At 74.4% G+C, this 55751-nt stretch carries 55 protein-coding genes (2 of these 55 only partly in view); 13 read left to right on the plus strand and 42 right to left on the minus strand.

The features are described from left to right. The 14 genes from BMW99_RS15780 to BMW99_RS15845 form a co-directional block, all read right to left on the minus strand. On the minus strand, nt 1-106 hold the start of the coding sequence (locus tag BMW99_RS15780) for an NUDIX hydrolase (RefSeq protein WP_069465774.1). Its footprint begins 407 nt before the window's first position; 106 of the gene's 513 nt are visible here — the first part of the coding sequence; the start codon lies at nt 104-106; its stop codon lies off the left edge, out of view. Next, nucleotides 103-1869 carry an L-lactate permease gene (locus tag BMW99_RS15785; RefSeq protein WP_069465775.1) on the minus strand — a complete coding sequence of 589 codons (1767 nt, stop codon included), beginning with the start codon at nt 1867-1869 and terminating at the stop codon, nt 103-105. Before BMW99_RS15785 ends, BMW99_RS15780 begins: the two co-directional genes overlap by 4 nt. Before the next feature lie 223 nt (nt 1870-2092). Continuing rightward, nucleotides 2093-3652, minus strand: a complete 1560-nt coding sequence (locus BMW99_RS15790; protein WP_079176065.1) for a (Fe-S)-binding protein — start codon at nt 3650-3652, stop codon at nt 2093-2095. Then, the gene (locus BMW99_RS15795) at nt 3652-4830 is read right to left on the minus strand and encodes an FAD-binding oxidoreductase (RefSeq protein ID WP_079176066.1); all 1179 of its coding nucleotides are present in this window, start codon (nt 4828-4830) and stop codon (nt 3652-3654) included. Before BMW99_RS15795 ends, BMW99_RS15790 begins: the two co-directional genes overlap by 1 nt. A gap of 1 nt (nt 4831) precedes the next feature. Beyond that, nucleotides 4832-6298 (minus strand): FAD-linked oxidase C-terminal domain-containing protein, encoded by a 1467-nt coding sequence (locus tag BMW99_RS15800; RefSeq protein WP_069467557.1) that lies wholly within the window; start codon nt 6296-6298, stop codon nt 4832-4834. Between the two features lie 213 nt (nt 6299-6511). Beyond that, on the minus strand, nt 6512-6979 hold the full coding sequence (locus tag BMW99_RS15805) for an SCP2 sterol-binding domain-containing protein (protein WP_075016994.1): 468 nt from the start codon (nt 6977-6979) through the stop codon (nt 6512-6514). Nucleotides 6980-7162: 183 nt separating this feature from the next. After that, the gene (locus BMW99_RS15810) at nt 7163-8599 is read right to left on the minus strand and encodes a phytoene desaturase family protein (RefSeq protein ID WP_075016995.1); all 1437 of its coding nucleotides are present in this window, start codon (nt 8597-8599) and stop codon (nt 7163-7165) included. Beyond that, nucleotides 8596-9459, minus strand: a complete 864-nt coding sequence (locus tag BMW99_RS15815) for an inositol monophosphatase family protein (RefSeq protein ID WP_069462369.1) — start codon at nt 9457-9459, stop codon at nt 8596-8598. Before BMW99_RS15815 ends, BMW99_RS15810 begins: the two co-directional genes overlap by 4 nt. Before the next feature lie 13 nt (nt 9460-9472). After that, nucleotides 9473-10987: an NCS1 family nucleobase:cation symporter-1 gene (locus BMW99_RS15820; protein ID WP_069462368.1), complete on the minus strand. Its 1515-nt coding sequence runs from the start codon at nt 10985-10987 to the stop codon at nt 9473-9475. A gap of 18 nt (nt 10988-11005) precedes the next feature. Continuing rightward, nucleotides 11006-12019 (minus strand): TIGR03842 family LLM class F420-dependent oxidoreductase, encoded by a 1014-nt coding sequence (locus BMW99_RS15825; protein ID WP_069462367.1) that lies wholly within the window; start codon nt 12017-12019, stop codon nt 11006-11008. 21 nt (nt 12020-12040) lie between these two features. Next, complete coding sequence (hydA, locus tag BMW99_RS15830) at nt 12041-13447, minus strand: dihydropyrimidinase (protein ID WP_069462366.1); 1407 nt, start codon at nt 13445-13447, stop codon at nt 12041-12043. Continuing rightward, on the minus strand, nt 13444-14799 hold the full coding sequence (locus tag BMW99_RS15835) for an aspartate aminotransferase family protein (RefSeq protein WP_069462365.1): 1356 nt from the start codon (nt 14797-14799) through the stop codon (nt 13444-13446). Before BMW99_RS15835 ends, hydA begins: the two co-directional genes overlap by 4 nt. 4 nt (nt 14800-14803) lie before the next feature. Then, nucleotides 14804-15646, minus strand: coding sequence for a nitrilase-related carbon-nitrogen hydrolase (locus BMW99_RS15840; protein WP_075016996.1), 843 nt, complete (start codon nt 15644-15646; stop codon nt 14804-14806). 217 nt (nt 15647-15863) lie between these two features. After that, nucleotides 15864-17339, minus strand: coding sequence for a hypothetical protein (locus tag BMW99_RS15845; RefSeq protein ID WP_079176067.1), 1476 nt, complete (start codon nt 17337-17339; stop codon nt 15864-15866). 125 nt (nt 17340-17464) lie between these two features. Between BMW99_RS15845 and BMW99_RS15850 the strand changes: the two genes are divergently transcribed. From BMW99_RS15850 to BMW99_RS15860, 3 genes are all read left to right on the plus strand, one after another. After that, the gene (locus BMW99_RS15850; RefSeq protein ID WP_069467145.1) at nt 17465-17896 is read left to right on the plus strand and encodes a MarR family winged helix-turn-helix transcriptional regulator; all 432 of its coding nucleotides are present in this window, start codon (nt 17465-17467) and stop codon (nt 17894-17896) included. Continuing rightward, nucleotides 17893-19383, plus strand: coding sequence for an MFS transporter (locus tag BMW99_RS15855; protein WP_075016998.1), 1491 nt, complete (start codon nt 17893-17895; stop codon nt 19381-19383). Before BMW99_RS15850 ends, BMW99_RS15855 begins: the two co-directional genes overlap by 4 nt. An 85-nt stretch (nt 19384-19468) precedes the next feature. Then, nucleotides 19469-20038, plus strand: coding sequence for an isochorismatase family protein (locus BMW99_RS15860; RefSeq protein ID WP_075016999.1), 570 nt, complete (start codon nt 19469-19471; stop codon nt 20036-20038). Between the two features lie 191 nt (nt 20039-20229). On the opposite strand, the gene ggt is transcribed toward BMW99_RS15860, so the two are convergent. Then, complete coding sequence (gene ggt, locus BMW99_RS15865; protein ID WP_079139077.1) at nt 20230-22128, minus strand: gamma-glutamyltransferase; 1899 nt, start codon at nt 22126-22128, stop codon at nt 20230-20232. Nucleotides 22129-22245: 117 nt separating this feature from the next. On the opposite strand from ggt, the gene BMW99_RS15870 reads away from it, so the two are divergent. Beyond that, nucleotides 22246-23007, plus strand: coding sequence for a hypothetical protein (locus tag BMW99_RS15870; RefSeq protein WP_075017000.1), 762 nt, complete (start codon nt 22246-22248; stop codon nt 23005-23007). Here the strand turns inward: BMW99_RS15870 and BMW99_RS15875 are convergent. Then, nucleotides 22973-23728, minus strand: a complete 756-nt coding sequence (locus BMW99_RS15875) for a ZIP family metal transporter (protein WP_069461918.1) — start codon at nt 23726-23728, stop codon at nt 22973-22975. The two genes, BMW99_RS15870 and BMW99_RS15875, sit on opposite strands and share 35 nt — an antisense overlap. 62 nt (nt 23729-23790) lie before the next feature. Further along, a complete protein-coding gene (locus BMW99_RS15880) occupies nt 23791-24798 on the minus strand; it encodes an SGNH/GDSL hydrolase family protein (RefSeq protein ID WP_079138170.1) in 1008 nt (335 codons plus the stop codon). 251 nt (nt 24799-25049) lie between these two features. Between BMW99_RS15880 and BMW99_RS15885 the strand changes: the two genes are divergently transcribed. Next, entirely contained in the window at nt 25050-25457 is a 408-nt protein-coding gene (locus BMW99_RS15885; RefSeq protein ID WP_141725982.1) for a DUF6479 family protein, read from the plus strand. A 161-nt stretch (nt 25458-25618) separates the two neighbouring features. Here the strand turns inward: BMW99_RS15885 and BMW99_RS15890 are convergent, their stop codons facing one another. From BMW99_RS15890 to BMW99_RS15945, 12 genes are all read right to left on the minus strand, one after another. Further along, nucleotides 25619-27505 (minus strand): transketolase, encoded by a 1887-nt coding sequence (locus tag BMW99_RS15890; RefSeq protein ID WP_407640296.1) that lies wholly within the window; start codon nt 27503-27505, stop codon nt 25619-25621. Nucleotides 27506-27686: 181 nt separating this feature from the next. Then, nucleotides 27687-28442 carry an amino acid ABC transporter ATP-binding protein gene (locus BMW99_RS15895; RefSeq protein WP_069461912.1) on the minus strand — a complete coding sequence of 252 codons (756 nt, stop codon included), beginning with the start codon at nt 28440-28442 and terminating at the stop codon, nt 27687-27689. A 14-nt stretch (nt 28443-28456) separates the two neighbouring features. Beyond that, nucleotides 28457-28708, minus strand: coding sequence for a TfoX/Sxy family DNA transformation protein (locus tag BMW99_RS15900; RefSeq protein WP_069461911.1), 252 nt, complete (start codon nt 28706-28708; stop codon nt 28457-28459). A 176-nt stretch (nt 28709-28884) separates the two neighbouring features. Then, nucleotides 28885-29328 carry a DUF6278 family protein gene (locus tag BMW99_RS15905; protein WP_069461910.1) on the minus strand — a complete coding sequence of 148 codons (444 nt, stop codon included), beginning with the start codon at nt 29326-29328 and terminating at the stop codon, nt 28885-28887. 113 nt (nt 29329-29441) lie between these two features. Next, entirely contained in the window at nt 29442-30221 is a 780-nt protein-coding gene (locus tag BMW99_RS15910; RefSeq protein WP_069461909.1) for an exodeoxyribonuclease III, read from the minus strand. Between the two features lie 48 nt (nt 30222-30269). Continuing rightward, entirely contained in the window at nt 30270-30896 is a 627-nt protein-coding gene (locus tag BMW99_RS15915) for an MBL fold metallo-hydrolase (protein ID WP_069461908.1), read from the minus strand. 120 nt (nt 30897-31016) lie between these two features. After that, entirely contained in the window at nt 31017-32342 is a 1326-nt protein-coding gene (gene pcaDC / locus BMW99_RS15920) for a bifunctional 3-oxoadipate enol-lactonase/4-carboxymuconolactone decarboxylase PcaDC (RefSeq protein WP_245791480.1), read from the minus strand. A 200-nt stretch (nt 32343-32542) separates the two neighbouring features. After that, nucleotides 32543-33298, minus strand: coding sequence for a hypothetical protein (locus BMW99_RS15925; protein ID WP_245791481.1), 756 nt, complete (start codon nt 33296-33298; stop codon nt 32543-32545). Further along, complete coding sequence (locus tag BMW99_RS15930) at nt 33298-34443, minus strand: ROK family glucokinase (RefSeq protein WP_075017001.1); 1146 nt, start codon at nt 34441-34443, stop codon at nt 33298-33300. Before BMW99_RS15930 ends, BMW99_RS15925 begins: the two co-directional genes overlap by 1 nt. Further along, nucleotides 34440-35291, minus strand: a complete 852-nt coding sequence (locus BMW99_RS15935; protein ID WP_069464631.1) for an ATP-binding cassette domain-containing protein — start codon at nt 35289-35291, stop codon at nt 34440-34442. The genes BMW99_RS15930 and BMW99_RS15935 overlap by 4 nt, the downstream gene beginning before the upstream one ends. Next, nucleotides 35288-36265: an ABC transporter permease gene (locus tag BMW99_RS15940; protein ID WP_079138596.1), complete on the minus strand. Its 978-nt coding sequence runs from the start codon at nt 36263-36265 to the stop codon at nt 35288-35290. The genes BMW99_RS15935 and BMW99_RS15940 overlap by 4 nt, the downstream gene beginning before the upstream one ends. 65 nt (nt 36266-36330) lie before the next feature. Next, on the minus strand, nt 36331-37326 hold the full coding sequence (locus tag BMW99_RS15945; RefSeq protein ID WP_069464629.1) for a sugar ABC transporter substrate-binding protein: 996 nt from the start codon (nt 37324-37326) through the stop codon (nt 36331-36333). A gap of 369 nt (nt 37327-37695) precedes the next feature. On the opposite strand from BMW99_RS15945, the gene BMW99_RS15950 reads away from it, so the two are divergent. Beyond that, the gene (locus BMW99_RS15950; RefSeq protein WP_069465644.1) at nt 37696-38751 is read left to right on the plus strand and encodes a Gfo/Idh/MocA family protein; all 1056 of its coding nucleotides are present in this window, start codon (nt 37696-37698) and stop codon (nt 38749-38751) included. 114 nt (nt 38752-38865) lie between these two features. On the opposite strand, the gene BMW99_RS15955 is transcribed toward BMW99_RS15950, so the two are convergent. Further along, entirely contained in the window at nt 38866-39573 is a 708-nt protein-coding gene (locus BMW99_RS15955; RefSeq protein ID WP_079138758.1) for a DUF4232 domain-containing protein, read from the minus strand. 369 nt (nt 39574-39942) lie between these two features. On the opposite strand from BMW99_RS15955, the gene BMW99_RS15960 reads away from it, so the two are divergent. The 3 genes from BMW99_RS15960 to BMW99_RS15970 are packed head-to-tail and all read left to right on the plus strand — an operon-like array spanning nt 39943 to nt 42436. Continuing rightward, on the plus strand, nt 39943-40614 hold the full coding sequence (locus BMW99_RS15960) for a DUF4097 family beta strand repeat-containing protein (protein WP_069465646.1): 672 nt from the start codon (nt 39943-39945) through the stop codon (nt 40612-40614). Nucleotides 40615-40664: 50 nt separating this feature from the next. Further along, the gene (locus BMW99_RS15965; protein WP_069465647.1) at nt 40665-41645 is read left to right on the plus strand and encodes an ATP-binding cassette domain-containing protein; all 981 of its coding nucleotides are present in this window, start codon (nt 40665-40667) and stop codon (nt 41643-41645) included. Further along, nucleotides 41642-42436: an ABC transporter permease gene (locus tag BMW99_RS15970; RefSeq protein ID WP_069465648.1), complete on the plus strand. Its 795-nt coding sequence runs from the start codon at nt 41642-41644 to the stop codon at nt 42434-42436. The genes BMW99_RS15965 and BMW99_RS15970 overlap by 4 nt, the downstream gene beginning before the upstream one ends. Before the next feature lie 79 nt (nt 42437-42515). Here BMW99_RS15970 and BMW99_RS15975 read toward each other — a convergent pair whose 3' ends face one another. The 7 genes from BMW99_RS15975 to BMW99_RS16005 all read right to left on the minus strand — a co-directional run bounded on the left by BMW99_RS15975 (nt 42516) and on the right by BMW99_RS16005 (nt 48380). Then, nucleotides 42516-42929 carry an OsmC family protein gene (locus tag BMW99_RS15975; RefSeq protein ID WP_075017002.1) on the minus strand — a complete coding sequence of 138 codons (414 nt, stop codon included), beginning with the start codon at nt 42927-42929 and terminating at the stop codon, nt 42516-42518. 459 nt (nt 42930-43388) lie between these two features. After that, nucleotides 43389-43991, minus strand: coding sequence for a hypothetical protein (locus BMW99_RS15980; RefSeq protein ID WP_075017003.1), 603 nt, complete (start codon nt 43989-43991; stop codon nt 43389-43391). Then, a complete protein-coding gene (locus tag BMW99_RS15985; RefSeq protein WP_075017004.1) occupies nt 43988-45334 on the minus strand; it encodes a DUF58 domain-containing protein in 1347 nt (448 codons plus the stop codon). The genes BMW99_RS15980 and BMW99_RS15985 overlap by 4 nt, the downstream gene beginning before the upstream one ends. Beyond that, on the minus strand, nt 45331-46341 hold the full coding sequence (locus BMW99_RS15990; RefSeq protein WP_079176073.1) for an AAA family ATPase: 1011 nt from the start codon (nt 46339-46341) through the stop codon (nt 45331-45333). Before BMW99_RS15990 ends, BMW99_RS15985 begins: the two co-directional genes overlap by 4 nt. A gap of 65 nt (nt 46342-46406) precedes the next feature. Then, a complete protein-coding gene (locus tag BMW99_RS15995) occupies nt 46407-46943 on the minus strand; it encodes a hypothetical protein (RefSeq protein ID WP_075017005.1) in 537 nt (178 codons plus the stop codon). Next, a complete protein-coding gene (locus tag BMW99_RS16000) occupies nt 46940-47902 on the minus strand; it encodes a DUF4129 domain-containing protein (RefSeq protein WP_079139055.1) in 963 nt (320 codons plus the stop codon). The genes BMW99_RS15995 and BMW99_RS16000 overlap by 4 nt, the downstream gene beginning before the upstream one ends. Nucleotides 47903-47999: 97 nt before the next feature. Next, nucleotides 48000-48380, minus strand: coding sequence for a VOC family protein (locus tag BMW99_RS16005; RefSeq protein ID WP_075017006.1), 381 nt, complete (start codon nt 48378-48380; stop codon nt 48000-48002). A gap of 183 nt (nt 48381-48563) precedes the next feature. Between BMW99_RS16005 and BMW99_RS16010 the strand changes: the two genes are divergently transcribed. The 4 genes from BMW99_RS16010 to BMW99_RS16025 all read left to right on the plus strand — a co-directional run bounded on the left by BMW99_RS16010 (nt 48564) and on the right by BMW99_RS16025 (nt 51209). Further along, entirely contained in the window at nt 48564-49253 is a 690-nt protein-coding gene (locus BMW99_RS16010; protein WP_075017007.1) for a VOC family protein, read from the plus strand. A 242-nt stretch (nt 49254-49495) separates the two neighbouring features. Continuing rightward, nucleotides 49496-49981 carry an RICIN domain-containing protein gene (locus tag BMW99_RS16015; protein ID WP_143080539.1) on the plus strand — a complete coding sequence of 162 codons (486 nt, stop codon included), beginning with the start codon at nt 49496-49498 and terminating at the stop codon, nt 49979-49981. Nucleotides 49982-50022: 41 nt separating this feature from the next. After that, nucleotides 50023-50406: a VOC family protein gene (locus BMW99_RS16020; RefSeq protein WP_069467395.1), complete on the plus strand. Its 384-nt coding sequence runs from the start codon at nt 50023-50025 to the stop codon at nt 50404-50406. Further along, nucleotides 50403-51209 carry an arylamine N-acetyltransferase family protein gene (locus BMW99_RS16025; RefSeq protein ID WP_245791482.1) on the plus strand — a complete coding sequence of 269 codons (807 nt, stop codon included), beginning with the start codon at nt 50403-50405 and terminating at the stop codon, nt 51207-51209. Before BMW99_RS16020 ends, BMW99_RS16025 begins: the two co-directional genes overlap by 4 nt. Nucleotides 51210-51360: 151 nt before the next feature. Here the strand turns inward: BMW99_RS16025 and aroA are convergent, their stop codons facing one another. From aroA to BMW99_RS16050, 5 genes are all read right to left on the minus strand, one after another. Then, nucleotides 51361-52596, minus strand: coding sequence for a 3-phosphoshikimate 1-carboxyvinyltransferase (gene aroA, locus BMW99_RS16030; protein WP_075017009.1), 1236 nt, complete (start codon nt 52594-52596; stop codon nt 51361-51363). A gap of 154 nt (nt 52597-52750) precedes the next feature. Further along, entirely contained in the window at nt 52751-53944 is a 1194-nt protein-coding gene (locus tag BMW99_RS16035) for a cytochrome P450 family protein (RefSeq protein WP_245791483.1), read from the minus strand. A gap of 31 nt (nt 53945-53975) precedes the next feature. Then, nucleotides 53976-54599, minus strand: a complete 624-nt coding sequence (locus BMW99_RS16040) for a bifunctional 4-hydroxy-2-oxoglutarate aldolase/2-dehydro-3-deoxy-phosphogluconate aldolase (protein WP_075017010.1) — start codon at nt 54597-54599, stop codon at nt 53976-53978. Nucleotides 54600-54767: 168 nt separating this feature from the next. Further along, a complete protein-coding gene (locus BMW99_RS16045; RefSeq protein ID WP_075017011.1) occupies nt 54768-55589 on the minus strand; it encodes an AIM24 family protein in 822 nt (273 codons plus the stop codon). Between the two features lie 58 nt (nt 55590-55647). Continuing rightward, nucleotides 55648-55751, minus strand: the final stretch of a protein-coding gene (locus tag BMW99_RS16050) for an ROK family transcriptional regulator (protein ID WP_069466255.1). It continues 1207 nt past the right edge of the window; the window shows 104 of its 1311 coding nt (coding positions 1208-1311); its start codon lies beyond the right edge, outside the window; its stop codon occupies nt 55648-55650.

The following is a 55751-nucleotide window of genomic DNA, read 5'->3' on the forward strand; positions in this document are numbered from 1 at the left end:
CCCAGTGGATGCCGACCTCGGGATTGTCGTAGCGCAGGAGCAGGACCGAGCCGTCCGGGGCGAGGACGGCGACCCGGGCCGCCGTCCTCGGGATGCGGGCCGTCACGGGGCCGCCGTGGCCGGTGTACCGACGACCGTCCAGTCGAGCACCGGGGTGCTCTGCAGGTAGACGAGCACGCACATGAAGGTCAGGAAGACCACGCTCCAGACGATGACCCGGCGGAAGAGGATGCCCTCGCGGCCTTCGTAGCCCACCGCGGCGGCGGCGATCGCGAGGTTTTGCGGCGAGATCATCTTACCGAGCACGCCGCCGGAGGAGTTGGCCGCGGCCATCAGCGTGGGCGAGAGCCCCGCCTGGTGGGCCGCGGTGATCTGCAGGGCGCCGAACAGCGAGTTGGACGAGGTGTCGGACCCGGTGACGGCGACGCCGAGCCAGCCGAGGATGGGCGAGAGGAACGCGAAGCCGGCGCCGGCGCCGGCCACCCACAGCCCGAGTGTGGTGGTCTGCCCGGACTCGTTCATGACGTAGCCGAGGCCGAGGACCAGCATCACCGTGAGGATGGCGGTGCGCAGTTGCACCAGGGTGCGCCCGTAGGCCCGCAGGGCGCGGCGCGGGCCTATGCCGACCAGCACCAGCGTGACCAGGCCGGCGATCAGCAGCAGCGTGCCGGCCGCGGACAGGTAGTTGAGCTTGAAGGTGGTGGCGACGGGGCCGCCGGAGGCGTTGGTGATGTGGAGCCCGGGCCAGCGCACGATGTGCGTCACGGACTCGATGCCGGTGCCGGTCCGCCCGGGCTTGGCCGGGGCCTTGCCCGTGATCGCCGGCACGCGGGTGGCCAGCACGAACACCACGATGATCGCCAGGTAGGGCGCGTAGGCCCTGAACACGTCCCAGCGGCTGTCGGGCCCGGCGGGTTCCGCGGGCCGCAGCGCGGCGCCCGGTCCGTCGCCGATCCTGGCGGGCTGGGGCTCCTCCCCCGGCTCGTCGCCGGGACCGTGCCCCGGCGCGTCGTCCGCCGCGTCGTCGCTCTCCTGGTAGGGCTCGGCGGCCCGCCACACCCGGGTGAACGCGAGCACGGCCAGCGCGGACGCGAGCGCGGCGATGATGTCGGCGAGCGGCACCGACCAGAAGTTCGCGGACAGGTACTGGAAGACCGCGAAGGTGAGGCCGCAGACCAGGGCGGGCGCCCAGGTCTGCCGCAGCCCTCTGCGGCCGTCGACGATGAACACCAGCGCGAGCGGCACGAACAGCGCGAGCACGGGTGTCTGCCGGCCGACCATCGCGCCGAGATGGTCGACGGTGAGACCGGTGACCCCGGACAGGGTGGTGATCGGCACGGCGAGCGCGCCGAACGCCACGGGAGCGGTGTTGGCCACGAGCGCGAGCGTCGCGGCCTTCAGCGGACGGAAGCCGAGCGCGATCAGCATCACCGAGCTGATCGCGACGGGCGTGCCGAACCCGGCCAGCGCCTCCATCAGCGCGCCGAACGAGAAGGCGATGATGATGGCCTGGACGCGCTGGTCGTCGCTGATGGAGGCGAAGGAGCGGCGCAGCACGTCGAAGTGCCCGGTCTCGACGGTGAGGTTGTAGACCCAGATCGCGTTGACGACGATCCACATGATCGGGAAGAACCCGAACGCGGCGCCCAGGGCGGCGCTGTCCAGCGCGTCACCGGCGGGCATGGAGGAGACGGCGACGGCCAGCACGAGGGCGGTCGCCAGGCCGATGAGGGAGGCGAGCCACGCCGTGACGCGCAGCACGCCGAGCAGGACGAACAGGATGAGCAGCGGCAGCACCGCGACGAGGGAGGACAGGCCGAGCGAGTCGGCCACCGGACTGTAGTCCTGCTGGTAGGCGGCAAGCACCATGGACGCACCCTTTTCTGCGACGCCGGGAGTCCCGGCCGGACGGGGGCAGGCGGAGCAACGCGGCGGGGATCGGCCCTCGGGGGGGTCGGTCGTCGTGCACTTCCCCGGCCTTGCGGCCGGGGACCCCACCTCCGCGGACGGCCTCGTCCTCCGTGCCGCCATCGGGCAGGAGGGGCCGTCGGCCGGCCGCTTCGGGAGTCCGGGCGTCAGCCCTCGTCGCGCGTCAGGGGCCCGTGGTGCGGGCGGTGGTGGTGCCGGGGCCGTCGAGGGCGACGGCCAGGAAGCGTTCCGCGGGGACGCCGCGGATCGAGGCGTCGAGGACCTGCACGGTGTGGGCGACGGGCAGCCGGCGGCCCATGCGGGCCAGCGCGGTGCCGACCTGCATCCAGCAGCCGGGGTTGGCGGTGACCATCGCCCGTGCTCCGGTGGCGAGCACCGCGGCGGCCTTGCGGGCGCCGAGTTCGGCCGCGGGCTCGGGGTGCAGCAGGTTGTAGGTGCCGGCGCTGCCGCAGCACAGCTCGGGCTCGGCCGGCTCGCGCAGGGTCAGGCCGGGGACGGCGGCCAGCAGCGTGCGCGGCTGGGCGCGGACGCCCTGGGCGTGGGCGAGATGGCAGGCGTCCTGGTAGGCGACGGTGATCGGGAGCGGGTGCCGGGGCGCCAAGGGGCCTATCTCGGCGAGGAGTTCGGTGACGTCCCTGACGCGTGCGGCCAGCGCGGCGGCGCGCGCCGCCCAGTCGCCGGGCTCGTCGCGGAGCAGGTGCGCGTACTCCTTCAGGTGCGAGCCGCAGCCGGCCGCGTTGACGACCAGGTCATCGGCACCGTCGGCGAGTGCCGTCTCGAACGTCTCGATGAGCGTGCGGGCGAAGCCCGTTGCCTCGTCCTCGCGGCCGGCGTGCGCGGACAGCGCCCCGCAGCAGCCCTGCCCGCGGGGCACCACCACGTCGCAGCCCTCGGCGGCCAGCACCCTGACCGTCGCCGCGTTGACGTCGGGGAAGAACGCGCCCTGCACGCAGCCGGTGAGGAGGGCGACGGTGCGGCGGCGGCGCCCCGTCGCGGGCGTGCGCGCGGGCAGCGGCGCGGCCGGTCCGAGTCGCGGGGCGAGCTCCTCCATGGCCCGCAACGGCGCCGGCAGCCGGCGCAGGACGCCGGTGCGGGCCAGCAACCGGCCGAGGCGCGCGCCCTGGTAGGCGCGCAGCAGCACCCGCAGCGCCCGCAGCCGGCGCGGGTACGGGAAGAGGCCGTAGACGGCGGCGCGCAGCAGGCGTGCGGAGCGGGGGCGGCGCACGCGCCGTTCGAGCTGAGCCCGGGTCGCGCCGATGAGCTTGTCGTACTGGACGCCCGACGGGCAGGCGGTCACGCACGCCATGCAGCCCAGGCACTGGTCGAGGTGGCGGACGCTGCTCGCGTCGAACGCGTCGCCCTGCAGCCCGGCCTTCACGAGGTCGATGCGGCCGCGCGGGCTGTCCATCTCCTGGCCCCACAGGACGTAGGTGGGGCAGGTCGGCAGGCAGAAGCCGCAGTGCACGCAGTCCCCGGCCAGCGCGGCGTCGGGCGGCCGCAGCGCGTCGAAGACGGGCCCCTCGGGCAGCCCGACGCCGGGCATGCCGAGCCCGACCGTCGCGCGCCCGGCACCGCCGGCGACGGGACCGCCGTAGGGGGTGACGCCCACGCCGGGCCGGGGCGGCACGGGATCGGACGCGGACGTGTCGCCGGACCGGGGTGCGGGGCCGGACCGGGGTGCGGGATCGGGCCGGGGTGCGGGATCGGGGGTGGCGGTGGGCATCACAGTCCTCCCAGCAGCCTGCCGGGCGACAGGCGCCGCTCGGGGTCGAAGCGGTCCTTGACGCGGGTCATCAGGGGGAAGGAGTCGCCGGTGGGTCCCCAGTGCTCGGCGGCGGTGCGCGCGGGCGCGGACCCGGCGCCGGTCAGGGGGCCGCCGAGGACCACGGCCGAGCCGTCGTAGGGGGCGAGAGCGGCGCGCAGGGCCGCGAGGTCGGTGCCGGGCGGGACCGCCGCGTAGGCCACACCGGTGCAGGCGGAGGCGGTGCCGCGGGCGGGCCCGCCCGGAAGCGCGTCGAGTGCGTCGAGGACCCGCGGCAGCGCGGACGGCGCGTAGGCCAGCCGCAGGACCGTCTCGCCCTCGGGGCGCCGCCCGAACCAGCGGGGCGGTTCCTCCCCGGTGCTGCCGCCGCCCAGCAGGGTCACGGCGTCGCGCGCCTGGGCACGGACGGACGCCGCGGTGCTCTCGAAGAGCACCGCGAGTTCGCCGCCGGCTCCGGCGCCGTCCCACCGCAGCTCGGCCGCGGTGGGCGTGAGGGTGGAGCGGGCGAGGCGGGCGGCGCAGCGCCCGGCGTGCTCGCTGTCGTCGACGGGCAGGGTGACGGTGGCGCGGGCGGGCGGCAGCGGGTGCAGCCGCCACGTGGTGGAGACGACGACGCCCAGCGCGCCGTGCGCGCCGGTGTAGAGCTTGCCGAGGTCGTATCCGGCGACGTTCTTGACGACCTTCCCGCCGGCGCGTGCCACGGTGCCGTCGGCGAGCACGACGGTGACGCCGATGAGCAGGTCGCGGACGGTGCCGTAGCGCAGCCGGCGTGGCCCGGAGGCGTTGGCGCTGACGATCCCGCCGAGGGTGGCGCCGGCCTCCGGCGGGTCGAGGGCGAGCATCTGGCCGTGTTCGGCCAGGAGTTGACGCAGCGAGCCCAGTGGCACGCCGGCCTCGGCGACGACGACGAGGTCGCCCGGCAGGTACTCGGTGACGCGTGCCAGTCCCCCGGTGTGCAGCACGAGGTCGCAGGAGGCGGGCGGCGCGGCCCAGCCGGTCTTGGTGCCGGCGCCGACGGGCAGGACGGTGCCCCGCGTGCCGCGCAGCAGATCGGCGGTCTCGGCGGCGCTGACCGGACGGGCCTGCGCGGCCCCGGGCCACGCGTGGGTGCCCGGCGCGGAGTGCGGCGGCCCGGCCACCTCAGAACACCTCGCCGAGGGCGGGGTCGCGGCCGGGGTCGTCGGCCGTGCGCACACCGGGCCGCTCGCCGCAGAGGCGGGGCGTGGGGAAGAGCTTGCCCGGGTTGGCGAGTCCGGCCGGGTCGAACGCGCAGCGCAGCCGGTGCATGGTGTCGAGGTCGTCGGCGGTGAACTGGCGTGCCATCTTGGCCTTCTTCTCCACGCCGACGCCGTGCTCGCCGGTGATGGACCCGCCGGCGTCCACGCACAGGTCGAGGATCGCGAACCCGAGGTCCTCGGCGGCCTGTTCGGCGCCGGGTACGGCGTCGTCGAAGAGGATCAGCGGGTGCAGGTTGCCGTCCCCCGCGTGGAAGACGTTGGCGACCCGGATGCCCGCGCCGTCGGCGAGCCGCCCGATCTCGGTGAGGATCTCGGGCAGGCGGGTGCGCGGGATGACGCCGTCCTGCACGTAGTAGGCGGGGCTGATCCGGCCGACGGCGGCGAACGCGGACTTGCGGCCCTTCCAGATCAGGTCGCGCTCCGCCGTGTCGCGCGCGACGCGGGTCTCGAACGCGCCCCGGGCCTCGGCCAGTCGCAGCACCTGTGCGAACTGCTCGGCCACCTCGGCGGCGGGGCCGTCGAGTTCGACGACGAGGACCGCGGCGGCGCCCTCGGGGTAGCCGCAGCGCACGGCCGCCTCGGCGGCCTCGATCGCCAGCGCGTCCATCATCTCGACGGCCGCCGGCACGATGCCGGCGGCGATCACGTCGCTGACCGTGCCCGCCGCGGCCTCCACGGTGCGGTAGCCCAGCAGCAGCGTGCGGACGGTCTCGGGGGCGGGGACGGTGCGCAGGGTGACGCGGGTGGCGACGCCGAGGGTGCCCTCGCTGCCGACGAACGCGCCGAGCAGGTCGAGCCCGGGGTGCTCGGGGGCGGTCCCGCCGAGGTGCACCACCTCGCCGTCGGGCAGGACGACTTCGGCACCGGTGACGTGGTTGACGGTGAAGCCGTACTTCAGGCAGTGCGCGCCGCCGGCGTTCTCCGCGACGTTGCCGCCGATGGAGCAGACCTGCTGCGACGACGGGTCGGGGGCGTAGGCCTGGCCGTGCGGCGCGGCCTCGCGGGTGACCCACAGGTTGACGACGCCGGGCTCGACCTCGACACGGGCGTCGTCGGGCTCGACGGCGAGGATCCGCCGCAGCCGGGAGAGCACGATGAGCACGCCGTCCGCGACCGGCACCGCCCCGCCGGACAGCCCGGTGCCGGAACCGCGGGCCACGAACGGCACGCCCGCCTCGGCGCACAGCCGTACCGTCGTGACGACGGCGTCCCGGTCGGCGGCGAGCACGGCGACGGCGGGCTGCACGCGGACGGTGGCGAGCCCGTCGCAGGCGTAGGTGCGCAACTGCGCGGGGTCGGTGAGGACATGGGCGGCGCCGACGCGGTCCCGCAACCGGCGGGCGAGCAGGTCGATCCGCGCGTCAGTCATGGTCTCGCATGGCGGCTCTCCAGGCGTGGGCGACAGCGTCGATTCCACCAGTCGGTAGCCCCCTACCGAATGATGGAAGGATGCAACCGTGATGTGATCGCGTCAACCCCTCGCGGCGCGATCCGCACGCGCTGCCTCCCCGGTCACGCCTCCCGGGTCGGACCTTCGGGGTCGGGCCTCCCGTGTCAGACCTTCGGGGTCAGACCTTCGGGGTCAGACCTTCGGGATGTCGAAGTAGTGCGTGAGGAAGCCGGCCAGCTTGATGTCGCCCTTGAGCTTGAGCTTCCGGGTGAAGAACAGTGTCGGGCCGGAGGCGTTGCCGGAGACGAGCTTGAGGAACTCGGGGGCCGCCATGGCCAGGCTGAGCTGCGGGGTGCGCTCGGTGCGCTCGGACGTCACCGTGCAGGCACCCTTGGCGATGTGTGTCTCGTAGACGTCGTCGGCGCCCTCGGCGCCGGTGATCTTCCAGCGGATCAGCGCGTCGCGGTCGCCGGCCGCCGAGGGGCGGAAGCGGGTGTGCATCCGGCCGAAGACCTCGTCGAGCACCCGGCGCCGCTGCGGCCCGTCCATCAGGGCGGCCAGGCGTGCGGCGCTCAGCCCCTTCACGATCCGGGCGAACTCCTCCGGCTCCACCGAGCCGAAGTCCAGCGTTTCCAGGTCGAGATCGTCGAGCGCGGCCATTGCGGCACCCTCTTCCTTACTCCAGAGTAAGTTTACCGGGGAGTCAGGATAGGGACGGCCGGCCGCCCTGACAAGGACGGCGGGCTCCGCGTCCTCCGTACGCCCCGCCTTTCCACCGGCCGGCCGGACACCCGCCCCCCGCCCCGCCGTCGGACGCCTCCGGTTCGGCCCCGGCCGCGGTGCTCAGCGCGCGGCCGCCGCCGTGCGCCGCAGGTGCCGCAGCACGGCCAGGGCCGCGTTGTGACCGCTCATGCCGTGCACGCCGGGCCCCGGCGGTGTCGCCGAGGAGCACAGGAACACGCCGGGGCGCCGGGTGGCGTACGGGATCGCGGCCAGCCGCGGCCGCAGCACCGTCTGCAGTCCGGCGAACGCGCCGCAGGCGATGTCCCCGCCCACGTAGTTGGCGTTGCGGGCGGCCAGTTCGGCGGGACCGGTGACCGCGCGGGCCAGCACCAGGTCGCGGAAGCCGGGCGCGAAACGCTCGATCTGCCGCTCGATGGCGTCCGTGGCGTCGCCGTGCCAGGCGTGCGGGACGTGCGCGTAGACCCAGAACACGTGCTTGCCCTCGGGCGCCCGCGAAGGGTCGACGACAGACGGCTGCGAGGTGATCAGGAACGGCGTCTGGGGCGGGCGCCCGGTGACCGCCCGGGTCAGCGCGTCGCCGATCTCGGTGTACGTCGGCCCGACGTGCACCGTGCCGGCCCGGCGGGCGTCCGGCGAGGTCCACGGCACCGGACCGTCCAGCGCGTAGTCCAGCTTGAACACCGAGGGCCCGTACCGGTAACCGCGGTAGCTGTCGCCGAGGGAGGCGATCCGGGCGAGCGCCGTCGGCGAGGTGTCGAAGAGGTAGACGCGGGCCGGCGGCAGCTCGTCGAGCTTGCGCACCGTCACGCCGGTGTGGATCTCGCCGCCGAGCTCGGTCAGGTATCCGGCGAGCGCGTCGGAGATGGCCTGCGAGCCGCCGCGGGCCACCGGCCAGCCGCGTTCGTGCGCCGCGAGGGCGAACATCATCGCCATCGCGCCGGTGAACGGCTCGGTGAGCCGGCTGATGGCGTGACCGGCGAGCCCGGCGAGCAGCGCGCGCGCCCTCGGCTCGCGGAAGCGCTGGGCGAGGACCGCGACGGGCGGTGTCCCGGTGAGCCCGAAGCGCACGAAGCGGTACGGGTCGCGCGGCAGCGAGGCCCACGGCGGGCGGAAGAAGTCGGCGGCGACCGTGCTCCAGTGGCCGGTGTACGGCTCCATCAGCCGCCGGTACGCGCCCGCGTCGCGCGGGCCGAGCGAGGCGGCGGTGGCGCCGACCGAGCGGGCCAGCACGGCGGCGGTGCCGTCGGGGAACGGATGGGCCATGGGCAGCTCGGGCTGCAGCCACTCCAGGCCGTGGCGGGCCAGCGGCAGGGCCTGGAAGGCGGGCGAGCCGATGCCGAAGGGGTGCACCGCCGAGCAGGGGTCGTGCCGGAAGCCCGGCAGCGTGAGCTCCTCGGTGCGGGCGCCGCCGCCGACGGTGTCGTGCGCCTCGTAGACCTGCACCGACAGGCCGGCGCGGGCCAGTTCGGCCGCCGCCGTCAGCCCGTTGGGCCCGGCCCCGACCACGACCGCGTCGGCCACCACCGCCCGGCTCATCGCGTACCCCCCAGCATGCCGACGACGCGGCGGGCGGTCGCCGCGTCGCGCGCCACCGTGAACGGCAGCCTGTTGCCGCCGGTCACCGCGAACGGCGCGCCGCCGGACGTCAGGCTGCTGCCGCCGGCCTCCGTCGTCAGCAGCAGGCCGGCCGCGTGGTCCCAGGGGGCCTCCCAGAAGAAGGCCACGCCGTCCATCAGCCCGCGCGCCACGTCGAGGTAGGCCAGGCCGGCGCAGCTGCACGAGCGCAGCACCGCGCCCGCGGCCTCCAGCCCGGCCAGGATCCCGCGCTCGGCGGGGGTCCGGTACACCGGGTTGGACGTCCACAGCCGCAGCGGTCCGTCGCCGCCGGCCGCGGTGCGCAGCCGGGTGCCGCCGAGATGGGCGCCGCGCCCGCGCACGGCGGTCGCGAACTGGCCGCGTATCGGCGCGTACGTCCAGGAGGCGAGCGGTTCACCGCGGTGCACGAGGGCGACGAGGGTGGCGAACCCGTCCTCGCCGCGGACGAACGCCGCGGTGCCGTCGACCGGGTCGACCACCCACACCGGGGCGTCGCCGTGCAGCAGGCCGAGCAGGCCCGGGTCGGCGCTCACCGCCTCCTCCCCGACGACGACGGAGCCGGGGAGGAGAGCGGTGAGCTGCTCGGTGAGGCGCTGCTCGGCGCGCCGGTCGGCGATGGTCACCAGGTCGTGGGGGCCGCTCTTGACGGCTATGTCGCCGTCGGTCAGTGCCCGCCAGCGCGGGACGACCTCGGCGCCGACCACCTGCCTGACCACGGTCCCGACCGCGGCCAGCAGCGCGTCGTCGACGCCGTCCGTCTCGGCGGCCCCACTGGCGACCGCACCGACCTCGATGCCCATACGCCCCATCCAATCAGACCCGTGCCCCGTCCGGCCGGGCGATGCGCATCAGCACCGTGTAGAGCAGCAGCGACGAGCCCAGGCCCACCGCCCAGCCGTAGTCGGCCAGGGGTTTGAGGAACGGGACGAGCCCGTGCCGCGGGAAGGGCCCGGCGCCCGGCGCGGAGTAGGAGCCGCCGACCGCCAGCAGGCCGCCGACGCAGAACGCGACCACCGCGCGCCAGTTCCAGCCGCCGCGGTACCAGTAGCGGCCGGCCGGGTCGTACAGCTCGCCGAGCACGAGCTCGGTGCGGCGGATGATCCAGTAGTCGGCGATGAGCACCCCGGCGACCGTGCCCAGCACGCCGCCGACGACCCCGAGCCAGGTGAAGATGTAGAACTCGGGCGTGGAGATCAGCTTCCACGGGAACAGCAGCACGCCGACCGCGCCGGTGATCAGCGCGCCGGTGCGGAAGTCGACCACCTTCGGCGCCAGATGCGACAGGTCGTAGGCCGGGGACACCACGTTGGCCGCGATGTTGACGGAGATCGTGGCGATCAGCACGGTCAGCAGGGCGTACAGCAGGCCGACGGTGCTGCCGCTCTTCGCGGTCAGCGCCACCGGGTCCCACAGCGTGGTGTCCTTCGTGCCGTACACCGCCTGCGCTCCGGAGGTGACGAGCACCGACAGCAGCGCGAAGGCGGTCATGGTGGTCGGCAGGCCGAGCGACTGGCCCCAGGCCTGGGCGCGTTGGCCCGAGCCGAAGCGGGTGAAGTCGGGGATGTTCAGCGACAGCGTGGACCAGAAGCCGATCATGCCCATCAGGGCGGGGAAGAACACCTTCCAGAAGTGGCTGCCCCAGCCGAGATGCGAGGGCTGGTCGAGCAGCGGTCCCAGGCCCCCGGCCTTCACCGAGATCCAGACCAGCAGCACCACCGCGCCGACCAGGACGAAGGGCGCGGCCCAGTTCTCGAAGCGGCGCAGCGTCTCCATCCCCCGCGCGATGATGGCGAGTTCGAGGGCCCAGAAGAGCACGAAGCACAGCCAGAGCGGCCACGGGTAGCCGCCGACGCGCCCGGCGGCGGCCCAGTCGCCCGGGAACACCCGGTCGAGCAGGACGAAGATGCCCTGGCCGCCGATCCAGGTCTGGATGCCGAACCAGCAGCAGGCGACAGCCGCCCGCACGAGCGCGGGCAGGTTCGCGCCGCGCAGTCCGAACGCGGCGCGGGCGAGCACCGGGAAGGGGATGCCGTACTTGGGGCCGGCGTGCCCGGTGAGCAGCATCGGGACGAGCACGACGAGGTTGGCGACGGCGATGGTGAGGACCGCCTGCTTCCAGTCCATGCCGAGCGCGACGAGGCCGGAGGCGAGCGTCCAGGACGGGATGTTGTGGGCCATGCCGACCCACAGCGCGGTGAAGTTGTACGTGGTCCAGGTGCGGTGGGCGACGGGGACGGGCAGCAGGTCGGGGTTGGCGTAGGGCCCGGTGGGCGGGCCCGCGTCGGCGGCGAGGTCGACGCGGTCGCCCGCCCCTGCGGCTATGGCCATGGACTCACCTCGAATCGTTCATCGCAGTGCGGGAATGACGTGCTCTCCGTAGGCGTCGACGGTCGCCTCCTTCGCGTCGTGCATGTCGTAGACCGCGAACTGGTCGACGCCCAGGGCCCGTAGCGCCTCCAGCTTGGCGAGGTGCGCCTGCGGCGGGCCGATCAGGCAGAAGCGGTCGACGATCTCGTCGGGGACGAACGCGGTGTCGGGGTTCCCGGCCCGCCCGTGGTGCGCGTAGTCGTAGCCCTGGCGCTGCTTGACGTAGGCGGTCAACTCGTCGGGGACCAGGCCGGAGTGCTCGCCGTAGCGGCCGACCAGGTCGGCGACGTGGTTGCCGACCATGCCGCCGAACCAGCGGCACTGCTCGCGGGCGTGCGCCAGCGCCTCGGCGGAGTCGTCGGCGGTGACGTACGCGGGCGCCGCCACGCACACCGTCACGGACGCGGGGTCGCGGCCGGCCCGCTCCGCCGCGTCCCGCACCGACTTGACCATCCACTCGGTGAGGAAGACGTCGGCGAGCTGGAGGATGAAGCCGTCGGCCTTCTCCCCCGCCAGGGCCAGCGCCTTGGGGCCGTACGCCGCCATCCACACCGGCAGCCGGCCGTCCTCCACCCACGGCAGCCGCAGCGGGACGCCGTCCACCACGGCCTCCCGGCCCTCGGCGAGGTCGCGGATGACGTCGATGGCCTCGGCCACCCGGGCAAGGGTGTTGGGCCTGCGCCCGGCCACCCGCATCGCCGAGTCGCCGCGGCCGATGCCGCACACCGTGCGGTTGCCGTACATGGAGTTGAGGGTGGCGAAGGTGGAGGCGGTGACCTCCCAGGTGCGGGTGCCGGGGTTGGTCACCATCGTGCCGACGGTGAGCCGGTCCGTGTGGTCGAGGATCCGGCTGTGGATGACGAAGGGTTCCTGCCACAGCACGGCGGAGTCGAAGGTCCAGCCGTGGGTGAAGCCGTTGCGCTCGGCGCGCTGCATCAGGGCGATGACGTCCGAGGCGGGCGGATCGGTCTGCAGCACGAGGCCGAAGTCCATGGCGCCGCTCCTTCAGGGTCCTTAGGCGAGGTAGCTGGACAGTCCGCGCGGGACGTAGTGGCCGTGGCCGGCGCGGCCGGTGTACTCCCCCCGGTCGACGACCGTGACGCCCCGCGACAGCACGGTCTCCACCCGGCCGGTGAGCCGCCTGCCCTCGTAGGCGCTGTAGTCGACGTTCATGTGGTGGGTCCGCGCGGAGACCACCTGCTCGGCGTGCGGGTCGTAGATCACCACGTCCGCGTCGGCGCCGGGGGCGAGGGTGCCCTTGCGGGGGTACAGGCCGAACATCCGGGCCGGGGCGGCGCAGGCGATCTCGATCCAGCGGCGGCGGGTGAGGTGCCCGTCGACCACGGCCTGGTGCAGCAGGTCCATCCGGTTCTCCACCCCGGGCAGGCCGTTGGGGATCTTGGAGAAGTCGCCGCGGCCCAGCTCCTTCTGCCCGGCGAAGCAGAACGGGCAGTGGTCGGTGGACACCACCTGCAGGTCGTTGGTGCGCAGCGCCCGCCACAGCGCGGCCTGGTGCTCGCTGGGCCGCAGCGGGGTGCTGCACACGTACTTGGCGCCCTCGAAGTCCGGCTCGGCGAGGTTGTCGGTGGACAGGAACAGGTACTGCGGGCAGGTCTCGCCGAACACCGGCAGGTCCATGTCGCGGGCGGCGGCCAGTTCGGCCACCGCCTGCTCGGCGGAGACGTGCACCACGTACAGCGGGGCCCCCGCCACCCGGGCCAGCTGGATGGCCCGGTGGGTGGCCTCGGCCTCCAGCAGCGCGTGCCGCACCTCGCCGTGGTAGCGCGGGTCGGTCTTCCCCGCCGCGAGCGCCTGCTGCACGAGAACGTCGATGGCGATGCCGTTCTCGGCGTGCATCATGATCAGCCCGCCGTTGCCGGAGGCGCGCTGCATGGCCCGCAGGATCCGGCCGTCGTCGCTGTAGAAGACGCCCGGGTAGGCCATGAACAGCTTGAAGCTGGTGACGCCCTCCTCGACGAGGATGTCCATCTCCTTGAGCACCGGGTCGGTGACGTCGGAGACGATCATGTGGAAGCCGTAGTCGACGGCGCACCGCCCGTCGGCCTTGGCGTGCCACGCGTCGAGCCCGGCACGCAGCGACTGGCCGACGCTCTGCACCGCGAAGTCCACGATGGTGGTGGTGCCGCCCCACGCCGCGGCGCGGGTGCCGGTCTCGAACGTGTCGGAGGCGAAGGTGCCGCCGAACGGCAGCTCCATGTGGGTGTGGGCGTCCACGCCGCCCGGGATGACGTACTTGCCGGTGGCGTCGATCACCTCGGCGTCGGTCCAGCTCCTGGCCGCCGACGAGTCGGACGCGGCGACGGCGGCGATCCGCCCCTCCTCGACGAGGACGTCCGCGTGCACCTCGTCGGAGGCGGTGACGACCAGGCCGCCGCGGATGACGGTACGGGGGCTGCTCATACCGCGGTCCCTCCCTCCATCGTGGACTGGACCTGTTTCAGGGCGGCTTCGAGTGCCTCGGCACCTTCGTCGGCCTCGGCGACGGTGAGCGACAGCGGCGGCGCGATGCGCAGCGCGTTGCCGTCGCGTCCGCCCTTGCCGATGAGCAGGCCGTGCTCGCGCGCGGCCTCCAGCACCAGGCTCGCGGCGGTGGCCGAGGGCGCGTCGGTGCCGGGTTCGACGAGTTCGACGCCGAGCATCAGGCCGCGCCCGCGCACCTCGCGGACGATGTCCAGGCCGGCGGACACCGCCTCCAGCCGGGACCGCAGCAGGCCGCCGACACGGCGGGCGTTGCCCTGCAGGTCGTGGTCGATCAGGTAGGCGAGGTTGGCCAGCGCGCCCGCGGTGGTGATCGGGCTGCCGCCGAACGTCGAGATGGAGTTGGCGGTCAGGCAGTTCATCACCTCGGCCCGGGCCACCACACCGCCCATGGACAGGCCGTTGCCGATGCCCTTGGCGAAGGTGAGGATGTCGGGCGGCCCGGCCTGGGCGTGCGCCTGCCAGCCCCAGAAGTGCTCGCCGGTACGGCCCCAGCCGGTCTGCACCTCGTCGCTGATCCAGAGGATGCCGTGCCGGTCGAGCACCCGCTTGAACGCGGCGAGCAGCCCGTCGGGCCCGGAGGTGAAGCCGCCCACGCCCTGGATCGGCTCGGCGATGAGGGCGGCGACGGTGCCGCTCGCCTGCCCGAGCATGTCCTCGAGGTCGGCGACGCAGGCCGCGGTGAACTCGGCGTCGGACAGGTGCGCGTAGGGCCCGCGGGTGCGTACGCCGCCGTGCACGTACAGCGTCTGGAGCGGCGAGAGGCTGGTCGGCGACCACGAGGTGTTGCCGGTGATTCCGATCGCCGAGAAGGACCGGCCGTGGTAGCTGTTGCGCAGGGCCAGCACCTGGTTGGAGCGGCGGTAGGTGGTGGCCAGCAGCAGCGCGGTGTCGTTGGCCTCGGTGCCGGAGGTCGTGAAGAACACCCGGGCGTCGGGGATGCCCGACAGGCGCGCGACGCGCTCGGCGAGGTCGACGGCCTGCCGGCTGAGGTAGAGCGTCGAGGTGTGCAGGATGCGGCCGGCCTGTTCGGTGACCGCGGCGGTCACCTCGGGCAGCGCGTGGGCGGTCATCGTGGTGAGGATGCCGCCGAAGAAGTCCAGGTAGCGGTTGCCCTCCGCGTCCCAGACGTGGCGGCCCTCGCCGTGCGTCAGCTCGATCGGCCGGGCGTAGTACGTCGCCAGCCAGTCCGGCAGCACGGCGCGGTGGCGGGCGTGCAGCGCGGCATGGGAGGTGTGGGAGGCGTGGGACCCGTTCTCGGTCTCGGTGGCCATCGGCTCAGCCCTCCGTCAGGTCGCCGTAGGCGTCGGGCCTGCGGTCCCGGTAGAACGCCCAGGTCTGCCGGACCTGTTCGATGAGGCCGAAGTCCAGGTCGCGCACGAGCAGTTCCTCCTTGGTGTCGGAGGCGGTGCCGTCGACGAACTGACCGCGCGGGTCGACGAAGTAGCTGGTGCCGTAGAAGTCGTTGTCGCCGTACGGCTCCTGGCCGACGCGGTTGATCGCCGCGATGAAGTACTCGTTGGCGACGGCGGCCGCGGGCTGCTCCAGCTGCCACAGGTAGGCGGACAGCCCGCGGCTGGTGGCCGACGGGTTGAACACCAGTTGCGCGCCGGCCAGGCCGAGCGCCCGCCAGCCCTCGGGGAAGTGCCGGTCGTAGCAGATGTAGACGCCGACCCGGCCGACCGCGGTGTCGAACACCGGCCAGCCCAGGTTCCCGGGCCTGAAGTAGTACTTCTCCCAGAACCCCTTGACCTGGGGGATGTGGTGCTTGCGGTACTTGCCGAGGTACGACCCGTCGGCGTCGATGACGGCGGCGGTGTTGTAGTAGAAGCCGGACTGCTCGATCTCGAAGACCGGCACGACCATCACCATGCCCGTCTCCCGGGCCAGTTCCTGCATCCGTCGCACGGTCGGCCCGTCGGGCACCGGCTCGGCCCACTTGTAGTGCTCGGCCTCCTGCACCTGGCAGAAGTAGGGGGCGTTGAAGACTTCCTGGAAGCCGATCACTTTCGCGCCCTGGGCGGCCGCGGCCCGGACGTGTTCCTCATGTTTGGCGATCATCGACTCGGTGTCGCCGGTCCAGGTGGCCTGGACGAGGGCGGCACGCACGACATTGCTCATGAGCAGCTCCTCTGACGTGGCAGCAGCACGCCGGTTTCCGGTTCTACGCACGTAGATCCCTGTCGTGGAGACGAACGTAGAAGCCCCGAACCACTCTGACAAGAGTGCGGCCGTTACCGCCCCAAGACGTTTCGGTTTCCCACCCGGGCGACCCATTCGGCGGTCCCCGCCCCCGCCTGCCGCGTCCGGCCGGCACCCGGACCCGGGGACCCGGGGATCAGTCCACGGGGAGGCCGGCCCGGTGGAGGGCGGCCGTGAGGTCGTGGCGGCGGGAGGTGGAGATCCGTGCGGCGGCGGTGAGCAGAGGGACCGTCAGCCCGGGCTGGAGGCGGGCCACGTCGGCGACGGCTTCCGGGGGGCGCGTGCGGACCAGGGCGGAGAGCAGCCCGGCGAGGCCCGCGGCGGGCAGGGCGGCCGCCACGACCGCGATGTCCCCGGCCGGCCGGGAGACCGCCTGCTGGAGCAGCGTGCGGCACTGCGCGTCCTGGCCGTGCTCGGCCAGGGCGCGGGCGGCCGAGGCCAGTGCGTCCGCCGGCAGCGCCGCGACCTCCCACAGCAGGGTGGCGACGTCGGCGCCGTAGCCGGCCCGCTCCAACTCCCCGACCAGGTAGGGCAGTCGCCCGGACGGCCCGACGGCGGCCCGGCACAGGGCGACGTACACCCCGCCGCCCTCCCCCGCCGCCCGTAACCGCGCCAACTGCGCGACGACGGCGCGGGCCTCCGTGCTCCAGCGCGGGTCCTCGGGCGGCTCGGCGGCCCGCGGTTCGGCCGTGTCCGCACCGGCGAACCGCGCCCCGCGCGGCGTGGGTGCGGCCGGCGCCGCGGGGGCCGGCGGCGCGTCGTCGGCCGGCCGGGGCCCGGGGGTCCGCGGCGCGCCCGCGAAGCGCGCGCCGCGCGGTGCCGGTTCCCGGGGCACCGATGCGGCCGGGGGCGGAGGCGCCGCCGTCTCGTCGTCCGCGCCCGCGAAGAACCGCGCCCCCCGCGGCCGGCCGCGGCGCCCCGCCGCGGGCGCGGCGGGTCCGGGGGCGCGGGGCTCCGGCCGGGCGGGGCGGGGCCCGGGCCGCCCGTCCCCGGTCAGTGGCCCGGCGTTCGCGGTGCCCCAGGCGGGCCCCGCGGGGCGGTGGCCGAAGGCGCCGGACGCGGGGCCGCCGCCCGGGGCGGCCGCGGGCGCGGACCAGGTCCCCGCTCCGGCGGCGGCGCCCAGCGCGGCCCCCACGGACAGCAGCCGGGCCTGGAGTTCGGCGCGCCGGGCGGCTGCCCTGCGGTGGTCGTCGCGGGTCCAGGCGTGCAGGGCGGCCAGGCGGGCGCCGGCCGCGGAGTCCGGGGCGACGGCCGACGCGCGGGTGGCGGCCTCGCGGGCGCGGCGGGCGGCGTCCTCCTCCTCGCGGACGGCGGCGTCGAGGCGGGCGCGCAGGGCCGGTTCCGCCCCGGGGGCGGCGTCCCACTCGGCGGTGGCCGCCCGGTGCAGGGCACTGACGCGGGCGATCTCCGCGGCGGCGGGCGCCCGGCCGTACGCGGCCGCCGCCTCGTGCAACACGGTGTCGACGACGTCCCACGGCGGCAGTTCCGTGCCCGCCTCGTAGGCCCGCGCGGTGCCCGGTCTGCGGGCGGCGAACGCCCCGTACCAGCCCGGCTGCGCACCGAGCGCCGCGACCAGCGACCGGAAGCAGCCGGTGAAATCCGTCGTCGTCACCCAGGCATTGCACACCCGCTGCGTTACGGCGCTGCTACGGGCGGTTTTCGGCGGGCGCCCGGCTCGGCAGCCGACCTTGCAAGCCAAACTTGCAAGTCTTCCTGTCGAAGTTCTACGGTGAAGGCATGCCCGACGAGACCCCGGCCCGCACCGCGGACGAGCTGACGACCGTGATAGCGCAGCTCACCCGCAGGCTGCGGGCCGCCTCCGTGCAGGAGGAGCTGACGCCGTCGCAGACCTCGGTGGTCAGCAGGCTCAGCCGCGAGGGGCCGGCGACCACCGCGGCCCTCGCCCGCGGCGAGCTGGTGCGCCCGCAGTCGATGCGGATGACGCTCGCCGCCCTGGAGGAGCGCGGCCTCGTCGACCGGGCCCCCGACCCCACCGACGGCCGCCAGGTCGTCTTCTCGCTGACCGAGGCCGGCGTGCGGTTGCAGGCCACCAGCCGGCGCATCCGGCGCGGCTGGCTGGCCGACGCGATCGAGGCCGAGCTGAGCCCGGCGGAGCAGCACGCGCTGGCCGGGATCGTCCCGCTGCTGCAGCGGCTGGTCGCCCTGTGACGCAGCCGCAGGCGGCCGCGGGCACGGGCCTCGCGGGCGGTACCGACCGGACCGTCCCGGCCGGCGGCTTCGGCCCGAAGCTGGTCGTCCCGCTGATGCTGGGGTCGGTCCTGAACCCCATCAACTCCACCATGATCGCCACCGTCCTGGTCGCGATCGGCGGCACCTTCCACGCCGGCGCGGCCGACACGGCGTGGCTGGTGTCCTGTCTCTACCTGGCCAGCGCGGTGGGACAGCCCGCGATGGGCCGCCTCGCGGACCGGCTGGGCCCGCGCCGGGTGTTCCTGGCCGGACTGCTGATCGTCGGCGCCGCGGGCGTGGTCGGCATGCTCGCACCCGCCCTGTCCTGGCTGATCGTCTCGCGCGTGCTGCTCGGCGTCGGCACCTCGGCCGCGTACCCCGCGGCCATGGCGCTGCTGCGGACGCACTCGCACCGCATCGGGGTCCCGACGCCCCGCCCGGTGCTGGGGCTGCTGTCCCTGGCCGGCCTGTCGAGCGCGGCCGTCGGGCCGGTCCTCGGCGGCGTGCTGGCCGCGACACTCGGCTGGCGCGCGGTCTTCGCCGTCAACGTGCCGCTGGCAGCCGTCGGCTTCGTGCTGGCCGCGCTGTGGCTGCCGGGCGGCCGCGCCCCGGACCTGAAGGCGGGCGTCACGACGGCGAGCGACACGGCGGCGGGCGACACGGCGGCGAACGGCCCCGGGGAGCGGCCGTCCCGGCGCGGTTCCGCCGGCCTGGACCCGGTCGGCCTGGTGCTGTTCGCCGCGGTGCTGACCGCGCTGATGTTCTTCCTGATGCGGCTGGACGCCCCGCCGTGGCCGCTGCTCGGCGTTGCCGCGGCACTCGGCGCGGTCCTGGTCCGCTGGGAACTGCGGCGCAGCGAGCCCTTCCTCGACCTGCGGATGCTGGCCCGCAACCGCGGGCTGTCCCTGACCTACCTGCGGCACGGCATGACCTACCTGGTCATCTACTGCGTGATGTACGGCTACGCGCAGTGGCTGGAGGAGGCGCACGGCATGTCGTCGGCGCGCGCCGGGCTGGTGATGCTGCCGATGTCGGTGGCGGCGATGGGCACGTCACTGCTGGGGGCCCGCACCCGCGGCATCAGGGCGCCGCTCACCGTCGCCGGCGTGCTGCTGGTCGCGGGCGCCGGGGTGCTGCTGGTCGCCGGGCACACCACACCGGCGTTCGCGCTCGCCGCGGCCGGTGCGCTGTTCGGGCTGCCGCAGGGCTTCGCCTCGACCGGCAACCAGGCCGCCGTCTACGCGCAGGCGCCGCCCGGCGGCACCGGCAGCGCGGCCGGCCTGCAACGCACCGCGCAGTACCTGGGCGCGATCACCGCCGCTGCGCTGATCGGCCTGTTCTACGGGCAGCGCGCCTCCGACTCCGGTCTGCACGACATGGCCCTGACGTCCGGCCTGCTGGCCGTCGCGGTCCTGCTGCTGACCGTCCTCGACCGGTCGCTGCGCACCGCGCGCACCCGGTCCTGACCGGTCCCGCCGGTCCCGAACACCCCCACGGCCCCCCACACCCCACCGATCCGAACCCACTCGACACCCCCGGAGTGATCCGCACATGAGCGTCACCACCCTCGACCCCCGCACCGCGCTGGTCGTCATCGACCTGCAGCAGGGCATCGTCGCCCTCGACACCGTCCATCCCGCCGCCGAGGTCGTCGCCCGCAGCGCCGAGCTGGCGGCCGCCTTCCGCGCGCGCGGCCTTCCCGTCGTGCTGGTCAACGTGGCCGGCCTCGCGCCCGGCCGCACCGACGGCGGCGCGGGCGGTGCCGTCGGCTTCCCCGAGGGCTGGGCCGACCTCGTCAAGGAGCTGGACCAGCAGCCCGGCGACATCACGGTCACCAAGCACCAGTGGGGCGCGTTCACCGGCACTGGGCTCGACCAGGCCCTGCGCCGCCGCGGGATCACCCAGATCGTGCTGACCGGCATCTCGACCAGCATCGGCGTCGAGTCCACCGCCCGGTTCGCCCACGAGCTCGGCTACCACGTCACCATCGCGACGGACGCGGTGACCGACACCGACGCCGAGGCGCACGCCCGCTCGGTCGGCACGATCTTCCCGCGCCTGGCCGAGACGGGCAGCACGGCGGACGTCCTCGCCCAGCTCCCCGCGCCCGCCGGGGCCTGACCGCCCGCGGCACCCGCCGCACCCCGGTCACCCCGAGCCCGCGCGCCCGTCCCGGGCGCCACGCACCGAACCCCAGGCCGGCGGCCTGGGGTTCGGTGCGTGGCGGGGCGAGGCGCGACGACATTGACGCGGCACGCCCCGTCACGCCGCCAGGGGCCGGACCCCGGCAGGGGCGGGCGTCACCGGTGCGCCTACGGCGCGGGGCTGACCACGGCTGCGGAGCCGCCGCCGCGGCGGACCGGCTCGGCGGCGGCGAGCCACCGGCCGTCCGGCAGCCGCTCGATGCCGGTGGCCGCGCCGATCTCCGGGTTCTGCGTGAAGTGGTGCCCGATCGCCTCCAGTTCGCCCTTCAGCGGGCTGTCCCACAGCGCGGGTTCGAGCTCGGTGGCGGCGGCGTTGCGCTGGCTGGCGCGCGGCGCCGCGATCGCGTCCACCAGCGGCAGACCCCGGTCGATGTGCTCGGTCAGCACCTGGAGCACGGTGGTGATGATCGTGGCACCGCCGGGCGAGCCGACCGCGAAGTCCGGGCGGCCGTCCTTGAGGACGATGGTCGGCGCGATGGACGAGCGCGGCCGCTTGCCCGGCCCGGGCAGGTTCGGGTCGTGCACCGCCGGGTCGGCGGGCACGAAGGAGAAGTCCGTCAGCTCGTTGTTGAGCAGGAAACCGCGCCCGGGCACGGCGATGGCGCTACCGCCGGTCTGCTCGATGGTCAGCGTGTAGGCGACGACGTTCCCCCACTTGTCGGCGACGGTCAGGTGCGTGGTGTTGTCGCCTTCGTAGGTGGTCGGCGCCGCGGCCCCCGAGGTGCCGCACGGCGCCGGGTGCGCGGGGTCGCCGGGCGCCAGCGGGCTGGTGAGGACCGCGTCGTCCTTGATCAGGCACGCGCGGGCGGCGCCGAACGCCTTCGACGTCAGCCCGGCCGTCGGGACCTGCTCGAACGCCGGGTCGCCGACCCAGCGGCCGCGGTCGGCGAACGCGATCCTGCCGGCCTCCAGGAAGTGGTGCAGGTACTGCGCCTGCGAGGCGTCCGCGAGGTCGGTGTGCTCGAGGATGTTCAGCGCCTCGGCGACCGTCGTGCCGCCCGACGAGGACGGCGCCGGCCCGTACACGTCCAGCCCGCGGTAGGCGGTGTGCGTCGGGTCCTGCACCTTGGTGGCGTAGGAGGCCAGGTCCGCGGCCGTCATGTCGCCGGTGCGGACCACGCGGGTGGCGGCCGGGTCGACCGGAGGCGTGCGGACGGTCCGCACGATGTCGGCGCCGAGGTCACCGTGGTAAAGCGCGCCGACGCCCCTGGCGCCCAGCTCCTGGTAGGTGCGGGCGAGTTCGGGGTTGCGCAGCACCGAGCCGACGGCCGGCGGCCGGCCGCCGGGCAGGAACAGCGCGGCGGTGGCCGGGAAGTCCTTGAAGCGGTCCTGGTTGGCGGCGGTCTGCGCGTTGAACGTGGCGTCGACGGTGAAGCCGTCGCGGGCGATGCGCTCGGCGGGTTTGAGCACCTCGCCCAGCGAGCGGCTGCCCCAGTGGTCCAGCGCGGTCTGCCAGGTGGCCGCGGTGCCGGGCACGCCGATGCTGCGGCCGCTGGTCACGGCGTCGGCGAAGGCCAGCGGCTTGCCGTTCTCGACGAACAGCTGGTCGGTGGCGCTGTGCGGCGCGGTCTCGCGGCCGTCGACGGTGAGGACCTGGTGGCGGTGGGCGTCGTAGTAGACGAAGTAGCCGCCCCCGCCGATGCCGGACGAGTACGGCTCGGTGACGCCCAGCGCGGCGGCCGTGGCCACGGCCGCGTCGACGGCGTTGCCGCCGCGCCGCAGCACCTCGATCCCGGCCGCCGTCGCGTCGGCGTCGACGCTGGCCACGGCTCCCCCGTAGCCGACCGCGAGCGGGCTCTTGGCCGGCGTCGCCGTCCCGCCCCGGGCTGGCGCGGCGGCCCGCGGTGCCGCGCCCGGGGTGGCCGCGGTGACGGTGCCCGCGCCGGTCAGCGACGCCGCCGCGGCGGCGAGCACGGCGACCGCGGCCGCGAGGCGCCGCCGGGCGCGGTGCGGGGAGGGGTGCGGGATGCGCGGGGATGTCCGTGGATCGGGTTTCTGGGACGTCATGGTCTCAGCCTCCGCTCGACGAGTCCCGGCAGCGTAACGTCACCACACCCGTACCGTCAGCAAGGCGTCAACTGCCGTGGGGGACGCCGTGGTCGAACACCGCTACGATGCCCCGCCATGAGCGACGATGTGCGCAATCTCGTACTTGCCCTCGCGGGCCTGGTCATCGGCGCGGCTCTGGGCTGGTTCGTCCGCACGTACGTGTGGCGGCGACGACTGGACCGCAAGCGGCGCTTCTTCGGGTTGCCGAAGGAGTCGGAGTGCCTCCTCGTGGTGCCCCGCGACCCGGGCGCCCGGGGCTGGAGCCTGGAGCGGCACGACGCTTTCGCACTGCTGGAGCTGGCCGCGGTGATCCAGGAGTGCGGCGCGCACGCGGAGATCCTGGCGCACGACACGGCCTGGCAGGGCTTCGGCGCCCGCACCGAGTTCTGCCTCGGGGGCCCGGCCGCCAACCTGCGGCTGGCCGCGCACCTGCGGTCGATGCTGCCGGGCGTCGACATCAACACCGAGGCCGTGTCGGGGCCCGAGCAGGGCGCCATCACCGTCGGCGGCGACACCTACCGGCTGGACAAGGGCACCGAGGAGTACGTGCTGCTGGCCCGGCTGGCGTCCGCGGGGGACTCCGGCAACGACCGCCCGGTCTTCCTGTCCTCGGGCCAGCGCGGCATAGCCAACCAGGCGGCCATGCGCTACCTCGCCCGCCACTACGTGAAGCTGGCCCGCAGGCACGGCGTGGACGGCACCTTCTGCCTGCTGCTGCGGGTGGTGAACTCCCAGGCCTACGGCTCCGACGTGGTCGAGCTGGTCGCCGACGTGACGAAGGCGGCCACCAGCACGCCGAAGATCAAGAGTCAGCGAGACCGATCACCAGCCACATGATCGCCGTTCCCGCCACGGTGCACATCAGCGTCGTCCGCGACGGGTGCGGGCTGTGCGCCTCGGGGAGGATGTCGGAAGTGGCCAGATAGAGCAGGAAACCGGCGAAGAAGCCCAGGTAGAGGCCGAGCACTCCGGCAGGGATGCTGAAGGCGAGGGTGATCGCCGCGCCGGCCACCGGGGCGAGGGCGTCGGCGCCCAGCAGCAGCTGGGCCCGGCGCCGGTCGTTCCCGTAGAGGCGCATGATCGTGTACGTGTTGAATCCGTCGGCGAAGTCGTGCGCGACGACCGCGATGGCCACCACGATCCCGACGGTGTCGCCGGCCTGGAAGGCCGCGCCGATCGCGAAGCCGTCCATGATGCTGTGCCCGACGAGCGCGCCGGCCGCGGCCAGGCCGATGCCCTTGACCGGGTCGTGGGCGTGCCCGTGGACGTGGGTGTGGGAGGCGTACTCGCCCTCGTGGGCGCGGTGCACGGCGACCGAACGCTCGACGATGTGCAGCGCCAGGAAGCCCAGGACGAACATCAGCAGCGCGGCCGGTACCCCGAACACGCGGTGCGGCTGGTTGTCGAGCGCCTCCGGCAGCAGGTCGAAGCCGACGACACCGAGCATGAGTCCGGCGGCCAGTCCGAGCACGAGATGCCGGCGGTCACCGATGTGCTGTGCGACGACGCCGCCCACGAGAGTCATCGCGAAGGCGCACGCGGCTATCAGGACCGGCATGACCACATGATCCATGACGCCGCGTGCGCTCGCTACTCAGGGTCGCCTTACCCCCTAAGGCTTCACACGCGGTGACCGCGCCCGTCCCCGTCGACACGGGCGAGCACCGCCTGGGCCATGGCCTGCTCGCCGAGCGCGTTGGGGTGCGCGGGCGCGGCGGGCGCGGCCGGTGCCAGCGGCTCGATCCAGCGGTCGCCGGGCGCCTGGCACATGTCGTGGCCGATCGTGGGCGTGTAGGTGTCGACGTACTCGTCCCCGTGCAGCAGCGCCTCGATCCGCAGCATGGTGTTGAGCCGCTTCTCGGTGTCCCTCAGGTACGGGAAGTCGCCGGCCGCGAACGGCACGGCGGGCGAGGTGCAGGGCACGCCGCTGTCCGGCAGCAGGTCCGGGTAGCCGACCACGACGACGCGGGCGCGCGGCGACCGCTGGTGGATCGCGTGCAGCGCGTCGGAGACCTTGGGGGCGGTCCTGAGCACGTTGAGCGTGAGCTGGTCGACGCCGCCGGCGGTGAAGTGCTGCTTGCAGGGGCTGCCCGCCGGGTCGGTCGCGGTCAGGCCGGCGCAGGCGGCGATGATCGGGCCGAAGCCGACGTCGTTGCCGCCGATCTGCAGCGTGACCAGCGTCGTGTCGTGGTTGAGCGCGTCCAGCTGCGGCCCGTTGGTGCCCTGCGGCTTCCACATCTCGGCGGTGGTGGCGCCGGCGCAGCTGACGTCGGTGAAGTCCGCGACCGCGTCCGCCGCGGCCGTCAGCGACGGATAGTTGTGGTCGGAGCGGGCACAGTTCGCGTCGACCTGGGTGGGGATGACCGGGCCCGAGGTGTAGGAGTCGCCGAGCGCCACGTAGCGCGTCGGGTTCCCCTGGCCGTGGCCCTGGGGTGCCGCCGAGGCCGGGGCGGTCACCGCCGCGGTGAGGGCGAGGGCGCCGCCGAGCGCCGCCGCGCCCAGGGCCGCGGCCCGAATGCCGGACGGCCGGCCCGTCCCCTCGTGCACCGCCTGCCCGTACCCCCCGGCCTCCGTGCCGTTCCCGCCGACCTGTCCGGCGCGCGCGCCCGTGCTGCTCCGTGCCCCCATCGGGCCCTCCCCTGTTCCCCACGTGTGTGCCGTCGTGCGGCGCCGAACGTGTGTGCCGTCGTTCCCCTGTGCGGCGCCGACCGGCGCCGATGAGGATCAAGGCTCGGGGTGCGGTGTCGCGGGTGTCAATGGGTAGGACCGCCGGAGGGCACCGGGCGGTCGGTCACCGTGCACCCTCGCGTCATTTCCCTGCGTGACATCCGTGTCGAAGGGCGATTCCGGGGCATCCACCCAGTGAGGAGGTGCCGAGAATGTCCGCATTTCACCACAACGGTGTGCAGCTGGCCGTCACCAACGACTACCTCGTCGGAATCGGCCCGCTGGTCATCGGCATATGCATTGTGGCCCTGCTGATCGCGGCCGTCTGGTTCGGCCGCAGGCGCAGTGCGGGTGAGCCCCCCGTTCCGCGCGGAACCAGGGCACGGTCGGGCGCATGGCAGGCGCCGAACGAACCGCCGACAGCGGAGGGAGAGGTCTCGGACCACGGGCCGGGACACCAGCACGAGGGCCCCCGCAGCCACGAGTCGCGGCAACCGGTGCCGGACGAGGTGCCGCGTGACGGGCGGCGGCGCTTCCCCCACGAGCTCAACCCGTCCGGGGTCCGCGAGGGCCGTATCCGCACCACGCCGCGCCGCCACAGCGGCCCGAACTGGGACTGAGCGGTCTGCCGCGGCACGCAGGACCCGGCCGCGGCAAGCAGGACCGGAGACGCACGAGCACGCCCGGAACGACGGAGTGCGGAAAGGACCGGATCCCCCCACGGAGGCGCCCCTCCCGCGTGATCACGCGGGAGGGGCGCCCGGCCGTGCGGGCACGGGCCCTACCCGCCGAGTGCCGGGAGCTTGGTGTTGACGAGCTTGCGGGCGGCCGCCGCGATCGCGTCGGCGTTGATGCCGGCCGCGTGCATCTGCTGGGCCGGCGTCGCGGAGCCCGGCATGGTGTGGACGGCGAGCCGGGTCAGCAGCGGCATCGGGTGGCCGTTGCCGAACGACTCCAGCACCGCGTCGGCGAGGCCGCCCTCGGGGTGGTGGTCCTCGACCGTGACGAACCGGCCGGTGGTCCCGGCGGCGGCCCGCAGCGTCTGCGTGTCGACCGGCTTGACCGAGTACAGGTCGATCACCCGGGCCCGCGTGCCGTCGGCGATCAGCTGGTCGGCGGCGGCCAGCGCCTCGTGCAGGGTGACGCCGGCGCCGATCAGCGTGACCTGGTCGTCGGGGCTGGACCGCAGCACCTTGCAGCCGCCGACCGGGAACTCCTCGTCGGGACCGTAGATCACCGGCGTCTCCCCGCGCGTGGTGCGCAGGTAGCCGATGCCCTCGCGGCCGGCCATGCCGGCGATCAGCTTCGCGGTCTGGTTGGCGTCGCACGGGTACAGCACGGTGCTGCCGTGCAGCGCCCGCATCATGGCCAGGTCCTCCAGCGCCATCTGCGACGGGCCGTCCTCGCCGATCGACACCCCGGAGTGCGAGCCGACCACCTTCAGGTCGCTGCGGCTGATGGCCGCCATCCGCAGGAAGTCGTGGGCCCTGGTCAAGAACGCGGCGAACGTCGAGGCGAACGGCAGCCGGCCGCGGACCCCGACGCCGACGGCGGTCGCGATCAGCTGCTGCTCGGCGATGTAGCACTCGATGTACCGGTCGCGGTGCTCCTTGGCGAACATCTGGGCGCGGGTGGAGTCGCCGACCTCGCCGTCGAGCACCACCACGTCCTCGCGCCGGGTGCCGAGCACCGCCAGCGCCGCGCCGAACGCGTCACGGGTGGCCACCTGGTCGCCGAGCGTGTACCGGGGCAGCGGTGCGGCCGGGTCCCCGCCGAGCCGGGGGCGGCCGGCCGGCTCCGGCGGCCGCACGTGGATCCGCAGGTGGCGGATGCCGCCGAGCTCGCTGACCGCCTCGTCCGGGTGCGGCAGCGGCTTGCCGTGGAAGCCCTCCTTGTCCTCCACCTCCGCGACCCCGCGGCCCTTGCGGGTGCGGGCGATGATCGCGGTGGGCCGGCCGGAGGTGGCCTCCGCCTCGGCCATCGCCTGGTCCACGGCCGCGACGTCGTGCCCGTCGATCTCGACGGTGTGCCAGCCGAAGGCGCGGATGCGGCGGGCGTAGGCGTCCAGGTCCCAGGCGTGCCGGGTCGGGCCGCGCTGGCCGAGCCGGTTGATGTCCAGGATCGCGGTGAGGTGGTCCAGGCCCTCCGCCCCGGCCATCTCCATCGCCTCCCACACCGAACCCTCGGCCAGCTCGCTGTCGCCGCACAGCACCCAGGTGCGGTACGGCAGGCGGTCCAGCCGCTTGCCGGTGAGCGCCACGCCGACGCCGATGGGCAGGCCCTGACCGAGCGATCCGGTGGCCACGTCCACCCAGGGAAGCTTCGGCGTGGGGTGTCCTTCGAGCCGGCTGCCGAACTTGCGGTACGTGGTGAGGAGCTCCTCCTCGGTGACGGCGCCCACCGCCACGTACGCCGCGTACAGCAGCGGCGAGGCGTGCCCCTTGGAGAAGATCAGGTGGTCGTTGGCGGGCTCGCCCGGCTCGTCGAAGTCGTAGCGCAGGTGGCGGGTGAGGAGCACCGCGATCAGCTCGGCCGCGGACATCGAGGAGGTCGGGTGCCCGGAGCCGGCCGCCGCCGCGGCCCGTACCGCGTCCACCCGCAGCTGCTGGGCGAGTTCGGCGACCTGGGCGTCGTTCAGGACACGGTCCTGCGTGGCCGTGCTGTTCATGAGGGGAGTCCTCCGTTCGCTCGGCGGGGGTCGGCGGCCGGTGTCCGGCACGCCTCCCTGAGCGGCTGCCCGGGCAGCGGGGGGACAAACGGGACGCGGCCCCGCCCCACGGGGCGCCGGCGGGGAGGTCGCGGCGGGTCGGCGGCGGGTCGTCCGTGCGGCCGGCGGCCGCCGGCGGTCCTCAGTGGTGGAGCACCTTGGCCAGGAACGCGCGGGCCCGCTCGCTGTGCGGTGCGGCGAAGAACTCGCCCGGCGGCCGGTCCTCGACGATCCGGCCGTCGGCCATGAACACCACCCGGTCCGCGGCCGACCGCGCGAAGCCCATCTCGTGGGTGACCACGATCATGGTCATGCCCTCCTCGGCCAGCTGCTTCATCACCGCGAGCACCTCGTTGATCATCTCCGGATCGAGCGCCGAGGTCGGCTCGTCGAACAGCATCGCCTTGGGGCTCATCGCCAGCGCACGGGCGATCGCCACCCGCTGCTGCTGGCCGCCGGACAGCTGCCGCGGGTACTTGTCGTCGTGCCCGACCACCCCGACCCGGTCCAGGAGTTCCCGGGCCTCGCGCTCCGCGTCCGCGGGGTGGTGGCCGCGGATCCTGCGCGGGGCGAGTGTGACGTTCTCCAGCACCGTGCGGTGCGCGAACAGGTTGAACGACTGGAAGACCATGCCGATCTGGGCGCGCAGCCGGGCCAGCTCGTGGCCGTCGTCGGGCAGCGGCTGGCCGTCCACGGTGATCGTGCCGGAGTCGATGGTCTCCAGCCGGTTCACCGCCCGGCACAGTGTCGACTTCCCCGCGCCCGACGGCCCGATCACCACCACGACCTCACCGCGGTGCACGGTCAGGTCGACGTCCCGGAGCACGTGCTGGCCGCCGAAGTGCTTGTTCACACCGGCGAGCACGATGAGCGGCTCCGCGTGACGGGATATGGGCATGGCGCGGCCGGCGTTCAGCCGAGGATGCGGTTGACGAGCGTGTCGCGCTCGGTCTGCGGGATGGCGGTCCAGCGCATGCCGCGCAGGGCGCCTTCGAGCGCCAGCAGGGTGTGGGTGCAGGCGTCGTCGGGGAGGTCCGGCCGGATCTTCTCGAAGGCCCGACCGGAGCCGAGGCGGCGCAGTTCACCCGCGTCGCCGACGCCCGCGCGGCGCAGCCGGTCGGCCAACACCGCCCCGATGTTCGGGAGCTGCTGAAGGGAGTCCACGTCGAGCCTCCGTTGTTCAAGCCGTCGCATGAGGAGTGCGCTCGGCGCCATGATGCACGCTCCCACCGCCGCGCCGCCGCGGACCCGCCCGGACACGCCACGACACGCCGGTGACCGTCCGCCACCAAGATGACACAGCGTCAGTGTCGCCTGACACCGGGCCCCTCGCCGTCCGGTCAGTCCTCCGACGCCTCGGCATGGACCTGCGAGAGCTCCGGGCTGCCGCTCTCCGCCCAGGTGTGCCCGAGGACAACGGTGTCGAGCTCGCGCCCGGAGGTCAGGCGGATCACCGGGTGCCCGTTGGGCCACACCTGCCACGCGGTGCCCGGCACCGAGTGCACGATCACCGTACCCAGGTACAGGCCCGCGTCGTTGCCGAGCCAGGTCATCACGTCGGGATCGTCCCGCCAGCTGGGGACGAGCTGGTCGAGCGCGGTCAACGAAGCCGCCGAGTTGTCGAGTTCGACGCCGTCGCGGGCGGCGCGCACCCGCAGCAGCTCGCACTCCGCGAGGAGGTCGGCCACGGCGGCCGCGTCCTGGCCACCGCCCGGACCCGGCACGGCGACACCGGCGGGCACGGCGTGCCGTTCCCGCCACTTGCCGAGGAAGGGGATGTCCATACCGTTCAGCCTGACACCCGGGGTCCCGCGGGACCACAGGGCGCGCGGGACGTCCCGTGCGCCCTGGCGGCGGACGGCCGTTCGGGACGGCGGCCGGCGGACGCCGGGGCCGCTCAGACGTCGAGGTCGACGACGACCGGCGCATGGTCCGAGGCGCCCTTGCCCTTGCGCTCCTCCCGGTCCACGTACGCGTCGGACGCGGCCTTGGCGAACGGCTCGTTGCCGTATACCAGGTCGATGCGCATGCCGCGGTTCTTGGGGAAGCTGAGCTGGCGGTAGTCCCAGTACGTGTACGGGCGGTCGTACTTCAGCGGGCGCGGCACCACGTCGCTGAGCCCGGTGCCGCGCAGCGCGGCCAGGGCGGCCCGCTCGGGCTCGGTGACGTGGGTCTGGCCCTCGAAGAAGGCCGTGTCGAACACGTCCTCGTCGGTGGGCGCCACGTTGTAGTCGCCCAGGATCGCGAACGGGCGGCCGCCCGCGGCGTCCTGCGCGGCGGCGTTCCTCAGCGCCTCCAGCCAGGCCAGCTTGTAGGCGTAGTGCGGGTGGCCGATCTCCCGGCCGTTGGGCACATACACCGACCACAGCCGGACCGGGCCGCAGGTCGCGGAGACCGCGCGGGGCTCCTGGACGCCCTCGTACTCCGGCCCGCCGGGCAGGCCCGTCACCACGTCCTCCAGGCCGACGCGCGAGACGAGCGCCACCCCGTTCCACCGGCCGTCGGCGTTGACGGCGGCCTCGTAGCCGATGGCGCGCAGCTCGTCGTGCGGGAACTGCTCCATGGTGCACTTGGTCTCCTGCAGGCACAGGACGTCCGTGCCGGTGCTCTCCAGCCACGCGAGGAGCCGGGGCAGCCGGGCGGTGACGGAGTTGATGTTCCAGGTCGCGATGCGCATGCCCCTCAACCTAGCCGCTCGGTCCGACAGCCCGGGTGCCCCGGTGCGTCACGCCTGGTCGCCGGGGGCGAGACGCAGGTGCTCGGCGCCGCCCAGCGAGCCGATCTGGTGGTCGTAGATCGGCCGGGCGAGGTCGGTCAGCAGCGCGTCGTGCACGTCGACGGCCCGGCGCGGCGCGACCTCGCGCACGTAGTCGATGACCTCGGCGATCTTGTTCCACGGCGCCATGACGGGGATCAGCAGGGTGTCGACGGCCACGCCCGGGACGGTCAGCGCGTCCCCGGGGTGGAACACGGACCCGTCGACGAGGTAGCCGACGTTGGTGATCCGGGGGATGTCGGGGTGGATGACCGCGTGCAGCTGGCCGTGGACCTGCACCTCGAACCCGGCGGCGGTGAAGGCGTCGCCCTCGCCGACGGTGTGCACGCGGCCGGGGAAGGCCGCGGAGACCTGGTCGGCGACGCTCGCCAGCGTCCACAGCTCGGCGGCCGGATTGGCCTCCAGGCCGGCCCGCAGCCGGTCCTCGTTGAAGTGGTCGAGGTGCTCGTGGGTGACGAGGATGGCGTCGGCGCCGACCGCCGCGTCCTCCTCGCTGAACGTGCCGGGGTCGATGACGAGCGTGCGCCCGTCCTTCTCCAGGCGCACGCAGGCGTGCCGCTTCTTGGTCAGCTTCATGGCACCCATCTTGCTACGCGTCTCCCGCTCCGCGCGGCGGCCCGCGGGTGTCCGGCCCGCGGGTGTCCGGCCCGCGGGTGTCCGGCCCGCGGCACCGGCCAGGGGGGTCCGGCCGCGGTGTCAGTCGCCCGCGGTCTCCTGCTCGATGACGGGGCGCGCCGCGTTCACCGCCGCCTGGGCGGCCGGCAGGCCGCAGTACACGGCGGCGTGCAGCAGCGCCTCTTCTATCTCCGCCGGGGTCAGGCCGTTGCGCAGCGCGGCGCGGGTGTGGTCGGCGAGGTCGTCGAGCCTGCCCAGGGCCGTGAGCACGCCGAGGCTGAGGAAGCTGCGGGTGCGGCGGTCCAGGCCCGGCCGCGTCCACACCTCGCCCCAGCCGAAGCGGGTGGCGAAGGCGTCGAATCCGGCGCCGAACGTCTCGGTGCGGGCGACGGCCGCGTCGACCTCCGCGTCGCCGACCAGTTCCCGGCGGATCCGCAGGCCCTCGGCGTACCGGTCGGGCGGCGCCGGGGCGGCGGACGGCGGCGCGGGCAGCCGCGGCGGCACGGGCGGCGGTGCGGGCGCGAACGGCGCCGGCGGGACGGTGCGGTCCCACGCGGTCTCGAAGTGCCGCGCGAGCAGGTCGCCGATGGCGGCCGGCTCCTCGACCGGTGCGAGGTGGCCGGTGGCCGGCACGACGGCGAGGCGCGCGTCGGGGATACCGGCGACGAGCAGCCGCGCGTCGGCCGGCGGGGTCTCGGTGTCGTCGGCGCCGGCCACCACGAGGGTGGGCACGGTGATGCCGGCGAGCGCGTCGCGGATGTCGAAGGCGGCGAGGGCCTCGCAGGCGGCGACGTAGCAGGAGGCGTCGGTGGTGGCGACCATCTGCACCGCCCACTCCGTGATGGCCGGCTGGGTGGCCAGGAACGCGCCGGTGAACCAGCGTTCGGGCGTGCCCTGCGCGGTGCGGTCGAGGCCGTTGGCGCGGACGACCACGCCGCGCTGCCGCCAGGCGTCGGCGGTGGCGTAGCGGGCGGCGGCCGAGACCAGGGCGAGGGCGGCGACGCGGTCGGGCCGCAGCAGCGCCAGCCGGGCGCCGATGGCGGCGCCCAGGCCGCATCCGGCGTAGCCGAAGCTGTCGATGCCCTCGTCGTCGAGCACGGCCAGCACGCGCCGTGCGAGGTCGTCCACGGAGGCGGCGGGCTCCGCGGGGGCGCCGCCGTGTCCGGGCAGCTCGTAGCGCAGCACCCGCCAGCCGACGGTGAGCACCGGCAGTTGGCGGTCCCACATGTGCCAGGTCGCCCCCAGCGCCGGCCCCAGCACCAGTACGGGCGCGTCGTCGGGACCGTCGAAGCGGTACTGGAGCGGCGGCAGCAGGTCGTCACGTTCGTCGTACAGATCGTGACCGTCGTCGTACGAGGTGGCGTACGTACCGGACGCGGCAGCAGTCATATCGGTCGTCTCGCTCATCGCGTCACACGCTACCGAGCCACCCCCCACCACGAACAGTCGCCCTCCGGGCAGGTTCCGATCCGCATGCGCTACCCCGCTCTCCGGGGAGGCGCCCACCGGCCGGTGGCCAGGAGCGGACCGGACGGCACCTCGGGGGTGGTGGGACCCGTGGCCCAGCGAGGCGGCCGCCGGGGGAGGGCCCCGGCGGGGGCGATCGCTCAGTTGCCGCCGAAGCCGTGCTGGAAGTTGACCGTGGAGACGACGTAGACCGTGGGGACGTCGGGGTCGTGCAGGTCGACGGCGATCGCGTGGTCGGGCTTGTCGCCGGCCCGGCGGATGGTGATGCCGGACCAGGGGCCGGTGCCGGACAGGTTCCAGTTGACCGCGCGGGCCTGGGACGCGGTGATGGACGACGCCCCGGCGTGGAGCGCGTCCCGCGTCGTGCCGACCTTCGCCAGGAACGTGTCGAGGCCGCCCGCGGTGGTGGTGAACTGCGTGTACAGCACCGCCGTGTCCCAGGAGTTGGTCTCCAGGTAGCCGACGTGTGCGGCGCCGTACGGGATCGGCACCTGGTAGACGCGCTGCTGCAGCGAGCTCGGGTAGTAGCCGAACCGCAGGTGCCGCGCGGCCGCCTCCTCCTGCTTGCTCTCGCCGCTCTCCCGGCTCTGCTGCGCGGAGATGATCACGTACCCCAGCGGCACGAGGACGAGCAGCGGCAGGACCGTCCACCGCACCCAGCGCGGGAGGTCCCGCGGGACGCTCGCGGGCCGCGGGACCGGCGCGGCCCCGGCGGGCCGCCGCGGCCCGGGCGTGCGGACCTCCGCGGCGGCCGCGTCCACGGCGTGCGGCTCGCCCGCCCGCTGCTCGGGCGGGCGCTGCTCCGCGGCGGTGCCGGCGGCCGTGCCGGCCGCCCCGTCCGCCGTCGGCTCGGCGCCGCGCTGACCCTTGCGGCGCTGGTCGGGTGTCGTCGTCATCAGTCCGTCGCCTGCCGCCCGTAGACCCGTCCGTAGCGCTCGTAGCGCTCCACGCGGCGCCGGTTGGCGCGGCGGAACCGGCGGGCGACCAGCCGGGCGAGGTCGGCGGCGCCCACCATGCCCGCCTCGGGGCCGAGTTCGGCCTTCACGATGCGCGCCTCGGGGCGGTAGCCGCGCCCGGTCAGGGTGCGCCGGAACGCGTCGCGGGCCGGGCCGATCAGCAGGTCGTCGGCCGCGCTGACGCCGCCGCCGATGACGAAGCAGGACGGGTCGAGGGCCGCGGCCAGGTTGGCGATGCCCACGCCGAGCCACTGGCCGATGTCCTGGAACAGCTCGACGCACATCGCGTCGCCCTGCCGGGCCAGCTCGGTGATCAGCGGCCCGGTGATGTCCCGGACGTTGCCGCCGACGCGGTCGATGATCCCGTAGGCGACCGGCGAGTCGGCGACGGCCAGCTCGCGGGCCTCGCGGACCAGCGCGTTGCCGGAGCTGTACTGCTCCCAGCAGCCGCGGTTGCCGCACGGGCAGCGGTGCCCGCCCGGCACCACCTGCATGTGGCCGAACTCGCCGGCCACCCCGTAGCGGCCCCGCTTGACCTGGCCGTCCTCCAGGATGGCGCCGCCGATGCCGGTGCCGAGGGTGATCATCACCAGGTCGGGCTCGCCGCGGGCGGCGCCGAAGCGCCACTCCGCCCAGGCGGCGGTGTTGGCGTCGTTGTCGACCATGACGGGGACCAGCAGCCGCTCGGAGAGCCGGTCGCGCAGCGGCTCGTCACGCCAGGCCAGGTGCGGGGCGAACAGCACCCGGGAGCGGTCCGCGTCCACCCAGCCGGCGGCGCCGATGCCGACGGCGTGGACGTCGTGCCGCTCGGACAGGTCGAGCACCAGCTCGACGATGGTGTCCTCGACGACCTTGGGGCTCTTGGACTTGTCCGGCGTCTCGGTGCGCAGCTTCTCCAGGATGGTGCCGTCGGCGTCGACCACGCCGGCCATCACCTTGGTGCCGCCGATGTCGATGCCGACGGTGGGCACGCGTGGCGCGGTCAGGTGCGAGCGCCGCTCGCGGCGGTCCATCCCGCTGACGTTGCGCCACACCGTGGCACGGGCGGCACCGCCGCGGTAAACACGTTCACGATTGGCACTCAAGCGGTGGTCTCCGGCTCGGCGGCCGCCGCCGCTTCGGGGGCAGCCGGTGTACGGCTCAGTTCATGGGTCAGTTCGTCCAGCTCGCTGCCACCGGCCATCTCCCGGGTCAGCTCGTCCAGCGTAATGTCCTTCTTCAGGTGGCTGCCGGACATCGCGCCACGCTTGAGAAGGACGAAACGGTCCCCCACCAGGTAGGCGTGGTGCGGATTATGTGTGATCAGCACCACACCGAGCCCCGCGTCGCGGGCCGCCGCCACGTATTTCAGCACCACGCCGGACTGCTTGACGCCGAGCGCGGCGGTCGGCTCGTCGAGCACCAGCACCTTCGCTCCGAAGTGCACCGCACGGGCGATGGCGACGCACTGGCGTTCGCCGCCGGAGAGCGTGCCGATGGGCTGGTCGACGTCCCGCAGGTCGATGCCCATCCGCAGCAGCGCGTCGCGGGTGGTCGCGCGCATGGTGGCGGTGTCCAGGCGGCGCAGCGGCCCGCGTCCCCGGGTGGGCTCGGAGCCGAGGAAGAAGTTCCGCCACACCGGCATCAGCGGCACGACCGCCAGGTCCTGGTAGACGGTGGCGATGCCCCGGTCCAGGGCCTCGCGCGGCGAGGCGTGCCGGACCTCCTCGCCCTCGACGGTGTACGTGCCGGCGTCGTGCGGGTGCAGGCCCGCGATGATCTTGATCAGGGTGGACTTGCCGGCGCCGTTGTCCCCGAGCACGCAGGTGATCTCGCCGGCGTGCACGTCCAGCGAGACGCCGTGCAGCGCCCGCACGTTCCCGTACGACTTCGCGACGTCGGTGAGCGCGACGAGCGGGGTGCGCCCGGCGGCGGTGGTTGCGGTGTCGGTCATTCGCTTGCCTCCGCGCGCCTGCGGACCCAGACGTTGAGCAGGGTGGCGAGCAGCAGCATCGCCCCGAGGAAGAACTTGAACCAGTCCGGGTTCCACTGGGCGTAGACGATGCCCTTGCTCGTCATGCCGAAGATGAACGCGCCGACCGCCGAGCCGATGGCGCTCCCGTAGCCGCCGGTCATCAGGCAGCCGCCGATGACGGCGGCGATGATGTACAGGAACTCGTTGCCGACGCCCTCGCCGGACTGCACCACGTCGAACGAGAACAGCAGGTGCTGGCCGGAGATCCAGGCGCAGAACGCCACCGCCATGTACAGGCCGACCTTGGTGCGGGCCACGGGCACGCCGACCGCGCGGGCCGCGTCGGCGTTGCCGCCGGCGGCGAAGATCCAGTTGCCGGCACGGGTGCGCAGCAGCACCCAGGTGGCCACCGCGACCAGGCCGATCCACCACAGGATCGTCACCTGCAGGTCGACCGAGCCGATCGTCCAGTGCGAGGCGAACAGGTCCCGCGCGGCCGGGAAGCCCTGCATGTCGGCGATCGACTTGGTGGAGACGGTGCCGCTGATCAGCTTGGTCAGGCCCAGGTTCAGGCCGGTGAGCATCAGGAAGGTGCCGAGCGTGATGATGAAGCTGGGCAGCTTGGTGCGCACCAGCATGATCCCGTTGAACGCGCCGAGGGCGAGCGTGGCGACCAGGGAGACGCCGACGCCGACCCAGGTGTTCGCGGTCATCTGGTAGCTGAACATCGAGGAGATCAGCGCGGAGCTGGTCACCATGACGCCGGCCGACAGGTCGAACTCGCCGCCGATCATCAGCAGCGCCACCGGCACCGCCATGATCCCGATGGTCGAGGACGCGTAGAGCACGGTGCCGAGGCTGGACGCCTGCAGGAACGAGTCGGCGACGACCGAGAAGAACACGAAGACGGCGGCCGCGCCGACGACCGCGCCCAGTTCGGGCCGGCCCAGCATCCGCCGGGTCAGGGACCGGGGGGCCAGCCGTTCGTCGCCCGCCGCTGCGGGCCGGGTGAGGACGCTCACCTGGTGCCCCGCTTGGTGTACGACAGCAGGGCGTCTGCGTCGTCCTTCGTGACGATCTGCGGGCCGGTGAGCACCGGCTTGCCGCCGCCGAGGGTGTCGCCGTTGTAGCGGTACAGCCACAGCAGGTCGATCGCCTCGTACCCCTGGAGGTACGGCTGCTGGTCGACGGCGAAGCCGATCGTGCCGTCCTTCAGCTCGGTGGCGACCTGCGCGTTGAGGTCGAAGGTGTCGATCTCGGCGCTCGACCCGGCCTGCTGCCTGGCCTTGGCGGCGGTGGCGGCGAAGGGCGCGCCGAGGGTGACCACCGAGTCGATGCTCTTGTCGGACTGGAGCTTGGCCTGGATCGCGGACTGCACGTCCGGCATGTTGGTGCCGTTGACGTAGAGGCTGTCCATCCGGCCGGAGAAGGTGGCCTTGGCGCCCGCGCAGCGCTGCTCGTGGCCGACGTTGCCCTGCTCGTGCAGGATGCACAGGGCGTGCTGCTTGTGCCGCTTGTCCAGCTCCTCGCCGACCGCGTTGCCGGCCACCGTCTCGTCCTGGCCGATGTGGGTGAGCGCGCCGAACTTCTTCGAGTCCTCGGAACCGGAGTTGATCGTGATCACCGGTATGCCGGCCTTCTCGGCCCTGGCCACGGCGTCCTTCATCGCGTCGGGCTTGGCGAGCGTGACGATCAGCCCGTCGACGTGCTGGTCGATGGCGGCCTGGACGAGCTGCGCCTGCTGGTCGCCCTGGTCGCTGTTGGAGTACAGGAACTTGATGTTGTCCTTCGCGGCGGCCTGCTTGGCGCCGCTCTGGACGATGTCCCAGAAGGTGTCGCCGGCCCCGGAGTGGGTGACCATCGCGAACGTCCAGTGCGGGGTGTTGACGGCCGAGCCGTTGGCCGCGAGCTGCTTGGCCCGGTCCTCGGCGCGCTTGCCGCCGGTGCTGCTGCACCCGGCGAGCGCGCCCGCACCCAGGGCCGTCGCCACGACCACGCAGAGGACGCCGAGCACCCGTCTCGGGGTGGAGCTCCCGCGCCGTCCAGACCTTGCCTTCGCCACGTGGCCCTGCCTTTCCTTCTGTCCGTGGTGCGGCCGGGAGGCCTGTGCACCGAAGTGCTCCGAGTGACCATCCCGGCGGCCCCAGTATCCGTCAAGAGGGCGGGTGGCCTGTCCCCCGGCCGTCCCCGGGCCGCCCGCAGGACGTCCCCAGGACGTCCCCAGGACGTCCCCAGGACGTCCCCACGGTGTCCGCCAAGCGTCCCCGGAGCCTCCGCACTCTCTCGGCGGCAGCGGATTTCGCCGGCCGACGGCGAGCCGCGGCGGCGCCGGGCCGGCCCGTCGGCATGCTCGGCGGAGTGGTTCCGAGGGCAGGAGCAGGTCATGCGGATCGGACTGATCGGCGCCGGACGGATCGGCGCCTTCCACGCCGGGACGCTGGCCGCGCACCCGGCCGTGACCGAGCTGGTGGTCGCGGACGCCGATGCGGCGCGGGCCGGCGACGTCGCAGCCCGGCACCACGCGGCCGTGCTGCCGGTCGGCGAGCTGCTGGCCGGGCGTCCCGACGCGGTGGTGATCGCCTCGGCGACCGCCGCGCACGCCGGGCTGATCGCCGGGGCCGCGCGGGCGGGGGTCCCCGCGTTCTGCGAGAAGCCGGTCGCCGTGGACCTGGCGCGCACGGTCGCCGCGCTCGACACCGTCACCAGGGCCGGGGCGCTGCTGCAGATCGGCTTCCAGCGGCGCTTCGACGCCGGGTACGCGGCCGCCCGCGAGGCGCTGCGGGCCGGCCGGGTGGGCCGGCTGCACACCGTGCGGACGGTCAGCTCCGACGCGGTGCCGCCGCCCGCCGCGTACGTGCCGCTGTCAGGAGGGCTGTACCGGGACTGCCTGATCCACGACTTCGACATGCTGCGCTGGGTCACCGGCCGCGAGATCACCGACGTGTACGCGACCGGTGCGGACGAGGGGGAGGACTTCTTCCGCGCCGCGGGCGACGTCGACACCGCGGCCGCCCTGCTCACCCTGGAAGGCGGCGTCCTGGCCACGGCCACCGCGACCCGCTACCACGCCGCCGGCTACGACGTGCGGATGGAGCTCGCCGGGACCGCGGACCAGCTGGTGGTGGGCATCGGGCCGCGGGCCCCGCTGACCTCCGTCGAGCCGGAGGCGGGCGGTGGCGCCGGGGAGCGGCCGCCCGCGGCGCGCTGGCCCGGGTTCCTTGAGCGGTTCGCACCCGCCTACCGGGCCGAACTGGACGCGTTCCTGCGGGTGGTCCGCGGCGAGCTGCCCAATCCCTGCGAAGGGCGGGAGGCGCTGCGGGCGCTGCTGGTCGCCGAGGCCTGCGAGGTGTCGCGGCGTGAACGGCGGCCGGTCGCCGTCGCCGAGGTGGAGGCGGCGGCGCGTGCGTGCACGGCGGAGCTGGACGGGGCGGTGGGGTGAGCGAGGGGTCCGGAACGGGACCCGCTCACGCGGCGGGCGCGGGGGCGCGGGCCCCGGACGGAGCCGCGGACCCTCCGCGCCGGTGATGCGCCGCGCCCTGAACGTGCCCTCGGCTCACCTGTTGCCGTGGACCGGGCCGATCCTGAGGTTCTGGACGGTGGAGCCGACGCACTCCGGCCGGTTCCAGGGGATGTTGGTCGACTCCTTCTGGTTCGGCGGGTAGACGCGCAGCGTCGGCACCGTCGTGAGGTGGCACTGCGCGGCGCTGTAGCCGGCCTGGCCGTTGACGCTCAGCACGTCCGCGTAGGCGTGCCCGTTCGGGAGCAGGGTGACCGTCTTCAGGTCCCCGGCGGTGCGGCTTCCGGCCTTGCCGAGCTGGGTGTTGTGGGCCGCGACGAAGGAGACGCCGGGGTAGCCCCGCAGGGTGCAGGGCGCGGAACCGGCGTTGGCGAACACGATCTGGAAGCCGGCGGTGCCCGCGCCGGCGTCGAAGTTCGCGGCGGTGGTCTTCAGCCGGCTGGTGGTGCAGGCGGGGACCGTCGTGCCGGAGCCGGTGTTGCCGCCGGCCGTCCCGCCGGCGGAGGACGAGCCGGCGGTCTGCGCCGCGGCCGTCCCCGTCGAGCCGCCGGCGCTCGTCGAACCGTCCGCGTTCGCCCCGTCGGTGGAGGAGCCGGGAGAGGTGGCGGAGGACGCGGCGGGCGCGGACGGCGACGATCCCGAGGGCGCGGAGGACGCGCTGTCGGGTCCGCAGGCCGTCAGCGCGAGTCCGGCGGCGGCGAGGGCGACGACCGGCAAGCCACGGCGAACAGTCCTGGTGAGCATCGGGTCTCCCCTGTCAAGAACGGTCAGGAACGGAGGTAGGTGTTCCGCTCTCACCAGATCGTGCCCCACAGGAAGCACATTTCTCCCATCCGTTACACACCAGCGACACGACCCGGGCCGAACCGGGTCATCGTCACCACCGCCCCAACCCTCCGGGCATAGCGTTCGCCTTCATTCATTGCAACGACCCATGAGGACGTCATTGCATTAGGGTCCAGCATCATTGCAACAATATCTCAGCATTTACCTGCATCGATGGAGAGTTGCCGCAACGAGTGCGTTGCTCGATCAATGAATGCAACGTAGCGTTTCGGTTGTCGGAAACACCCGGCAGCACCGGTTCACACGAACCAGACCAAGGAGCACACGATGCAGACGTTCGACACCCCCGCCGCCGTCTCGGCCGTCCTCGCCCTCCCCGCGGGCCGCATCCGGCTCGTCGCCGCCGACCGGGCCGACACGACCGTCGAGGTCCTGCCCGCCGACGCGTCGAAGAGCCGTGACGTGAAGGCGGCCGAGCAGGTCGAGGTCGCCTTCGCCGACGGCGTGCTGCGCATCGGCACCGCGGCGGCCAAGCACCGGATCCTGGGCGACTCCGGCTCGGTCGAGGTGACCGTCCACCTGCCCGCGGGTTCGGCCGTCGAGGCCACGGCGGCCGCCGCCGAGTTCCACGGCAGCGGACGGCTCGGAGACGTCGCCTTCGACGGCGCGCAGGCCACCGTCGCGCTCGACGAGACCGCCGGCGCCCGGGTGACCCTCCAGGACGGCGGTGTCTCGATCGGCCGGCTGGGCGGTTCCGCACGGATCAGCACGATGCGCGGCGACATCGACATCGCCGAGGCGGTGGCCGGCACGGTCACGCTGACCACGCAGCAGGGCAGCATCTCCGTCGCCGCCGCCCCCGGGGTCTCGGCCTCGCTGGACGCCGGCACCGCCTCCGGCCGGATCACCAACACGCTCAGGAACGCCGACGGCGCCGCCGCCGGTCTGACCTTCCACGCGACCACCGCACAGGGCGACATCACCGCCCGCGGCCTGTGACCGACCGTCACTCCTGCCCGAGAGAACCTGCGAGAAGGGGAACACCACCCATGTCCGATCTGGCGATCGCCGCGAAGGGGCTGCGCAAGTCCTACGGCGACAAGACCGTTCTGGACGGCATCGACCTGGCCGTCCCGGAAGGCACGATCTTCTCCCTGCTCGGCCCGAACGGTGCCGGCAAGACCACGACCGTGCAGATCCTGTCCACCCTCATCACCGCCGGCGGCGGCCACGCCCGGGTCGCCGGCCACGACCTGGCCACCGAACCGCAGGCCGTCCGCGCCGCGATCGGCGTCACCGGCCAGTTCTCCGCCGTCGACGGCCTGATCACCGGCGCGGAGAACATGCGGCTCATGGCCGACCTGCACCACCTCGGCAAGCAGGAGGGGCAACGGGTCACCGCCCGACTCCTCGAACGCTTCGACCTGGTGGAGGCCGCGAACAGACCCGCCTCCACCTACTCCGGCGGCATGAAGCGCCGCCTGGACATCGCCATGACCCTGGTCGGCAGCCCCCGCGTCATCTTCCTCGACGAGCCCACCACCGGCCTGGACCCCCGCTCCCGCCACACCATGTGGCAGATCATCCGCGAACTCGTCACCACCGGCGTCACCGTCTTCCTCACCACCCAGTACCTGGAGGAAGCCGACGAACTCGCCCACCGCATCGCGGTCCTCAACAACGGCACCATCGCCGCCGAGGGCACCCCCGACGACCTCAAACGCCTCATCCCCGGCGGCCACGTCCGCCTCCGCTTCACCGACCCCGGCGCCTACCGCGCCGCCGCCGCGGCACTCACCGCCGCCACCGGCGACGAGACCGCCCAGACCCTCCACGTCCCGCACGACGGCACCCAGCGCGACCTGCACACCCTCCTGACCCGGCTGGACGCCGCCGGCATCACCGCGGACGAACTCACCGTCCACACCCCCGACCTCGACGACGTCTTCTTCGCCCTGACCGACGCCCCCGCCACCTCCGCTGACGCACCGGCCAACGGTGCCGCCCCCACCAAGGAGACCGTCCGATGAGCACCCTGTCCCTGGCCGTCCGCGACTCCTCCACGATGCTGCGCCGCAACCTGCTGCACGCCCGCCGCTACCCGTCGCTGACCCTGAACCTGCTGCTGACACCGATCATGCTGCTGCTGCTGTTCGTCTACGTCTTCGGCAACGCGCTGAGTGTGGGCATCGGCGGAGGCGGCGGACCCGACCGCGCCGCCTACATCGCCTACCTCGTCCCCGGCCTGCTCCTGATGACCATCGGCTCCACCACCATCGGCACCGCCGTCTCGGTCTCCAACGACATGACCGAAGGGATCATCGCCCGCTTCCGCACCATGAACATCCACCGCGGCTCGGTCCTGATCGGCCACGTCGTCAGCAGCGTCCTGCAGTCCCTGGCCAGCACCGTCCTGGTCGCCGCCGTCGGCCTGGCCATCGGCTTCCGCACCACCCACGCCACGCCCCTGGAATGGCTCGCCGCCCTCGGGCTGCTCGCCCTGTTCGCGCTCGCCCTGACCTGGATCGCCGTCGGCATGGGACTGATCAGCCCCAGCGCCGAGGCGGCGAGCAACAACGCCCTCCCCCTGATCTTCCTGCCCCTGATCTCCAGCGCCTTCGTGCCCCTGCACTCCATGCCCGGCTGGTTCCGGCCCATCGCCGAGTACCAGCCCTTCACCCCCGCGATCGAGACCCTCCGGGGCCTGCTGCTGGGCACGCCCATCGGCCACAACGGCTGGCTGGCCCTCGCCTGGTGCCTGGTCCTGACCGTCCTCGGCTACCGCTGGTCGACCGCCACCTTCAACGCCGACCCCAAGTGACCCCGACCGCCGAAGGCGGCGTACACCGGCACCCGCCGGACGTACGCCGCCTTCGGCGTCCCCCGCGCCGGATCGGCTTTCAGTCCGGGGCGTCCGTGCGGGTGACCCCGGCGCCCTGGCGCAGTGCGCGCGGGATCTCGGCGACATCGTCGACGGTGGCGATCAGGGCCGCGACACGGGCGGGCGGGGCGCCGCTGTCGATCTCGACGGCGTAGGAGATGCCGGTGGACGCCCACCGCCCGGTGTCGAACCCGCCCTCCGCGCGCACCCGGACACCCCGCAGCTCCACCCCGGCGGCCGCCGCCTCGCGGTAGAGGTCGTTGAGCACGCAGGCGGCCACCGCGAGGTTCAGCACGTGCCCGCCGGTGAACTCCGTCCGCACGGCCACGCCTTCGGGTGTCCACCGGTGCGGCAGCCGGACGGCCGGACCCCCGTCGTCGTCCCGCTCCAGATACGACCCGGCACTCGCCACCACCGTGAACCGCTCATCCATGACGTGCCTCCCGTGGCCGTCGCCGTCACCACGGCCCACCCCGGGTCCGTCCCCGCATCATGGCGCAACCCGGCGCATCCCGGCGCGATGGACGGGAAGTGCCGGTCGCCCGACGTCGAGGATCAGGGCCGGACGTCCTGCGCGGACGGCGCGGGTCGCGGCTCGCCCAGTAACGGGGGTTGCCCGTCCCCCAGATGCGCCCGCCACCGCCGGGCAGCGCCACGGGCACGCGCCGCACCGACCGGATCGCCGCGTACGGCACGGTCTTCGTGCCCCAGGGCACGTCGTACCCGCGGATGCGCACGGCGTCCTGCGTGCAGGTGATCCACCGGTCCCGGTGGACGTCCCCCGTTCCCGGCCCGTCTCCCCTCCCCGGCCCTCCTCCGCCCACGTCCCGGCCGCCCGGTTCGCCGGCCGGCCCGCCCCACTCAAGAAGAGGCGGACGACGCCGAGCGGAGGTCAGCCGGGTGGGCGGCGGCGGGTGCGGAGGGCCAGCGCCAGGGTGAGTGCGGTCGCGGCGACGGCCAGCGCGGCGGCCAGGCGGGCCCAGGAGGTGTGGGCGACGGGGGCCTGCGCGGCGAGGAACACGAACGCCGCGGCGGCGGCCGCCGTCAGTGCGGGTGCCGCCTGGGGCCGGGCGGGCGGGGCGGTGACGCCGGCGGTCCACGCGTCGGTGACGAGCAGGTAGGCGAGCAGCAGCGCGGCGACGCAGGCGGCGAGCCACAACGGGGGGTCGGTGACGGCCGCGACGGCGATGGCCGCGGCGGGCAGCACGGTGGTCCGGCGGCGGGCCGCGACGGCCGGCCAGCGCATGGACGTCAGGACGGGCCGCGCGTCCACCATGGGGGCGGCCCACCACGCGGCACCCCCCACGACGAACAGCAGCGCCGTACCCGCCGCGGACCGGTTCACGACCGCGGGCGGGTCGCACGCGGCGACGGCGAGGGCGGTGCCGAGCAGCCGGTCGGTGAAACGCGAGGTGAGGCGCGTGAGGAGCGGCGCCGGCCGGCCGGTGGCCGGGTCCGGCGCCACACCGTCGCCCTGGCTGGGGGCGTGGGTCATCGGGTCCCCCCGTGGATGCGGGTGCGCAGCAGCGGCGCGAGGGCCAGGTCGAGCGTCTCGCCGGGCCGGTGGGTGACGACGGCGATGCCGCGTTGCACTAGGGCGAAGCGCATCGCGTCGCGGTCGGCCCGCCACAGGCGCAGCGCGAATTCGCCCTCGGTGTCGCCGGGTTCCACGACGGGGTCGCCGGTGGGTATCTCGATGACGACCATCGGGTTGGCCCGGCCGCGGACCTGGTCCAGGACGTCGAGGATCCGCGGGTCGGTCAGCGGCGTGATGACGTACACCAGCGCCCCTTGCGGCAGCGCGGGCGGCGGGAGCGGGCCGAGCCCGGCCGTGCGGTACGCGAGGTCCTTGCGGACCTCCAGCACGCTCTCGACGATCCGGTAGAAGTACGGGGTGCCGCTGCCCGGTTGGAGCCAGCGGGTCGAGCCGCCGACGGACACGACGCCCACCCGGTCGTGGGTGCGGAGGTAGGCCCGGACGAGCCCGGCGGCGGTGCGGAAGGTCTCGTCGAGCGAGGACCGGCCGGTGGCCGGGTCGAGCACGTCGGCGAGCACGTCGAGCAGCACGACGGTGTCGACGGCCCGTTCGGCGGCGAACTCGTGGATCTGCAGACTGCCGCGGCGGGTCGTGGCCGGCCAGTTGATCCGCCGCTGCCGTTCGCCGCGCACGTACGGGTGGACGCCGGTGACCTCGACGCCCTCACCGCGCTGCAACGAGGCGTGCTCGCCGAGCCGTTGGGGCAGCCGGACGGGGATGGGCGTGAGACCGGCCTGTTCGGGCACGGGGAACACGGCGATCTCGCCGAGGCCGGCCCGCACGGTCCGCCGGGCGAGCCCGCCGCGGTCGTAGACGTCGACGTCGACCGTGCCGAGGGTCCAGCGGCCCCAGCGCCGCGCGGTGAGGACGAGGTCGACGTGGTGGGTGCCGACATCGAGCCGGTCGAGCCGCACGCCGTGGCCGAGGACGACGCCGGGGTCGAGGCGCCCGGCCTCGCCCGTGTGGTCGACCGCGATCCGGACCGTCACCCGCTCGCCCTCGAAGCAGCGCCGCGACTCCACGTCGGCCACGGCCGTCAGCGCGTCCGGCCGCGGGCCGCTCGGCAGCGCGAGGGCCAGCAGGACCAGGGGCACAGCGGCGAGCGCGAGGACCCAGGGGCGCCCGGTGATCAGCGCGGCGGACAGCGCGACGACGGCCAACGTGCCCAGCCGCAGGCCGCGTTCACCGGCACGCCAGCCGGCCGGGGAGGGCGGCGGCGGCTCGGCGTTCTCGTCCTGGCGCCCGTTCAGGGCCCGTTGGGCCGCGGCCGCCGCCCGGCCGGCCGGCACCGGTCGGGTCATGACGCGACCGGCGTGCGCGGCAGCGTCTGCGGGGCGGGCACGGACTGCACGATCTCGCGGACGACGTCGTCGCCGTCGATCTGCCGCACCCACAACTCGGGCTTGAGGGTGACGCGGTGGGCGAGGGCCGGCACCGCCACGGACTTGACGTCCTCGGGGGTCACGTAGTCCCGCAGGTCCAGGACCGCGCGGGCGCGGGCGAGTTGCACCAGGGCCAGGCCGCCGCGGGGCGAGGCGCCGACCTGGATGTGCGGGTGCTCGCGGGTGGCGCCGACCAGGGCGACGACGTACTCCAGCAGGTCGTCGTCGATCTCGACGCGTTCGACCGCGGCCCGCATGGCCAGCACCTCGCCGGGTCCGCTGAGCGTGCGCAGCACGGCCTCGGGCGCCGCGCGTTCGACCCGCGCGCGCAGCATGCCGGTCTCCTCGGCCGCCGTGAGGTAGCCCATCCGCACCCGGAGCAGGAACCGGTCGAGCTGCGCCTCGGGCAGCGTGTACGTGCCCTCGTACTCGATGGGGTTGGCGGTGGCGACGACCACGAAGGGCCGCGGCAGCGGCCGGGTGCTCCCGTCGATGGAGACCTGGGACTCGGCCATCGCCTCCAGCAGCGCCGCCTGGGTCTTGGGCGGGGTGCGGTTGATCTCGTCGGCGAGCAGCAGGTGGGTGAAGACCGGTCCCGGCCGGAACACCATCTCGGTGGTCTTCTGGTCGTAGAACGGGGCGCCGGTGACGTCGGAGGGCAGCAGGTCGGGGGTGAACTGGATGCGGCGGAAGTCCAGGCCGAGCGCGGCGCCGAAGGAGCGGGCCAGCAGCGTCTTGCCCAGCCCGGGCAGGTCCTCGATGAGGACGTGGCCGCCTGCGAGGATGCCGAGCATCACCAGTGCCAGCGGTTCGGGCTTGCCGACCACGGCGGTGCGGATCTCGTCGAGCACGGCCGCGGCCCGCTCGCCGGCCTGGCGCGGGGTGAGGGTGTCGTGGTGAGTGGGGTGCGGCTGCGGGCTGGTCACGGTCGGGTCCTCACGGGAAGGGGTCGGGGTGCGCGGGTCCGCGGACTCGGCCGCGGCGCCGCCGGTCACAGGGCTTCCAGGCGGTCGAGCAGCGAGCGCAGGACGGGCTCGGGGAGGGTGGGGCGCGGCGCGGGCGCGCCGGGGTCGATCCACGGCCACAGCTCCGCGCCGACCAGCGCCCGGGCGCGCGGCGGGTTCCGGTACATGTCAACGCCGTGCCGCTGCGCGAGGCGGGCCGCGAACAGCCGTTGCAGCTGCGGGCGCATGACGGTGCGCAGGTGCAACTCGCTGTCCTCGCCGAGGGTCTTGGCGACCACGCCCTGCCAGCCGCCGAGCGCCGGAGCCCTGCTGCCCAGCAGGCGCACCCGCCTGCGGTAGCCGCTGTCGTGGGCGGCGCCGCCCACGGCGAAGCGTCCCAGGACCAGGGCGCTGGCGGTGATCAGGCCGAGGCCGGTGGCGGCCGCCACCGCACCGTCGGTCAGGGCGAGCAGCAGCTCGGCAGCGACCCCGACGACACCCAGGAAGGCCGCGGAGTGGCGCACCGAACCGGGTCTGCCGCGCACGGCGCCGGTGAGGACGCGTATCCGCCCGGGCCCGCTCACGGTGCCGCCACCGCGGCGGCCGCCCGCACGCGCAGGCCGTCGGCGATCTCGGCGAGCGCGGCCGCGGCCCGGTCGCGGTGGCCGCCGTCCATCGGGTGCGTGGAGTAACGGGCCTCACGGAACAGGGCGGTGAGCTCGGCGGCGGCGGGTGCCGCGGGCAGTCCGCCGGCGACAGCCCGCTCCAGCAGGTCCTGCGGGCTGTCCGAGGCGCGCCGCGCGACACCGGAGCCGGCGAGTGACGCCTCCATGGCGGCGTAGCAGGCGATGACGGCGGCACGCGGGTCGTCGCCGTCCATCAGGGCGCGGTGCCCGGAGTCCACCGCCCGTGCCAGGCGGGACTGTTCGTCGTCGGGCGGGCCTTGGTCCGCCGGTGCGTCGGGGTCGCTGAACCGGGTCAGGTGCCGCCACAGGACGATCCCGGCGAGCACGACGACGACGGCGAGCAGGGAGATGCCGACGTCGAGCATGACCCGCAGCAGCCAGGCGTGCGTGGCCTGGTCGACCTGCCCGGTGTGCTTGGGGGGCGGGGCGGGCAGCGGCCGCGGCGAGATGCGGTACAACCGAACCGGGACGTGTCGCGCCTGCTCGTCGCCGTGCCCCGTGCCGAACCGGTGCAGGACGAGGACGAGCAGCGGGACGGCCAGTGCCGCGGCCAGCAGGAGGCGGCTGACGCTGTCCGCCAACCGCTGTTCCGTGCCGCCGAGTTCGCGGTTCGACCGGACCTGCTCCAGATATCTGCTGCGGAGCGCGATGCCGCCGAGCAGGGCCGCCAGCGCCAGGCCGAACACGAGGACGGGGTTGCCGCCGAGCGGCCCGCGCCCCTTGCCGAACAGCCCTGCGCCGGGATGCAGCAGCAGGGCCGCCAGGGCCGCCCCGCCCGCGACGAGCACCGTCAGCGCGGCCTGCGCGGCCCCGATCGCCCCCGGCCGCCGTGTCTCCGCCGTACGTTCCCGCCCCACCGGTCCACCCCTCCCGTGCGCACGCAGCCTTGCACACCTGTCGCGGGCGTGTCAGCGGGGTTCGGCTCCCCCGGCGCGGCGGGGCGCCGGCCCCTGGTCAGGAGTGGCGCCGTCCGAAGACCAGGCAGAAGGGATGGCCGGCGGGGTCGGCGAAGACCCGGTACCGGCCCGGGAGTTCACCCGGCAGCCGCCGCGCGCCCAGTGCCAGGAGCTCGCGTTCGGCGGCGTCGATGGTGTCGGGGTCGTCGACACGGATGTCCACGTGGAGTTGCTGTGACCTGTGGGGATCGGGCCAGTCGGGGGCGACCCATCCCGTCACGCGCTGGAAGGCGAGTTGGCGCGCGCCGGGCTCCACGCCGATGACGACCCAGTCGTCGCTGTCCTCGTTGACCCGCATGCCCAGGACCGCGGCGTAGAACGCGGCGAGGGCACGGGGGTCGGGGCAGTCGAACACCGTTTTCTCCAGGCGACCGATCATCCCCCGATTCTGGCATCGCTGCCCGTCCGGGCCGGCGGGCTGTCCCGAAAGGGCGTCGCGCACTCGGGAAGACGCCGGGCGGCGCGCGGGCGACTCGTAGGGTGGGGGCCGTCCGCGATCCGCGGTGGGCGGTCCGCGGGTCGGAGTGGCCGGGCACGGAGGCCGCGGGACGGAGGGGCGGGGATGGCGAGCAGGCTGGCCGCGGTGGTCTTCGAGGCGCGGGACGTCAGCGGGCTCGCGGCCTTCTGGGCGCGGGCCCTGGGTGTGCGCGCCGCGGCGGACGGCGTGGTCGGGCCGGCGGCGGACGGGACCGTGGCGCTGGCCTTCGTCGCGTCGGACCGGCCCAAGACCGCGAAGAACCGGCTGCACCTCGACGTGTCCGGCGGCGCGGACCAGGGCGCGGAGGTCGGGCGGCTGCTGGCGCTCGGCGCCCGCCGCGCCGACATCGGGCAGGGCGACGTGCCCTGGGACGTCCTCGCCGACCCCGAGGGCAACGAGTTCTGCGTGCTGCCCGAGGCGCACGCCGGGGTGGCCGGCGGCCTGGCGCAGATCTGCCTCGACGCCGGGGATCCGGCCGTGCAGGGCGGGTTCTGGGCGGCGGCCACCGGCTGGGCGGTCACCGAGCGGGGCGCCTGGGGCGTCCGGCTCCGGGCCGCGCCCGGCGCGGCACCGTCCCTGGTGATGGGTCCGCCCGCCGCGCCCAAGCCCGCGCCGAACCGTGTCCGCTTCGCGCTGACGGCCGACGACGTCCCGTCCACGCGCGCCACCCTGATCGCCGCGGGCGCGTCCGCCACCACGGCCCCTGCGGTCCTCACCGACCCCGAGGGCAACGAGTTCTCGCTCGGCTCCTCCCCCGGCGCGGGAGGTGCGTGAGCCGCCCGCTCGCTCCCGCCGCCTCTCCCACCCGGGGCGGGAGAGGGCGCGCGGACCCGTTCACCGGCCGGTGCGCACGCGACGCCGCCGGCCCCGCGGAACCCCGACGGCCCTGTACGCGGGGCCGGTCGGTGGGCTGAACGGGTGTGGATGCGGGCGGGGGTGCTGGTCCTGGGGTGGGGCGCGGGCGAGGCTGGGCGCCGGCCGGCCGCCGGCCGGCCCGGAGCGGAGGAGGCGTGGGCATGAGCTTGGGGACGATGGCGGGTGTGGCCGCGGGCGTCGCGGTCCTGGTGGTGGCGGGCGGCGCGGTGGCCGGTGCGGCGGACGCGGGTGACCTGGGGACGTACCGGATCCGGGAGGCCGGGTCGAACCGGTGCGTCGCGCCGAACGACGGGCTGATGGGCGCGCGACTGGACTCGTGCGGGGCGAGCACGTGGTGGACGCTGCGGGCGGTCGGCGACGGCACCGTACGGTTCGTGGTGGAGGGCGCCGACGGGGAGCGCTGCCTCGGGCTGTCCCCGGCGCCCGTCGCGCCCGCGGCGCTGTGGCTCAGCGCCTGCGGCGCCTCACCGGACACGTGGACCGTCGAGGGGGCGAGGGCCGACGGCCGCGGGCCGCTCACTCTGCGTCTGGCCGCCGCGCCGCTCGCCTCGCTCGCCCCCGTCGGCGGCCGCGCCGCGCTGGGCGGGGACGGTTCGCCGATGTGGGTGCTGCAGCCGGCCGGCTGACCGGTCGCCCGGGCCCGCCGGCCCGGGCATAGGCTGCGCGCATGGCATCTCTGGTACGGCATGTGACCTTCGACTGTGCCGACGCGTACCGTCTCGCGTCGTTCTGGGCCGAGGCGCTGAACGGCGCTCTCGCGGACGACGACAACCCCGGGGACCCGGAGGCCCTCGTCACCGCACCGGACGGCGCCGCGCTGCTGTTCGTGACCGTGCCCGAGGCCAAGTCCCTGAAGAACCGGGTGCACCTGGACCTGCAGCCGCAGGACCGGACCCGCGACGAGGAGGTCACCCGGCTGCTCGGCGTGGGGGCAGCGGTCGTCGGCGACCACCGGCGGCCCGACGGATCGGGCTGGGTGACGATGGCCGATCCGGAGGGGAACGAGTTCTGCGTGGAGCGGAGCGCGGCCGAGCGGGCGTCGGCACGGTGACCGGGCGGTCGGGGCCGCTGGGCCCCGCCCGGGTGGACGCCTACCTGCGCCGGATCGGGGCCGAACGCCCGCCCGCGGCGGACGCCGAGTCCCTGCGGGCGCTGCACCTGCGGCACCAGCTGGCGGTGCCGTTCGAGAACCTGTCGATCCACCTCGGCCAGGACATCGCGCTGGAGGAGTCCGCGCTGGTGGACAAGATCCTGCGGGACGGCCGCGGGGGCTTCTGCTACGAGCTCAACGGCGCCTTCGCCGGCCTGCTGCGCGCCCTCGGCTACGAGGTGACGACGCTGGCCGCGCGCGTCTTCGGGGCGGACGGCGAACTGGGCCCGCCCTACGACCACTTGGCGCTGCGCGTCATGCCGGCCGACGGCAGCGGCCCCTGGCTGGCGGACGTCGGTTTCGGCCGGCACAGCCACTACCCGCTGCGCTACGACGCCCGGGGCGAACAGCGCGACCCCGCGGGCGTGTTCCGGGTCGAGGAGACCCCGGACGGCGACCTCGACATCCTGCGGAACGACGCGCCGCAGTACCGGCTGGAACAACGTCCGCGTGAACTGCGGGACTTCGAGGCCACGTGCTGGTGGCAGCGGACGTCGCCGAAGTCCCACTTCCGGCAGTCGCTGGTGTGCTCGCGGCTGACCGGGACCGGGCGGGTCACGCTCAGCGGCCGCGTGCTGGTGCTGACCACCGGCGAGGACGGACGCGAGCAGCGGCAGTTGGGCGAGGACGAGGTGCTCGCCGCGTACCGCGAGCACTTCGGGATCGTGCTGGACCGCGAGCCGGTCGTCGCCCCGCTCCCCTGACCGGGACGGCCGGCCCGCGCGGCCGGGTGCGGGCAGGCGCGTGACGGGTGCCGGAAGCCGGGTGCCGGAAGCCAGGTGCGGGAAGCCGGGTGCGGGACCAGCTCCCCGACCCTAGCCCCGGCCCCCGGACCCCTCGCGCGCTCGCGCCGCTTCACACGCCCCAGTCGGCGCGCACCCGCGCGAAGAACTCGTGGAACCCGGGGAACGTCTTCTTCACGCACCCCGGGTCGTCGAAGGTCGTGCCGGGGGTGCGCAGGCCCGCGACCGCGAAGCTCATCGCGATGCGGTGGTCGCCGTGGCAGGCGATCTCGACGGGCTTCGGCGTGCCCGGCCGGATCTCGATCCAGTCGTGGCCGGTCTCGACCGTGATCCCCTGGCGGCGCAGGTTCTCCGCACACGCCTCCAGCCGGTCGCACTCCTTGACGCGGGTGTTGTACACGTCCTCGATGCGGACCGGGCCGTCGGCGAAGGGGGCGATCGCGGCGAGCGTCGGCATGGTGTCGGAGATGTCGCGCATGGCGACGGTGAGGCCGGACAGCCGGCCGGTGCCGGTGACGGTGGTGGCGTCGGGGCCGGTCTCGACCTCGGCGCCCATCCGGCGCAGCACGTCGACGAACCGCAGGTCGCCCTGGAGGGCGTCGGCGCCCAGGCCGGGCACGGTCGCGGTGCGGCCGGTGAGCGCGGCGGCCGCGAAGAAGTAGCTCGCGGTGGAGGCGTCGGGCTCGATCGCGTAGTCGGTGGCGCGGTAGCCGCCGGGCGGGACGGCGAAGGTGTCGCCGTCGCGGGCCACGGTCACCCCGAACCGGCGCATCATCGCGAGGGTGATCTCGACGTAGGGCACGGAGACGATGCCGGTGACGCGGATCCGCAGGCCCTCCGCGGTCAGTGGCCCGGTGAGCAGCAGCGCGGTGAGGAACTGCGAGGACAGGCTGGCGTCCAGCTCGATCTCGCCGCCCTTGATGCCGTCGGCGACGACGGTGAGCGGCAGGTGGCCCTCGGCCTCGCCGTGGGTGAGGTCGACGCCGAGGGAGCGCAGCGCCCGGGTGAGCGGCGCGACGGGGCGGCGGCGCATCTGCGCGGAGGCGTCGAAGCGGTAGGTGCCGTGGCCGGCGGCGGCGAGCGCGGGCAGGAAGCGGGCGGCGGTGGCGGCGTCACGGCAGTAGACGTCGGCCTCGGCGGCCGCGGGGCCCTCGGGCCGCCCGGTGATCAGCCACACGTCCGCGTCGCGTCGCACGTCGTATCCGAGGCGGGTCAGTCCCTCCGCGAAGCCGTCGGTGTCGTCGGACAGCAGCGGCCGCCGAAGCACGGTGGTGCCCTCGGCGGCGGCGGCGAGGAACAGGGCCCTCGCGGTCACCGACTTGGAGCCGGGCACGGCGACGACACTCACGGGCTTCCTCCTGGCGGGATCTCGACGCGGGCGGAACGTACCGCCCCGGGCGAGTTTAGGGCGGTCCGGCCGCAGCCCGTCCCGCCGGTCCGAGCCGTGGACCGTGCGCGGCCGGGGCTGCCCGCCGTGTGCTGAACGCCCCGGCCCGGCGCGGTCAGAACACGACGGGCAGCCGGTTCAGGCCGCGCATGAGCGGGTTGGGCCGCCAGCCCAGCGGCCCGGCCTGCGCGTCGAGGGCGAGGCCTGGCGCGCGGGTCAGCAGGCTGGTGAGCGCGATCGCGCCCTCCATGCGGGCCAGCGGCGCGCCCAGGCAGAAGTGGATGCCGTGGCCGAACGCCAGCTGGCCCTGCGGGGCGCGCCGGATGTCGAAGGTGTCGGCGTCGGGATGGCGGCCGGGATCGCGGCCGGCCGCGGCGAGGACGACGGCGACGATCTCGCCGGCGGGGACGACGACGTCGCCGATGGGGTAAGGAGCGCGGGTGATGCGGTAGGTGGCGCGCTCCACCGGCCCGTCGTAGCGGAGCATCTCCTCGACCGCGCCCGGCATCAGACCCGTCAGGTCGGCGCGGAGGGCGGCGAGCTGCGCGGGGTGCCGGAGCAGGGCGAGCACCCCGTTGGCGATGAGGTTGACGGTCGTCTCGTGGCCCGCGACGAGCAACAGGAACGCCATGCTGACCAGTTCCGGTCCGGAGAGCCCGTCGTCGTCCTCGTCGCGGGTGCGGATGAGCGCGCTGAGCAGGTCGTCGCGCGGGCCGCCGCACCGCTTGTCCTCGATCAGCTCGCTGAGGTACGCGCTCATCGCGTCCCCCGCGGCGAGTTCCTGGTCGATGTCGCCGGTCTCGCCGAGGATCGCGCGGGTCCATCCGCGGAACGCCTCGCGGTCCAGGGCGGGCACGCCGAGCAGTTCGCAGATGACGGTGAGGGGGAGCGGGAAGGCCAGCTCCTCGATGAGGTCGGCGGAGCCGGCCGGCAGCATCGCGTCGAGGAGCCCGTCGGTGATCTCCTGGACCCGGGGCCGCAGCGCCTCGACGCGGCGGGGGGTGAACTCGCGGGCGACCAGGCGCCGCAGCCGGGTGTGCCGGGGCGGGTCGGACTCCAGCATGTTGGCGGCGACCGGGCCCGCCTCCTCCTGGCCGTCGCCCAGGATGCGCCAGTCCTTGCTCAGCCGGGCGTCGGCGAGCGCGGCGCGGGCCTCGTCGTACCCGACGACGAGCCACATCTCGCCGCTCTCGACGACGGCCCGGTGCACCGGGCCGCGCTCGCGCAGCTTCGCGTAGTACGGGTACGGGTCGGCGACGAAGTCCTCGCCGAAGGCCGTCAGATCGACGGTGCCAGGGTCGTACGGCACGGGTCCCCCCGGAGGTCTCGGGTCCTGGGTGTCAGGTCGCGTCGGCCAGGCGTTCCAGCAGGTCGGCGAGGCGCTTGGTGACGGTTTCGCGGTCGCCGTCGGTGAGGGCCGAGCCCATGCCGACGGCGACCGCGCCGGCCGCGACCCAGTCGGGGGCGGCGGTGACGGTGATGCCGCCGATGGGCAGCAGTGCCACGTGCGGAATGATCGCGCGCAGGTCGACGACCCAGTCGGGGGTGTAGGCGGTGGCCGGGTAGAGGGTGAGGGCGTCGGCGCCGAGTTCCATCGCGCGGACGGCTTCGGTGGGGGTGGCCACCCCGGGGAAGACGGGTATGCCGTAGCGGTGGCCGGTGCGCAGCACGGCCTCGTCGAGGTTGGGGGCGAGCAGGAAGCGGGCGCCGGCCTCGATGGCCATCCGGGCGGAGACCTCGTCCAGCACGGTGCCGGCGCCGATGACGGCGTCGTCGCCCACTTCGCGGACCAGGGTGGTGACCGCTTCGAGCGCGAACGGGGTGGTGAGGGAGATCTCCAGGGTGGTCAGGCCGGCCGACAGAAGGGTGTCGGCGGTCGCCGCGGCCTGGTCGTAGCTCTCGGTGCGGATGGTGGCGAAAACCCGCTGGGCCAGTGCGGCCCGGGTGGTCTCCCAGCGGTACACGGCGGTCGCCCACCTTCCTGGAGGGGGTGGTGCACAGGCTCCGCACGGTACCGGCGCGGCCGGGGCGCGGGGGCCCGGGAGCGGGCAGCTGTGTCCGCACCGTGACATGAGAGGAGCATGAGCCCCGTGGGGCGGGCGTCCGGCCGGCCGGACGCCCGCGGGCCGCCGTCAGCCGACGTGGGTGGAGAACAGCCCGCCCGTCGGTCCCTGCTTGTCCCCGCCCTGGGCCTTCTTCAGCGCGTTGGCCAGGCCCTCGATGGTCATGGACTGCAGGATCACCCGGCCGTTGCCCTCCAGGGTGGCCAGCGACAGGCCCTCGCCGCCGAACACGGCGTTCATGATGCCCTGGCGGTTGAGGCCGCCGATGCGCTGCACGCCGTACTGGATGCCCTCCTCGAAGGCGACGATGCAGCCGGTGTCGACCTCGATGCGGCCGCCGAAGTCGGCGGGGTTGAGGTCGATGAAGTTGCCCGCGCCGGCGATGATCACGGTGCCGTGGCCGGTGAACTTCTCCAGGATGAAGCCCTCGCCGCCGCTCATGCCCTGGCGTCCGCCGGCGAAGGCGATGCCGAACTGCACGGTCTCCTCGGCGGCCACGAACGCGTCCTTCTCGGCGAACCAGGCGCGCGACCCGTTCAGCTCCAGGGCCCGCATCTCGCCGGGGAGGACGCCGGCGAAGCCCACGGTGCCCTCGCCGCCGGCGGCGGTGAAGTACTGGAAGGCCAGCGACTCGCCGGCCAGGGCGCGCTGCCCGACCTGCATGGCCGTGCCCATGGCCTGGCGGAGCAGGCCGCCCATGCCCCCGCCGCCGGCGCCGCCCTGCTGGCCGCCGCTGTTGCGGGTGCCGGGGCCGCCGAGGCGGGTCTCCATCGAGACGTTGGCGGTCTTGAACAGGAACTTTCCCGCCTCGCAGTACACCGTCTGGCCGGGGTTCAGGGTGCAGACGGCCATCTGCATGGCGTTGCCGACGATCTGCTGCTGCAGGGTCACAGCGGGGCTCCTCAGGACGAGCTCGTGGTACGGGGCCGGTGCGGTGGGCACCGCCCGGTCAACGTACCGCTCGCGCGATTCGGTTCCGCACCGGGTCGAGGGCGGCGTCCGGGCCGGCGGGCGCCTGGTGGGGCAGCTGGACGGGGCGCTCGCCGCCGGAGT

The sequence above is a fragment of the Actinacidiphila rubida genome (assembly GCF_900110255.1).
Classification (GTDB): domain Bacteria; phylum Actinomycetota; class Actinomycetes; order Streptomycetales; family Streptomycetaceae; genus Actinacidiphila; species Actinacidiphila rubida.

Coding starts and splice junctions, on each gene's coding strand:
- BMW99_RS15980 (WP_075017003.1), bottom strand. CDS start 43,991: ATGACCCACGCCCCCAGCCAGGGCGACGGTGTGGCGCCGGACCCGGCC.
- BMW99_RS15970 (WP_069465648.1), top strand. CDS start 41,642: ATGAGCACCCTGTCCCTGGCCGTCCGCGACTCCTCCACGATGCTGCGC.
- BMW99_RS15850 (WP_069467145.1), top strand. CDS start 17,465: ATGCCCGACGAGACCCCGGCCCGCACCGCGGACGAGCTGACGACCGTG.
- BMW99_RS15925 (WP_245791481.1), bottom strand. CDS start 33,298: ATGACGACGACACCCGACCAGCGCCGCAAGGGTCAGCGCGGCGCCGAG.
- BMW99_RS15805 (WP_075016994.1), bottom strand. CDS start 6,979: ATGGCCGCGCTCGACGATCTCGACCTGGAAACGCTGGACTTCGGCTCG.
- BMW99_RS15800 (WP_069467557.1), bottom strand. CDS start 6,298: ATGACTGACGCGCGGATCGACCTGCTCGCCCGCCGGTTGCGGGACCGC.
- BMW99_RS16005 (WP_075017006.1), bottom strand. CDS start 48,380: ATGATCGGTCGCCTGGAGAAAACGGTGTTCGACTGCCCCGACCCCCGT.
- BMW99_RS15905 (WP_069461910.1), bottom strand. CDS start 29,328: ATGGACATCCCCTTCCTCGGCAAGTGGCGGGAACGGCACGCCGTGCCC.
- BMW99_RS15950 (WP_069465644.1), top strand. CDS start 37,696: ATGCGGATCGGACTGATCGGCGCCGGACGGATCGGCGCCTTCCACGCC.
- BMW99_RS15860 (WP_075016999.1), top strand. CDS start 19,469: ATGAGCGTCACCACCCTCGACCCCCGCACCGCGCTGGTCGTCATCGAC.
- BMW99_RS15915 (WP_069461908.1), bottom strand. CDS start 30,896: ATGAAGCTGACCAAGAAGCGGCACGCCTGCGTGCGCCTGGAGAAGGAC.
- BMW99_RS15940 (WP_079138596.1), bottom strand. CDS start 36,265: ATGCTGGGCCGGCCCGAACTGGGCGCGGTCGTCGGCGCGGCCGCCGTC.
- BMW99_RS15975 (WP_075017002.1), bottom strand. CDS start 42,929: ATGGATGAGCGGTTCACGGTGGTGGCGAGTGCCGGGTCGTATCTGGAG.
- BMW99_RS16010 (WP_075017007.1), top strand. CDS start 48,564: ATGGCGAGCAGGCTGGCCGCGGTGGTCTTCGAGGCGCGGGACGTCAGC.
- BMW99_RS15835 (WP_069462365.1), bottom strand. CDS start 14,799: ATGGCCACCGAGACCGAGAACGGGTCCCACGCCTCCCACACCTCCCAT.
- BMW99_RS15960 (WP_069465646.1), top strand. CDS start 39,943: ATGCAGACGTTCGACACCCCCGCCGCCGTCTCGGCCGTCCTCGCCCTC.
- BMW99_RS15885 (WP_141725982.1), top strand. CDS start 25,050: ATGTCCGCATTTCACCACAACGGTGTGCAGCTGGCCGTCACCAACGAC.
- BMW99_RS15895 (WP_069461912.1), bottom strand. CDS start 28,442: ATGCCCATATCCCGTCACGCGGAGCCGCTCATCGTGCTCGCCGGTGTG.
- BMW99_RS15880 (WP_079138170.1), bottom strand. CDS start 24,798: ATGGGGGCACGGAGCAGCACGGGCGCGCGCGCCGGACAGGTCGGCGGG.
- BMW99_RS16015 (WP_143080539.1), top strand. CDS start 49,496: ATGAGCTTGGGGACGATGGCGGGTGTGGCCGCGGGCGTCGCGGTCCTG.
- BMW99_RS15910 (WP_069461909.1), bottom strand. CDS start 30,221: ATGCGCATCGCGACCTGGAACATCAACTCCGTCACCGCCCGGCTGCCC.
- BMW99_RS15935 (WP_069464631.1), bottom strand. CDS start 35,291: ATGACCGACACCGCAACCACCGCCGCCGGGCGCACCCCGCTCGTCGCG.
- BMW99_RS15870 (WP_075017000.1), top strand. CDS start 22,246: ATGAGCGACGATGTGCGCAATCTCGTACTTGCCCTCGCGGGCCTGGTC.
- BMW99_RS15815 (WP_069462369.1), bottom strand. CDS start 9,459: ATGGGCATCGAGGTCGGTGCGGTCGCCAGTGGGGCCGCCGAGACGGAC.
- hydA (WP_069462366.1), bottom strand. CDS start 13,447: ATGAGCAGCCCCCGTACCGTCATCCGCGGCGGCCTGGTCGTCACCGCC.
- BMW99_RS15825 (WP_069462367.1), bottom strand. CDS start 12,019: ATGGACTTCGGCCTCGTGCTGCAGACCGATCCGCCCGCCTCGGACGTC.
- BMW99_RS15840 (WP_075016996.1), bottom strand. CDS start 15,646: ATGAGCAATGTCGTGCGTGCCGCCCTCGTCCAGGCCACCTGGACCGGC.
- BMW99_RS15890 (WP_407640296.1), bottom strand. CDS start 27,505: ATGAACAGCACGGCCACGCAGGACCGTGTCCTGAACGACGCCCAGGTC.
- BMW99_RS16020 (WP_069467395.1), top strand. CDS start 50,023: ATGGCATCTCTGGTACGGCATGTGACCTTCGACTGTGCCGACGCGTAC.
- BMW99_RS15790 (WP_079176065.1), bottom strand. CDS start 3,652: ATGCCCACCGCCACCCCCGATCCCGCACCCCGGCCCGATCCCGCACCC.
- BMW99_RS15985 (WP_075017004.1), bottom strand. CDS start 45,334: ATGACCCGACCGGTGCCGGCCGGCCGGGCGGCGGCCGCGGCCCAACGG.
- BMW99_RS15820 (WP_069462368.1), bottom strand. CDS start 10,987: ATGGCCATAGCCGCAGGGGCGGGCGACCGCGTCGACCTCGCCGCCGAC.
- pcaDC (WP_245791480.1), bottom strand. CDS start 32,342: ATGAGCGAGACGACCGATATGACTGCTGCCGCGTCCGGTACGTACGCC.
- BMW99_RS15875 (WP_069461918.1), bottom strand. CDS start 23,728: ATGCCGGTCCTGATAGCCGCGTGCGCCTTCGCGATGACTCTCGTGGGC.
- ggt (WP_079139077.1), bottom strand. CDS start 22,128: ATGACGTCCCAGAAACCCGATCCACGGACATCCCCGCGCATCCCGCAC.
- BMW99_RS15965 (WP_069465647.1), top strand. CDS start 40,665: ATGTCCGATCTGGCGATCGCCGCGAAGGGGCTGCGCAAGTCCTACGGC.
- BMW99_RS15955 (WP_079138758.1), bottom strand. CDS start 39,573: ATGCTCACCAGGACTGTTCGCCGTGGCTTGCCGGTCGTCGCCCTCGCC.
- BMW99_RS15785 (WP_069465775.1), bottom strand. CDS start 1,869: ATGGTGCTTGCCGCCTACCAGCAGGACTACAGTCCGGTGGCCGACTCG.
- BMW99_RS15810 (WP_075016995.1), bottom strand. CDS start 8,599: ATGAGCCGGGCGGTGGTGGCCGACGCGGTCGTGGTCGGGGCCGGGCCC.